Here is a 40,879-nt window from a genome sequence, read left to right on the forward strand (position 1 = left end):
GATTTTCTTTTCAAAGCTATTGGATTCGGCTCTCTCCATCTTAATACTCCATTTCTAAAGTAATCCTACTGCTATTTTACAGGATTTCTTCCAATTAGACAAGCTAAAAAGAAGCCGTAAGCTTAACGTGCTTACAGCTTCTCCTAGTATAATACAGTTCACTTTTCGAGTATAAAAACAAAACCGAACCCATCGCCAACCGGCACATGGTTCGGTTTTGTTTGTTGTGGTGGAGCATAGCGGGCTCGAACCGCTGACCTCCACACTGCCAGTGTGGCGCTCTCCCAGCTGAGCTAATGCCCCATTTTTTATTTACTTTCCTTGAAACAGCTTTTAAAGTATAGCATACCTTTTTTTATTTTGCAAGGGAAAAATCAAAATTCAGTATTATTATTTAAAATAGCATCCATATAATGACTATTTTATCAAATTTGTTATGTGATCTGTCTCATAATCCTTGATAGATTACACCATACTAAACTGTAAGATATTGACATTTCCATTCGCCTTTTCTATTTAGTTTTTAATACTAATATATTTGATTTTACTCTTTAGATCTACTGGACAATTTGCCCTATCTATACTATAATATAAATATTTTAACATGATACCCTGAAAGGAACGCACAGCATGAATTATCAAATTATTTCCGATGGTTCTTGTGACCTCGCCCCCGAAACCGCAGCAGCACACAATATTAAGATTGTCCCTTTTTATGTCGCCTTTGAAGAAGAGCCCTACCAGAAGGAAATTGAGGAAATTGCCGTAAGAGATTTTTATCAAAAAATGGTGGATCATCCCCACAGCTTTCCAAAGTCCTCCCTGCCGAATGTTACAGACTATTTAGCAGCTTTTAGACCTTATGTAGAGCAGAATATTCCCATTATATGCCTCTGCATTACCGCTAAGTTCAGCGGCTCCTACGCCGCTGCCTGCAATGCCAAAGAGCTTTTACTTGGCGATTATGAAAACGCAAAAATAACTGTTATAGATACCACTGTAAACACCGTACTTCAGGGAATCCTTGTCCTGGAAGCCGCAAAAATGCAGAAGGCCGGTATGAGTTATGAGGAAACCATTCACAGCATTGAGGAAATACGTTCCAGCGGGCGCATCTTTTTTACCATAGGAAGTATGGATTACCTTGTACACGGCGGCCGTGTAGGAAAGCTCGTTGGCGTTGTGGGGAAAAGTCTCGGCATTCGCCCCTTGATTACCCTGAAGGAAGGCGAGATTTTCCCTTCCGGCATTGCTCTAAGCCGGAACAAATCTAAGGACAAGGTCATTGAAATGGTTAAAAAGCATTTTGTAAAACATGCGTTAAACCCTGACGCTTATACAGTTGTCGTCGGGTACGGCTATGATTATGAGGAAGCGGCCGCCTTTAGAGACCGCCTGCTGGCCTCTCTCCAGGAGTATTCTCATATCAAGACCCTGGAGCTTTATCAAATCGGTGCGACCATTGGCGTTCATACAGGCCCTTACCCACTGGGGGTCGGTATTCTGAAAAAGGTATGCTGATTCGCTCAGCGTTTACGTTTTATTATTCCCATGCCTTGCAAATAAGCCGGACTTATGCTATAGTAAGCTTGTAAATGGACTTTTTCTGCGCTGTAAGATTTTCTTTCAGCAAAGAACTCCCTTTTAAACTGACGCTGCATGATTTGATAAGGCGGAAGGCATAAGTGTTTTTCATGGTCTTTGTAGACGTCTATGCCTTTTTAGTAAGGATAGGCGTTTTTTTGTTGCAGGTGAGGAGGCTTGATTTTGGAGACACGCGTAGCGGTTATCGGTATCATTGTTGAAAAGGAAGAAGCTGTAGCAAGGCTAAATTCCGTCTTACACGAATACAGCTCCTACATTATTGGGCGTATGGGCGTCCCCTACCGGGTTCGAGGCATCAACATTATCAGCGTTGCCGTTGATGCACCGCATGACATCATCAGCGCTCTGTCCGGAAAAATCGGCCGGATTGACGGCGTCAGCGCCAAGGCTGCTTATTCTAAAATAGTTGGAGAAGATCATGTGTAAGCTTCACAAAATTCTTGAAACGCTGTCACAGGGAAGCATTCCCAGCGAAAACGACATCGGCTTTCTGTTAAACTGTAAAGAGGATGAGCTTCAACCCTTGTTCCTTCTGGCTCGCGAGGTCCAGCACTCCGTATATGGGCGCGATGTCTACATTCGCGGCTTAATCGAGTTTACAAATTATTGTAAAAACGACTGCTATTACTGCGGCATCCGGCGCGGAAACCGCCATGCTGAACGGTACCGCCTGACAAAAGAGGATATTTTGGATTGCTGCGAGGAGGGCTACCGGCTTGGTTTTCGGACCTTTGTCCTTCAGGGCGGTGAAGACCCGTTCTGGACGGATGCCCTTTTGACCGGCTTGATTTCTGCAATAAAAAATCGATTTCCCGACTGTGCCGTTACACTTTCCGTGGGAGAAAAAAGCCGTGAAAGCTACCGGGCCTACTATGCTGCCGGCGCTGATCGCTTTCTTCTGCGGCATGAGACGGCAAACGGCGCCCATTACCGGCAGCTACATCCGCCGGAGCTCTCCGGCGAACAGCGAAAGCAATGCCTGTTTACCCTAAAGGAAATTGGCTTTCAGGTGGGCTGCGGGATGATGATCGGTTCGCCGGGACAAACCGCCGCCCATATTCGGGAGGATCTTCTTTTTATGAAGGAGCTGGAGCCGCACATGATTGGCATCGGCCCTTTTATTCCTCACCAGGAAACGCCCTTTGCCCACCAGCCGCCCGGCACACTGTCCCAAACGCTTGCTCTGCTTAGTGTCCTGCGCATTTTGTTCCCCCACATACTTTTACCGGCGACTACCGCCTTGGCCACAATTTGTGACGGCGGCCGCGAACGCGGTATTTTAGCAGGCGCTAACGTAGTAATGCCCAACCTCTCCCCCTTGTCCGTCCGCAAAAAATACCTTTTATATGACCATAAGGCGGGAACCGGCGCTGAAGCAGCCGAGGGGCTGCGTGAGCTAAAAAAGAGAATGTCAGCCATCGGTTATCAAATTGTGGTAAGCCGCGGCGACTATAAGGCCGCTTCAGCTCTGTAATCAATCATCTAAGGGGTAAGCCTATGCTCACCCACAAGAAAGAAAGGAAGCAATGCCATGTACGACCCTAAATCTCTAAAAGCGGAGGAATTTATCAACCATGAAGAAATCATGGACACCCTCTCCTATGCAGAAGCCAACAAAAACAATGCCGCACTCATTGACAGCCTTATTGAAAAAGCCCGGCTCAGAAAAGGCCTGACTCACCGTGAAGCCTCCGTTTTACTCGCCTGTGATATGGAAGATAAGATTCTGGAAATCTATGACCTTGCAGAGCAAATTAAAAAGGATTTTTACGGCAACCGTATAGTCATGTTCGCACCGCTGTATCTTTCCAATTACTGTGTAAACGGCTGTGTATACTGCCCTTATCACCATCAAAACGGCCATATACCACGAAAAAAGCTTACACAGGAGGATATTGTCCGCGAGGTGACCGCCTTGCAGGATATGGGCCATAAACGCCTGGCGATCGAGGCCGGTGAGGATCCTGTCAACAACCCCATCGAGTATATTTTGGAATGCATCAAAACCATCTACAGCATCAAACATAAAAACGGCGCCATCCGCCGTGTCAATGTCAATATAGCGGCTACCACCGTTGAGAACTACCATAAGCTCAAGGAGGCCGGAATCGGCACTTACATCCTTTTCCAGGAGACCTACCACAAGGAAAGCTATGAAAGGCTTCACCCCACCGGTCCCAAACACAATTATGCCTATCACACTGAAGCTATGGACCGTGCCATGGAAGGCGGAATTGATGATGTTGGCCTTGGCGTTTTGTTTGGCCTGGAGCTGTATAAATATGAGTTTGCGGGACTGCTGATGCATGCCGAGCATCTGGAGGCTGTTCACGGTGTTGGCCCGCACACCATTAGTGTCCCGCGCATTAAGCACGCGGACGATATTGACCCCAGTGCCTTTGATAACGGCATTAGCGATGACATTTTTGCCAAAATATGCGCACTAATTCGGATTTCCGTTCCCTATACCGGAATGATTATTTCTACCCGTGAGAGTAAGGCCGTCCGCGAAAAAGTCATCCGTCTGGGCGTTTCACAGATCAGCGGCGCCTCTCGCACCAGCGTGGGCGGCTACTGCGAACCCGAACCGGAGGACGAAAGCTCCGAGCAATTCGACGTCAGCGATAAACGCACGCTGGACGAGGTAGTGCGCTGGCTGATGGAGATGGGATATATTCCCAGCTTCTGTACCGCCTGCTATCGTGAGGGACGGACGGGCGACCGGTTTATGAGCCTGTGTAAAAGCGGTCAAATTCAAAATTGCTGCCATCCGAATGCCTTAATGACACTCAAGGAGTTCTTAATGGACTACGCCTCTCCTGCAACGCGCGCAATTGGCGAGAAAATGATTGCCCAGGAACTGAATAATATCCCCAAGGAAAAGGTCCGTGAAATTGCCCGCGCACACTTAGCTGAAATTGAAAACGGACAGCGCGATTTCCGTTTTTAAGGAGGCTCTGCTATGGGCATGAACGATACGCCTTCCGCCAACCGCACACACATTGGCTTTTTTGGCAGACGTAATGCGGGAAAATCCAGTCTTGTCAATTCCGTTACCGGGCAGTCTCTCTCCATTGTTTCCGCCCAAAAGGGAACCACCACCGACCCGGTCTATAAATCTATGGAGCTGTTGCCGTTGGGCCCTGTTACCATTATTGACACGCCGGGCTTTGACGACATTGGCGCCCTTGGGCAGCTCCGTATAGAAAAAACAAAGCAGGTCCTTCGCAAAACCGATGTCGCCGTTCTGGTCATTGACGCCGTTACAGGGCTTTGCGAAGCGGATCGGGAGCTCCTTCGGCTCTTTCAAGAGCGAGGCCTCCCCTGCTTGACCGTCTACAATAAAAGCGACCTCTTACCAGCCCTACCAGCCGCCGGCACGGATACGCTCTACGTCAGCGCTCAGACTAAAACCAACATCCACCAGCTCAAGGAGCGAATTGCTGCACTGGCAAAAAACGAAGAAGACCCCCACCGCCTTGTCGCGGACCTACTGCACCCTGGCGATTTTGTTGTCCTAGTTATTCCCATCGATAAAGCGGCGCCTAAAGGCCGGCTGATTCTTCCACAGCAGCAGGCTATCCGTGATATTCTGGACGCAGAGGCAACAGCCATCGTCACAAAGGAGAGTGAATTGGGCTCTACGCTGAAAGCGCTTGGCCGAAAACCAAATTTGGTGATTACAGACAGCCAGGTTTTTGCCAAGGCAGCCGCCGAAACACCGCCGGATATTCCGCTTACCTCTTTTTCGATTCTAATGGCTCGGTATAAGGGGTTTCTTGCTGCCGCCGTTAAAGGGGCGGCATGTTTAAAGCGCCTTCAGGAGGGCGACCGGATTCTAATCTCCGAGGGCTGCACCCACCACCGCCAATGCGGTGATATTGGTACGGTCAAACTGCCTGCGCTGTTGAAAAAATATACGGGTAAAACATTGGCATTTTCATTTACTTCCGGTCAAGAATATCCGGAGGATCTTCGCCCCTACCGCCTGGTCATCCACTGTGGGGGCTGTATGCTGAACGGCAAGGAAATGAGTTACCGCATGAAGCAGACGCTGAGCCAACAAGTACCCTTTACAAATTATGGTACCGCCATTGCGCAAATGACCGGGATATTAGAAAGAAGCCTTCAGCTTTTTCCCGATATGCTGCGGGAAATTAGAGCTTGATAAACCTTTAAAGAAAATAAGAAGCCTTTGAAGCTGCACTCTCTGCAAGAATTAGCGTTTCCTGTCACATACGAGTAAAGCATGATTGAAAGAGCCGCCGTCCGGTAAAATACCGGGCAGCGGCTCTTTTCACTAATTATAAAAGAGAATTGCAAAAGTCCAGTAGATCCTGGTACACCTCGTCGCGGTTGACCTCAGTCACCAAAGCATGGCGCACCTCAGGATATAGCACCAAGCGAACCTGGTGCCCTGTTTTCTTCAGCTTTTCTGCCACCCACCTGACGCCCTTGCCAAAATTGCCGACCGGATCCTTTTGACCGGCAAGCAAGAATATATTGAGCTCTTTGGGAACACGTTCAAACCATTCCGGCGCAGAAATTTCCGCTTGCAGGTCAAGAATGTCACGGTAGGCTGAGACGGTCAAATCAAAGCCGCACAGCGGGTCCTCCGTATAACGTTTTGCTTCCCCGAGGTCACTTGTAACCCAGTCATTCGGCGTTTGGACCGGGGCAAAATAATGGTTAAAGCGCTCTGTAGAAAGCTTTGCAAAAAGCGGATCATGCGCTTTTTTTCCAAGCCTTCGAATTTTCCCCTCGGCTACCGCACGCTCAACCGATAAAACCGCTTTCCCGGGATTGCCGCAGGTCCCCATAAACACCGCCCCTGCCAGCTCATTTCCATATTTTGCACAGTAAGAACGAGCCAAAAAGGAACCCATGCTATGCCCCATTAAAATCAAAGGCTTTTCCGAGTACTCCTCTTGCAATAGATGGGAAAGCTTATGCATATCTTCAACCAGATTGCGGCAGCCTCCCTCACCGAAATACCCATATGAACCGCCGCTTGAAACCGATTTTCCGTGGCCGAGATGGTCGTTGACCGCTACAGCAAAGCCCTGCTCAGCCATATACCTCGCAAAGTTAACGTAAACCAAGCTGTGCTCGGCCATTCCATGGGCAATTTGCAAAATCCCACGAATTTGAAAGCGATCCGCGGGCTCTACAATTCTTACAAAGATCCGTTCGTTTTCGACGCAGGATTCAAAGGAAATTTCCCGGTGCAAAACATCCATATGAAATCCTCCTTGTATTTGATAATTCTATTATATCTCCGCCAAAAGAAGAGCCTCTAAAAAAATTGTAAACATTTTGTGATCCCGCTGTGTGCCTCTATAAAATATGGCTGTGCCGTTACGCGCTGAACATACAGATGCGCAGCACAACAAAATAATGAAAGACGGTACCTGCCAGACAAAACAGATGCCAAACAGAATGCATATAAGGGACCTTCCGCCCCAAGCCATAGATGACTGCTCCAACCGTATAAAGAACACCGCCTACTACCAGCAGAACAATAGACGTCTGATCCATGCTGTCAATCAGGGGTTTGATAAAAATAATCACACACCAGCCCAGTGCAATATAGCACACCATAGAAAAAACCTTAAAGCGGTGCATATCCACAGCGGTCAATACTGTTCCCAATATCCCGACGCCCCACACGATTGAAACCAAAACCCAACCAACCGTGCCGCCAATGCACAGAAGAGAGATGGGGGTATAGGTCCCTGCGATTAGGAAAAATATTGTACAATGATCCAAAACCTGAAAAACCTTCTTAGCCCGGTTGACCCCCAGCGAGTGGTAGAGCGTAGACACCATATATAAAAGAAACATCGAAGCACCGAAAAGACAAACCGAAATAATCGCCAGCGGTGTTTTCGGGGAATAGATGAGTAAAACAACCAATCCTGCAATTGCCAGCGCAACCCCCAGGCCATGCGTGACAGCGTTTGTGATCTCCTCCGCCAAGCTGTATTTCGGCAAGGCCAGGTGGATTCTCTTTTGTGCGCGCGCTTCCCTTTTATCCATAATTTTATCCATGAGCTACTCCTTTGATCATCAAAAATATATGATGTAATTTTAATAACTACATTATATAATAATATTAATATTATGATTTGTCAAGGAGCAACCCCCTCCAAATTAAAATCTGGAATATACTCCTTTTTGGAGGATGAACGCTCCTGGACAAAACCGTCTAGGCCCAACTCAAATAGGCGCTGCTGCACCTTCTCATACTCCCGTTGTGTAATACGCCGGTTGAGTTCCGGGTAATCAGGCGCCTTGCCGCAGGGAACATATTGTGCCATCAGGCTGATTAAGGCCCGCTCCCCCATATTCTCTGCCAGCCATTCCAACACCATAAGCGAATTTCTGGTATGCCCCGGCAGAATCAGGTGCCGCACCATTGTGCCGCTGCGCAACATTCCATCCGATCCAAAAACAGGCTTCCCTGTTTGTTCCGCCATCTCCAGCAGTGCGGCCTTTGCCACCAAGGCATAATCTTCAGCCCCAGAATAAGCAAGAGACAGTTGACTCTCTGCATATTTAAAATCAGGCAAGTAAATATCAACGAGCCCTCTCAGTGCGCGAACAGTCTCCACCCGCTCATAGCCGCTGGTATTGTAAACAACGGGAATTTTAGCCGCTGGCTTCCAGATTCGCAATGCCTCTATGACTGCCGCCGCGAAATGGGTAGGGTTTACCAGGTTGATATTATGAGCGCCCTGATCTGCCAAGCGCTGGAAGGTACCGGCAAGCTCCTGCGGCGTAAGGGACTTTCCTACATTTCTTTCCGTGCTGATCTCATAATTCTGGCAATAAACACACTTCAAGGAGCAGCCGGTAAAAAACACCGCGCCGGATCCACGTGTTCCGCTGATGCAGGGCTCCTCCCAAAAATGCAAGGCAGCACGGGCCAATACAGCGTTAGCCCCCATGCCGCAATAGCCGCTCCCTTCCCCGGCACTTCTAAAAACGCCGCATTGGCGCGGGCAAAGAAGACAATTTTTAATCTCCATAGCGCAGTCCTTCCCGTTTATTCCGGTAACAGCTGCATCAGCGCAGCCATGCCTCCACGTACCCCTTTTGTGGCCCGGTGCGACCATAGCCAGCTATGATTACAGCAGCTGCAAAGCCCGCCAACCGTGATATGCTGTGCCAAAATCCCCGCTCCCTGCAAAATGCGCCGGTTAGCCTCCCAAAGATCTACTTGATACTTCCCGGGCCTTCCCGCCTTAACAAATGCGTTTGGTTCAAAGGTCTGTAAGGCCATAAACGCTTCTGCGACATCGCGGTCTACCTCGAAGCAGCAGGGACCGATGGAGGGGCCGATTCCCACCAGGATATCCGCGGGGTCGGAGGAAAATTCCTTCTGCATGCTTTGTACAGTAATCGCTCCGATTTGGGCGGCTGTCCCACGCCAGCCGGCATGCGCCAAACCAATGGCCCGTTTTTTCTATCCAGAAAAAACAACGGGGTGCAATCCGCATAATGCGTAAGCAGCGTTACTCCAGGTTCATCAGTGATAAGCCCGTCTACACTCTGCCGGTCTGCCGGAAAACGAACGCCGATGCCACATTCACGCCTGCCTACCCTACGGATCTGGGTATGGTGATCCTGCGCGGAGGAAACCAACGAGCAATAATCAACCCCTACCGCGTCACACAGCAGGTGAAGATTGCGATTCACATGCGCATCGCTGTCTCCCCGCCCACGGCTGAGATTCATTGTATTAAACGGGGCTGGGCTAACGCCGCCAACACGGGTGGAAAAAGCATGCCGCACGAAGTGTACTCTGTCAAACGCCGGAAAGGTCAAATACCCCACACCGTTCCTTTCCCGGTAACACATGCTGCCCCGATGCTCCTGCTCCATATAAGATTCCCTCTCAATCCTCTTCCGGGCTTTCTTTTGGCTGAATTGGCAGAATCGATTTTTTCACCAGAAGCCCTTCATATTTCAATTTAAACTGTACGCGCCCGTAAAAATTCATATGACAATGCCGGCAAACAAACAAGGAGCGGTAGCTCTTATTTTTCAACTGCCAATTGGTTAGCCGTCGGGCCCGGCGCCCGCACTGGGGACAGTTAAACAACATATCGCCGGGTTGAATCAATGGATTATTCAGGTCGCACAAAATAGTAGTCTTGAACATCATGCGGCGATAAAACTCATCATCCGCCTCTTTTACAAAGCGCTGAACCCTCTCCGGGTCATAGAGCTTTTGGAAACAGCGCAAGGACAGCAGACTGTCTCCCAGAGCGCGATGGTGGTTAAAACCCGCGCCGTCTATCCCCAGCAGGCTCGCGGCGGTAGTCAGCCCCATTTGCTTGGCGGCGTCGTACTCCATGCACTGCTGGCAATAATCCTGTAAGTCCATATACTGCCGTAAAAAGGGAATATGATTGCTGCCGTAAAAATAGCGGCAGTTCTCAATTAAGGTCAGAACATCTGAGGTGCCCCATGTCAGCAGCAACGCGTCGCCCATCCACTTTTTAAATTGGCTCGTCACCTGCATAAATTGAAGGCCCTTTTCCAATTCCTCATTGGTGATGCTGGTAAGGGTTTTAATTTTACCGCTTATCTTCTTGCCAACCTGAGGCCGCACCAGCGCCTCAAAGGTGTCAATAATATTTAGGGTTCCGTCCACCTTGACGGCTCCAAATTCAATAATTTCATTGATAAAACCCTTTAAGCGTTTGCTGTAGGTTCCATTCCATTCCAAATCTAAAATTACATACTGCATCGCGGCTGTACCTCACCTGCCTTTCTGAAAATAAAACCGGTTCCAATAAAAACAGGCAGCACGCTGCAGCTATTTTGCCACAGCCGCCGCCGTTGGTGCTGAGTCTTATTTGTTTTTGCTTGCCTTCTTCATCCGCAGTTCCTTGCTCAATACGGTCTTGCGCATACGAATATTTTTAGGTGTAACCTCAACCAGCTCATCGTTTTTAATAAATTCCAGTGACTGCTCCAGGCTCAAAATAGTGGGTGGTGTCAGCCGCAGCGCCTCATCCGCACTGGATGAGCGCGTATTGGTTACATGCTTTTTTTTGCACACGTTCACCGTAATGTCGTCGGACTTCGGACTAACGCCGACAATCATGCCTTCATAGACCTCTACGCCGGGCCCGATAAAAAGACGGCCGCGGTCCTGTGCGTACCAAAGGCCATAGCCGGTGGATTCCCCGGTTTCATGTGCAATCAATGAGCCCTGCGCGCGCTCCTGAATATCTCCCTTGTACGGCTCGTAACCGTCAAAGACATTATTCATAATCCCGTTGCCATTAGTATCTGTTAAAAATTCCTGCCGGTAGCCCATCAGGCCACGCGCTGGAATTTTGAACTCCAGATGCGTCATGCCTGTGTCCCTTGTGCCCATATTGACGATTTCTGCCTTACGACTGCCCAACTTTTCCATAACGGCGCCGACATAACTGTCCGGTACCTCTATCATCAGCAGCTCAATGGGTTCATATTTCTTACCGTTGACCTCTTTATAAATCACCTGTGGAGCAGAAACCTGAAATTCAAAATCCTGCCGGCGCATCTGTTCAATCAATATCGACAGGTGCAGCTCCCCGCGGCCTGAAACCTTGAAGGTGTCCGGGGAATCCGTCTCTTCCACACGCATGGCTACATTGGTCTCAACTTCCTTGAACAGTCTTTCCCGAAGATTACGGCTGGTCACAAATTTACCCTCCCGGCCGGCAAAAGGGCTGTTGTTCACCATGAACATCATGGACACGGTGGGCTCATCGATCTGAACAAAGGGAAGCGGTTCAACACACTCCGGCGCACAGGCGGTTTCGCCGATATTTAAGTCTGCAATACCGGAGACCGCAACGATGTCGCCCAGCCTGGCCTCCTCAACCTCTACCCGGTGCAGGCCCTCAAACTGGTAGAGCTTGGTGATTTTGACATTTTTGGTTGTCCCATCCCGGTGGCACAGCACAACATTCTGTCCATTATGGACCTCACCGCGTTCGACGCGGCCAATTCCAATGCGGCCTACATAATCGTCATAGTCAATATTGGAAAACAACACCTGTGCCGGCCCTGTAAGATCCCCTTTGGGCGCGGGAATTTCCCGAAGGATCGCATCCAGCAGCGGCTTCATGTCTGTTCCTTCCTCGCCGGGGTCAACCGTGGCATAGCCGCCCTTCCCCGAGGCGTAAACTACCGGGAACTCAAGCTGGTCCTCATCCGCTCCCAGTTCAATAAACAGGTCCAGCACTTCATCTACAACCTCCGCAGGGCGTGCCCCTGGACGATCCACCTTATTAATGACGACCAACGGCTTTTTACCAAGCCCCAGCGCCTTCTTCAATACAAAACGGGTCTGCGGCATGCACCCCTCAAAGGCATCCACCAGCAGCAAAACGCCGTCCACCATCATTAAAATACGTTCGACCTCTCCGCCAAAATCGGCATGGCCGGGGGTATCAACGATATTAACCTTAACATCATTATACATGACTGCGGTATTTTTTGACAAAATGGTGATGCCTCGTTCACGTTCCAGGTCATTGGAGTCCATCACACGTTCAGCGACCGCCTCGTTAGCGCGAAAAATTCCGCTCTGGCGCAGCAATTGGTCAACCAGTGTTGTTTTACCATGGTCGACATGCGCAATAATCGCTATATTTCTTACATCCGTTCTCTGATCCATCTAATTACTACCTCTTCTCTGAAATTCACAAACAAAAATAGTATATCACATTTCAACAAAGAAGTGAACTGTTTTTTGTCTAAATTTCAAGCAGAATCTCTATCAAACACTGTGAAATATTGCTCCTTCAGTCTGCATTTTCTTCCTTAAGTTCCTGTTTGCTCCCTTTGTTTTGCATACGCTCCGAAGTAAAGAACAAGGAAACTAATACGCCGGCTGCGAGCATAAGCAGGGCCACCCAGCCCTCTGCTACAGAAAGTGTAAAGCCGGCCTTCATGAAAATCGGGATTGCAGACCCGCCAACCAGACCCAAAATGGCAAAATAAGTAAATTGTGGAAAACGGCGGAGGCAAAAGTCCACTAATTTGGCGCCGAACAAAAGCCCGGCCAATACCCCAATTCCAACCGGCAATAACACTAGGATGTTTAAATTTTTCACAGCGTTGACCACCGTCTCATAGGTGCCAAAAATAACCATGATCATAGAACCGCTGATTCCGGGCAGAATCATGCAAACCGCCGCGAGCACCCCGACCAAGCAGAGGCGGACCGCCAGCAAAAGGTCAAGCTGTTCAATTGCTCCGGTAGACGCTCCCGATTGTGACGACACTACAGCCAGCAGCACCATAACGCCAAACATTGCCACAAACCCCACCAGGCTTACACCTTTAAACGGCGTTTCCAGTGCCCTGCGGAGCAGCATGGGGATAATCCCGATTACAAGGCCCAAAAAGAAAAAGTTGACCGCCATGGGAAAATGCTCCAGCAAAAACGAAATAACAAAACTAAAAGCAAAAATACCAATTCCCATGCCGAGCACAAGAGGCGCCAAGAAAAGCAGGTTCTTTTTTAGGTTCTTTGTTAAGCGGCTGATGGAACCAATCAGCTTATCGTAAATATTAAGCAGCACCGCCAAGGTGCCACCGCTGACGCCGGGGATAATTTCAGCGATGCCAATCACTACGCCGCAGAGGATTGTTACTGCAAATTCCATCATTCAATCTCCTTTACTTTGCTACCGCATGCAGGGTTTGAAACATTATTTTGATATCTTTCCAGAAAGACAGCCGCGCCACATATTCCAAATTAAGCCGCGTCTTTTCCGGCAGGATCTGCTCCACATAGATCTGCTCCGGGTCACCGCCTGAATTCAAGATTTTGTCCTCATCCTTAAAGACAATGCTCGAGGGCGCCGTGACCCCTGGACGAACCAGCAGGGTTGCCATCCCCTCCGGCGAATACGCTTCCACATACCTGCGGACTTCAGGCCTCGGGCCGACGAAGCTCATGCTGCCCCCCAGTACGTTCAGCAGCTGAGAAACCTCGTCCAGACGGCACTTGCGAATCAGCCGCCCCACCCGTGTGATTCTTGGATCCTCATTCAGCGTAATAGCCAGGCCTTTTTTGTCGGCATCCTGCACCATTGTACGGAATTTAAAAATTTTGAAATCCTTATTATAACGTCCTACGCGGATCTGACGGTAAAATACGGGCCCCTTTGAGTCGAGCTTGATCGCAATTGCCAGCACCAGCATAACCGGCGACAAAATCAATAAAATTAAAAATGAAACCACGATATCGAATAAGCGTTTAAAAAACAAACTACATTTTTTATGCGATAAAAGGCCGGCATATTCTTTCACTTTTTCATTTTGCATCGAACCTGGCATATTTTGAAGCTTCATACTTCCTCCAAAGACGGCGTTATTAGAGTAGGCCTGCTTTTTTCACCGATATACGCTCTTCATACCCTTGAATTAAAATCAGGCATACATTCCCATTTTGGTTTATTATATCACATAAGCCCTTTCTTAACAATTTTTTTCTAATAAGGCCACAGGAATATTTACTTATTCGTTAAAAAGATGCTATACTAAATAACATAAATTGTAATAAACAGCGGGAGGGCTTGATTATGTATTATTTAGGAATTGATCTCGGCGGTACCAATATTGCGGCAGGGGTAGTAGATGAATCCTGCAAAATCATTGCACGGGCAGAACGGAAAACAGTCGTTCCATGTAAACCGGAAGGCCTGGTTGACGACTTGGCCGCCACTGCATTGGAGGCCCTATCCTCTGCCGGACTCACACTCAAAAATATTCCCTGGGTGGGCATCGGCTGCCCCGGCACGGTTAACCGTGACACCGGCGTTGTCGAATTTTCCAACAATTTGTATCTACACCATTTTCATCTTAAGGAATTATTAGAGAAAAAGCTTGGCGCTGAGGTTGTGATTGAAAACGATGCCAATGCGGCGGCCTACGGCGAATACCACGCTGGCGCCCTCAAGGGAGCCAAAAACGGTATTGCTATCACATTGGGAACGGGAGTTGGCGGCGGCATTATCATTGACGGAAAAATTTACTCTGGTTCTAACTTTGCCGGCGGTGAGCTTGGGCATACGGTTATTGTTCACAATGGGCGCCCCTGCAACTGCGGTCGAAAAGGCTGTTGGGAGGCTTACGCCTCTGCTACCGGGTTAATCGTTTCCACCAAAGAGCACATGCTGGAGCAGCCCGGCGACAAGACAAGCCCGCTCTGGGCACTCTCTAACGGCGATATCAACCAGGTAACCGGCCGAACAGCCTTTGATGCCATGCGTGCCGGGGACCCATTGGCAAAGGAAATCGTTGACAGCTACATTGCCCAGCTGGTTTGCGGCCTTGCAAACTGCATCAATATTTTTCAGCCGGATATTCTATGCATCGGCGGCGGTATCAGCAATGAACGCGATAATCTTTTAAACCCTGTCCGCGCTCTGCTAAAAACACAGGTCTACAGCATTCATTCAACCAAACAAACGCAGATTTGCCGGGCGGCTCTGGGCAATGATGCGGGTATTATCGGCGCCGCGCTGCTTGGGAAATAGCTCTATCCCCAATTCATAAGATCGTGAGGATATTTTAATGAGTATTGATGTAAGAAGGTTTGGTACGCTGCCTGACGGACGAACCGTCGAGCAATACAAACTAAAAAACAGCAGCGGCACCTTTTTCAGCGTCCTCTCCTATGGCTGCCGCATTACCGAGCTATGGGTACCCGACCGCAAGGGCACCTTGGGCGATGTCGTGCTGGGACACGACACCTTAGAGGAATATTGCCGCCAGGGAGACTTTCTCGGCGCCGTCGTTGGGAGGTATGCCAACCGTATTTCCGGCGCTTCCTTTAAAATCGGCGATGCCGCCTATACTCTGGCTGCAAATGACCACGGAAACAGCCTGCACGGTGGACCAAACGGATTTCACAATCAAGTCTGGCGGGTAAAATCCAGCAATAATTCCGATGATGCGCCCTCCATCACCTTTTCCTACACCAGCCCGGACGGCGAGGAAGGTTTTCCCGGAAACCTGGAGGTCCTGGTGCAGTATACATTGACCACTGATAACGCCCTGATTATCGACTACCGGGCAGAAACAGATGCCGAAACGCCTGTCAATTTTACCAACCACAGCTACTTCAACCTGACGGGTGATGCCCGCAAAAAGATCCTTTCCCATGAGCTGAGGCTGAAGGCCGACTATATTACCGAGGTAGACGACGAGCTCATTCCTACCGGTAGATTTATTCCCGTAGACGGTACACCTTTTGATTTTAATAAAGCCAAAACAATTGGACAGGATATCCGAGCAAACGATACCATTCTCAGAAGTGCAAAAGGATACGATCATAATTTTGCCCTTATTCTGGGGCAGGCGCTCAAAAAGATCGGCGAGGTCTACGACCAGGCCAGCGGACGGATTATGCTGATGTTTACGGATTTGCCGGGCCTTCAGCTATATACTGGCAACAATTTTACGGACAATACACGGGGTAAAAACGGCGTTACCCACACCAGCCATTGCGCATTCTGCGTTGAAACACAATTTTATCCGGATTCACCCAACCAGCCGTCTTTCCCCTTCCACTTTCTTAAACCGGGGGAACCCTATTCGAGCACTACAATTTATAAATTTGAAACGCGCCGGTAATTATTTAGGGTATAAAAATTAGCGCATTCCTTCAGCCCTTCCCTTAAAAAACAGTGAATTAAAACGCCCGGCTGTGGAACTACGCACAGGTTCCCAGAGATACAAGAAAACCGCCCCCGATGTAGAATGAGAGCTACGCCGGGGGCGGTTTGTATATGGCGGAAGATAGCGCTCTACCATTCCGCCGCCTTATTATTGGCCGCTGCAAATACGGAACCACTGGTTCGCTAGGCTTTCGTAAAAGAAAAATCCCCGAAGCCGATCAGCCGCGTTACGGCAAAACCGGCTTCGGGGACAGCAGTGTAAAGGCGCAGGCTAATCCAGCTCCAGTGCACCAGTATACAGCTGATAGTAAGTCCCCTTCAGCTTGATGAGATCCTCATGAGTACCACGCTCAATAATTTTACCGTGATCCAGTACCATAATAGCGTTGGCGTTTTGAACGGTAGACAGGCGGTGCGCAATGACAAACACGGTACGTCCAGTCATCAGCGCATCCATGCCGCGCTGTACAATCGCCTCGGTACGCGTATCAATCGAGCTGGTTGCCTCGTCCAGAATCATTACAGGCGGGTCGGCTACAGCTGCACGTGCAATGGCGAGCAGCTGGCGCTGCCCTTGACTGAGGTTCGCGCCATTGCCCTGCAGCATAGTGTTATAGCCCTCTGGCAACCGGCGAATAAAGTCATCTGCGCCGGCGAGCTTCGCCGCCGCGATACATTCCTCATCGCTCGCCTCCAGATAGCCGTAACGGATGTTTTCCATCACCGTACCGGTAAAGAGGTTTGTATCCTGCAATACAATTCCCAGACTACGGCGCAAATCAGCCTTTTTAATCTTGTTAATATTGATGCCGTCGTAACGGATTTTGCCGTCCTCAATATCATAGAAGCGGTTGATCAAGTTTGTAATGGTGGTTTTACCCGCGCCCGTGGAGCCAACAAAGGCCACCTTCTGTCCCGGCTTTGCATACAGAGAAATGTTGTGCAGCACCATCTTTTCCGGCGAGTAGCCAAAATCCACATCATAGAAGCGCACATCGCCCTGTAGACGGGTATAGGTGGTGGTACCGTCATGGTGCGGATGCTTCCACGCCCAAATATTAGTGCGCTCCTTGCACTCGCTAATACTGCCATCGGGATTTTCTTTTGCGTTCACCAGAGTAACATAACCATCATCTGCCTCCGGTTCCTGATCCAGCAACGCAAAAATGCGGTGCGCGCCCGCAAGGCCCATAATGACCATATTGATCTGGTTAGACACCTGGCCGATAGAGCCCGCAAACTGTTTGGTCATATTCAGAAAAGGCACCACGATGCTGATGCTGAAAACCATGCCGGAAATGCTGATATTAGGCACATCCGTCAGCAGCAGCGCGCCGCCTACCAGCGCCACAACAACATACATAACATTGCCGATATTACCCATCAGAGGCATCAAAATGTTGGCGAATCGGTTGCCGTTGCGAGCGTTAAAGAAGATTTCGCCGTTCACCTTGTCAAAGTCCGCCTTGGCGCCCTTCTCATGGCAAAACACCTTAATGACCTTTTGACCGGTCATCATCTCCTCCATAAATGCTTCAGCCTTGGCAATCGTAACCTGCTGGCGCAGGAAATATTTAGAGGAACGATTGGTGATAGCCCGCGCGGCAAACGCCATGCAGACTACTCCGGCCACTACAACCAAGCCAAGGATAATGCTGTAATACATCATGATGCCAAACACAGTCAGCAGCGTAATACCAGAAATTAAAATCTGCGGCAGGCTTTGGCTGATAAGCTGGCGCAGGGTATCCACGTCGTTGGTATAATAGCTCATAATATCGCCATGGCCATTGGTGTCGAAGTATTTAATGGGCAGGTCCTGCATGCGGCTAAACATTTTTTCACGCATCTTTTTCAAGGATCCCTGCGTAATGATAGCCATCATTTGAGTATAAAAAGCACCGGCGATCAAACTGATAATATACATCACAACCAAGATAGCTACATATGTAAAAATCTGTCCGGCCACGGCTGTCCAATCGCCACTCTTGTAGGCCCCGTCAACAACGGCAATTACATTCTGCATAAATATCGAAGGGATGGAGCTGACGATGGCATTGATCAGGATGCATACCAACGTGACGGGCAGCAGCACCGGGTAGAACTCAAACAATGTGCGCAGCAGCCGGAACAGTACCCCCTTCGGAGCACGCTGCCCCCGGGCTGTGGTTGCAGGAGCGGCCGTGTTTTTATTTTTCGCCATCTTGATCACCTGCCTTGTTCTGGGAAGTATATACCTCACGGTAGATTTCACTGGTCTTCATCAGTTCGTCATGGCTGCCAACAGCACTGATACGCCCGCCGTCCATTACAATAATGCGGTCGGCATCCTGCACCGAAGCAACGCGCTGCGCAATAATAATTTTTGTGGTTTTAGGGATAAAATCCCGGAAGCCCTGACGAATCAGCGCATCCGTACGGGTGTCCACGGCACTGGTGGAATCATCCAAAATCAGCACTTTGGGTTTTTTCAACAGCGCACGCGCAATACACAGACGCTGCTTCTGCCCGCCGGAAACATTGGAGCCGCCCTGTTCAATCCAGGTATCATATTTATTCGGAAATTGCTGAATAAACTCATCGGCTTGTGCAAGCTTGCAGGCCTCCAGCATTTCCTCGTCGGTAGCCTCAGGGTTGCCCCAGCGCAGGTTATCCTTAATGGTGCCGGAAAACAGCACGTTTTTCTGCAGCACCACTGCTACATTGTTGCGCAGGGAGTCCAGGTCATACCGGCGTACATCCTTGCCGCCTACTTTAACGCAGCCCTCGGTAACATCATACAGTCGGGGAATCAACTGCACCAATGTGGACTTGGAAGAGCCTGTCCCACCTAAAACACCAATGAGCTCTCCAGAGCGAATATGTAGATCTACGCCTGACAAGGCCATGCGCTCTGCCTTTTGGGAATACTTAAAGCTGACGTGGTCAAAATCAATAGATCCGTCCGCCACCTCGGTAAGGGCGCCCTCCGGGCTGACCAAGGTACTTTTCTCTTGCAGCACCTCCACAATCCGCTCCGCGGATTCCAGCGACATGGTAATCATAACAAATACCATGGAAAGCATCATCAAGCTCATCAAAATCTGAAAGCTGTAGGTCAAAATTGCGGACATCTGCCCCACAGCAATTTCCGTGCCCCGGCTGGTAATAACCGCATAGGAACCAAACGAAAGCACAAAAACCATACCGGCGTATACACAGAACTGCATCATGGGGTTATTAAGCGCCATAATGCGCTCAGCCCGGGTAAAGTCTTTGCAAACATCCTCTGCGGCAGCAGTAAATTTCTTTTTTTCATAATCTTCCCGCACATAACTTTTAACAACCCGCATAGCCTGCACATTCTCCTGCACCGAGTCATTCAACGCATCATATTTGCGGAATACACGGCGGAAAATAGGCGTAGCCTTGCGTATAACCAGAACCAGCCCCACCCCCAGCAGCGGGATGGTGACCAAGAAGATCATTGCCAGCCGTCCGCCCATGGCAAAGCCCATGATAAACGAGAAAATCATCATCAACGGGCCCCGGATAGCCACACGGATGATCATCATAAAGGACATCTGTACATTTACCACGTCGGTTGTCATACGGGTAACCAAGCTGGAAACTGAGAATTTATCAATATTCTCAAAGGAATAATCCTGAATACGATAGAACATATCCTGGCGCAGGTTGCGCGCAAAGCCGGTGGAAGCCGTGGCGCAGGTGTTACCTGCCGCAACGCCGAAAGCCAGCGACAGAATAGCCATAACAACCAGCTGGATGCCATAGTTGACAATAACCTCCATGCTGCATCCCGCCTGCATTTCATTTACCAAATTGGCGATGACAAAAGGGATAATACATTCTAAAACCACTTCAACGATAACTAAAAGAGGCGTTAAAATAGCCGATTTTTTATACTCGCGTATGCTGCGAGCAAGGACTTTTATCATGTGCTACATTCCTCCAAACCATGGCGCCGCTTATTGATGGCACAGGCGGCCCGGCATAAAATGATTAATAGGACTTTCAGGCCGGCGGCCTATTCATTGAGATTGGCATACATACGCGCAGCACTCTCCTGAAACAACGCGATCTGTGCACTGGACAGGCCGCTGGTAAGCCTCTGTTCGGTCTGGCGAAGATACTCCCCGATTTGAGCATCCAGATTCGCTGCTTTGTCTGTGGGAATCAAACTTTTCATCCGCGCATCATTGGCCGCGCTCTCCCGTAGAATAAGGCCGTTCTTTTCCATCAGCTGCAAAATGCCGGTTGCCGTAGAGCGGCTTAAACCGAAAGCGCCTTCTACATCGCGTTGAAAAACCGGCTCAGCGGCGTATTTTACAAGGATATAGTGCATGACACGGCTCTGCATTCCAGTGAGCCCTAAATCCTGCATATTCGCATTCATACGCTTTTTAATCTTGCGGGATAGGATATTGATCCACATACCACAATCCTTTTCCACCTGAGCCTCCCCTCCTTTCCTCTAGCACTGACATATTAACGCTTAAAAATCGTTCGTAACCGTACAAAATTATAACGCAAGATGTAAATTTTGTCAATACGTCGTTCAGTTGCTTTTATTGGCGAAATATTTATATTTTTTGTGTAAATGTCATATTTTAATTTCTATAACAGCGATCAGGCAAACTTTTTGAAGAAGATTTCTGGTCTTTAAAGGCACTCTCTCCCATTCAAAAACTTCCTTTTCCAACAGTTAAACGCTCGGACCCGTTGCTTATAATACTAAAATCCCTATTGCGCCCAAGCTGTGTACAAAATTCCTCTTCGCCAGTCCTAAAAAGCGCCAGGGCCGGCAGCTGAGACAAATATATTTTCTATTCATATTCCCCAGCACAGAAACAACGCTTCCAACTGTTCCTATTTTACGCTGCATCGGCTATTTACAAAAAGTTTACAGCCTTATAAAACAAATATTTTGCAGCGGCTGACAAGCCTTTACCATTCCTTAACAAAATACTGATTTGCATTTTTCTTAGCTGCGATTTATAATAAAAAGGTATTAAAGATAGAAGATGAGATGGTTTAAGACGCCCTTAAACCCGCGCACTTGAAAGGTGATTATATGAGAAGAACTAAAATTATTTGTACGCTTGGCCCCTCTACCGATAAAGACGACGTTCTGCGCCAGCTGATGCTGACCGGCATGGATGTGGCACGCCTGAACTTTTCCCATCAAACGCATCAAGAGCAAAAGGTCCGCGTTGAGGCTGTGAAAAAAATCCGTGAAGAGCTGAAGCTCCCCATCGCTCTCCTGCTCGACACCAAGGGTCCGGAAATTCGTTTAAAAGATTTCAGCACCCCAAAGGTGTTTTTGCAGGAAGGAAAAACCTTTACACTGACCACCCGGGATGTTATGGGCGATGAAACCATTGCCGCAATAACCTTTCAGCATCTGCCCTCAGAAGTCTACAGCGGAGCTAAAATTCTGATTGACGACGGCTTAATTGAGCTGAGGGTCGATTCCTGCACAGAGACGGATATTCTCTGTACCGTCGTTAACGGGGGGAATATCTCCGCTCATAAGGGTATTAATGTGCCCGGCATCCAGCTTTCTCTTCCATTCATCAGCGATCAGGATAAGAAGGACATCGCCTTTGCCGTAGAGCAGGATTTCGACTTCATTGCCGCCTCCTTTACCCGTTCCGCGCAGGATATTCTTGATATGCGTGCCTTGCTTGAAAAGCACAATTGCAATAATATTCGGATTATTGCTAAAATTGAAAACTCCGAGGGTGTTGATAATATTGATGAAATCATCCGTGTTTCGGATGGCATCATGGTCGCGCGCGGAGACTTGGGGGTTGAAATCCCGCTGGAGGATATTCCCGTCATTCAAAAAAAACTGATTAAAAAAGCATATAACGCTGGTCTTCAGGTCATTACCGCCACCCAGATGCTGGATTCTATGATGAAAAACCCGCGTCCCACTAGGGCTGAGACCACCGACGTCGCCAATGCCATTTACGACGGTACCAGCGCCATTATGCTTAGTGGAGAGACCGCTGCCGGCGACTACCCCATCCAGGCTCTGAAAACTATGTCTATTATTGCTGAGCGGACCGAGCTGGACATTGACTATAAGGAGCGTTTTCGAAAGCGCGGCGTGATAGAACAACCCAATGTGACCTCCGCTATTTCACATGCCACCTGCACAACAGCCCATGACTTGGGCGCCGCAGCCATTATAACGGTAACAAAATCGGGCAAAACAGCACGCATGATTTCTAAATACCGGCCGCTCTGCCCCATTATCAGTGGAACCACCGAACCAAAGGTACAGCGCCAGATGAACCTCTCATGGGGAGTTATTCCCATTATGGTAGAAGAAAAGGATAATACCGACGAGCTATTTGAGCACGTTGTAGAAGTCGCCAGAAAGCAAACCCTTGTACAAAATGGAGATTTGTGCGTCATTACCGCTGGGGTGCCGCTCGGGGTATCCGGTACTACGAACCTGCTAAAGGTCCAACTTGTAGGGGATGTTCTTGTTTCCGGCATCGGCGTGGGCGGCAGTGCGATTTGCGGCACCCTCTGCGTCTGTACCTCTGAAGAGGATGCCTGGCAAACCTACAAAAGCGGGGACATTCTGGTGCTCCCGCAGACCAATAACGACCTGCTTCCACTGCTGAGAACCTGCTCAGCCATCATCACAGAATCAGGCAGCGTAAACTCCCACTCCGCAATTGTGGGCCTGACCCTGGAAAAACCCGTTATTGTCGGCGCCGAACACGCGACCAAAATTTTGAAAAGCGGAACGGCTGTTACTGTAGACGCCGCACGCGGCATCGTTTTTAGTGGAATCGAAAAGAAAAAAAAGAATCTATAAAATAATCCTTGTTTGTCAATGCCTCACAGGATAATCATACAGCGCCCTATGCGGAGGATTATTCCGTATAGGGCGCTGTATTTTATTTGATGTCAAAAGTCACGCTTTACCCGTTAAACAGTGATATAAGCCTTCATTTTCTCAAAGGTTTTCTCGCCGATTCGATTGACGCTCATAATTTCCTCAGGAGATCGGAAAGGCCCGTTCTCCTCTCTATACGCAATAATTTCCGCAGCTATCGCGGGACCGATTCCCGGGAGCGTATCCAGCTCTTCTTCAGAGGCCGTATTAATATTAACCACCCCTATAGCCGGGGATTCCGTCTTATCCGCCCCGGAGTCCACGGCTATCTCAGCCTGCGAGGCCGCAAAATATTGATAGCCGGAGGCATCGGGAACAAAAAATGCGTTGTAACCGATGATCATCGCACATAAGATTGCTGCTACCACGATCAGTGCTTTTAGCTGCTTTGTTTCACCTTCCAAAACTTCACATCCTTTTATCGGAATAGGAGAATTGAATGATTAAATCCGGCGTAACCGCTCCAAAAACGCAGTAAAATAAGACGGAAGCGCACTTTCAAAAGAAAGATATTGACGAGTGCGCGGATGAATAAAGCCAATAAAGCGCGCATGCAAACATTGCCCGCCCAAATCAGGTGTTTTTTTCGGCCCATATACCGGGTCACCGGCAACAGGGTGGCCAAGATATGTCATATGTACCCTGATTTGATGCGTGCGGCCAGTCTCCAACCTTAAACGAAGATGGGTGAAGGCGCCAAAGCGCTCTAAAACCTCGTAATGAGTGACTGCAGGCCTGGAGGCCTTATTCGTGACCGCCATTTTCTTTCGTTCTGTTGGATGGCGGCCAATCGGCGCATCCACAGTACCGGAATCCTGCCGTAAATTGCCATGCACTACAGCCTCATACATCCTGGTAAAACTATGCTCTTTAATTTGCTGTGCAAGGTGCTGATGCGCAAAATCATTCTTGGCGACAATTAAAAGGCCGCTGGTGTCTTTATCAATCCGATGTACAATTCCTGGACGAATTACCCCGTTTATACCGGAAAGAGAGTCCCCGCAATGTGCCAGCAAGGCGTTTACCAGGGTACCCGAGTGGTTCCCTGCTGCCGGATGTACCACCATCCCCTTTGGCTTATTAACCACCAGCAAGTCATCGTCTTCATAAAGAATATCCAGTGGAATCGCCTCCGGAGCTACCGTCAGCGCTTCCGGTTCGGGCAGCGTAAGCTGCATTCGGTCTCCAGCCTGTAGGCGTTCACTTTTACCGGCGGGTTTCCCGTTTTTCAGTATCAAGCCTTTTGCCGCTAGGTTCTCTGCCGCGGAGCGCGTTAAGCCCAAGCTACAGCCGCTAATATATTTATCTACACGCATTCCCACAGACTCAGAATCAACATCCCACTCAAACCGGCGTTCCATAAGCTCATCCCTTATCGTCGACAGGCGCCGAACCCCCGTCTTGCTTTTTTTCCTTTCCATAGAAAAAGAAAATAAATATAAATAAGAATAGAGTGCCTACCACCACACAACAGTCCGCAAAATTAAAGATCGGTGGAAAAAAGCTGACATGAAGGTAATCCACGACAAATCCGTTTAAAACCCGGTCGATTAAATTGCCGACGCCTCCGCCTATAATCAGAGAAATCGCTGTGTAGGAGATAAAATTGTGGCGCTTAAAGCGAAAGAGGAGGAACAATAGCACAACCATTGCAACTGCCGTCATAACAATAAAAAACCAACGCTGATTCGCCAAAACACCGAAAGCTGCTCCCCGATTTTCAAGATAGGTCAGATTGAACAGGCCGGGGATTACCTCCACATCGGCCACCGGCTTCAGATATAAAACCACATGATACTTAATCACCTGGTCAATAATAACAGACAGAACAGCACCAATTAAAACAATTGCCGGCGCCACAGGACAACCTCCTTCAAATCATACATAGCACAAATTTATTCCAAAAGCTCAGGCCTATATTATACACCCAAGAAATACAAGAAAATAAGGCGAACATCCAAGCTGCCCGCCTTATAAAATTAGGGTTTATCAAAAAGATCCGTATACAAAGTCGTCCCCTGCTGATCCCCCGGCTTCGCCGCTACTGTACCCGGAAGATCAATTTCCTGGGTTTCGTCAAAATTAGAGACCTCAGCATGAAAACTCAGCTTCTCCGAATCGTCCTCAGACGGTGCTGCCGGCTGAACAGGCTCTTCCTGTTTAGGCTCTTCTGCCGGCTTAGGCGGTTCCGTCTCCTGAGCCGGCTTTGGCGCGGGGGATGGCTCTGCCGCAGCCGTCTCCTCTTTATAAGAGGGAATCGCCTTAATCAGCGTTAGATGTTCCTTATACAAATCCAGCAGGCTGGAGCGAAATTTAGTAGTCTCTTTTTTCAGATCCTCCAACTGTTTCTTCTGGCTGCCGATTTCGCTTTCAGCAGAAGAAACCACCCTTTCCGCCTTTAAATTGGCATCCTTCAAAATAATTTCGGCCTTATGGCGTGCTTCCCGCACAGAAGCTTCCCCCAGCTTTTGCGCGCTTACCAAGGCATTTTTGATCTCATCTTCCTCGCTGCGGTATTCTTCTACCTTTTGCTGCAGCAATTCTACCTTTTTTTGGAGCTGCTCATTTTCCTTCTGTGCGCGTTCGAGCTCATCCTTCTGCTCCACGCCCTTTTTAATCAACGCTTCATAGGACTCCTTCACACGGTCAATAAAATTATCGACATCCTCCGGACGGTACCCGGAAAAGTTTGCCTTTCTGAAGCTGACATTAATAATATCATTTAAAGTAAGCAAACGCCTGCCCCCCTATTCATACTTTCTGCCTGCAACGTTAAGCCTGCCTTTTTTTGTCACGGGCCCCAGCCGGTCTATAATAAAGCGCCCTGTCCCTCTGACTGAAAGATTTACGCCTTCCCTCACAGTCAGCGACGGCTCCTGAAAAACCTCATGATCCACCATGACAAGGCCTGAACGGATCAACCCTGCCGCTTTTTCCCTGCTTAATCCCGTCAACAGCGCTGCCAAGCAGTCCAGACGGGGTGAAGCAACCACGCCGGAAATTTCTTTGAACCGATGCGCAACCGGTAACGGCTTCTGAAAGCCGGGCTGAATGGAAACACCGACACGCCCTACCTTCTGAATGCCATCCAACAGTACACCGGAAACCTCTTTCCGTACAAAAAAAACAGCTCGTCCATCTTCCACCAGAATATCTCCCAGCGTTTCCCGGTTCAAGCCCAACGCAAGAAAAGCGCCTAAAAAATCCCGATGCTGAAGAGCGTCCTGCTTTCGAAAGGCCACTGTGGCGCCCATAATAGGAAACCCCTCTTCCAGGGGCTGCAAATAGTCGGGAAAGGCGCCAAAAACTACACGTTCCGCCTCGGAAAATCCGCCCCAGAACATATAGTTTTTAAACGTCCTATTTTTTAAGATAGAGCGAATATGAGCTGCCTGCCGTTCGTCCAAAAAACCGATAAAGCGCGCCGCTTTTCCAGATTGTGCGCAACGCAATGCGTCCTCGGCCTTTGCCTCCAACAAATTGTCATCAAGGGTTTTCACGTTTAGAAATATACCCCACTATTTTCTAATTCATCCAGCAGGTCGTCGCCCGTCAAGTCAACATTATAGGGGGTAATGATAAACGTGCTGGTTGCAACCCGCTTAATTTTCCCATTATTGGCATATGTAACACCGGAGAGAAAATCCAAAATTCTTCTGGAAATGTCTTTATTCGTATTTTCCAGGTTAAGCACCACCGTGTGCATTTTCAATAGTTCATCGGCTACAGCGGTAGTCTCCTCCCCGAAATGCTCCGGCTTAAATAATACTACCTGAAGCTGTGCGGTTGCATGGATGTTTACCACCTTATTGCTGCCGGAGGTCTCGGGGGATACCGGCGCTCTGCGGATTACATCCCGCTGCTGGGGCGCGGTCTCCCTGGGCTCTTCGCTGGAGAAAATTTCCTGCTGCTGATCCTCTTCATAGTACTCGTCATATTCGTCCTCGGGGGGATTCCACATATCCTTAATTTTCTGTACTAATCCTGCCATTGAAAAGTCCTCCTGTATTTTTAAATATTCCGATTATTTACTGATAATGCCGCGGCCCAAACAATGATGAACCAACACGCACCATGTTCGCACCTGCAGAAATTGCCATGGCATAATCTGCCGACATTCCCATCGATAAAATGTGCATATCTATATTATCCATTCTTTTCGCACCGATGTCAACAAAATATTGATTCATTTTAGAAAAAAACTGCATAGTCTCGGCTTCACTTGCCCGTGCCGGCGGTATCGCCATCAGGCCGCGTACATGGACGCCGGGTAAAACAGCGATACGCTCCAGCAGGTCCTCCAACTTTTCTGGCAAAACGCCGGATTTATTTTCCTCCCGGCCGATATTCACCTCAACCAAAACATCCATGCTCTTTTCTGCCCGCACAGCCAGGCGGGAGATCTCGGCCGCCAGCCGCTCATTCTCCACCGACTGGATCATGGAGACCTTATCAATCAAATATTTAACCTTATTCGTCTGCAAATGACCGATGAACTGCAGGTCAACCGGCGCATAGGCGTCATATTTATCACACAGTTCCTGAACCCGGTTTTCACCGATATGGGCTACTCCTAGTGAGATTGCATGATTGACAACCTCTGCCGGAACAGTTTTTGTAGCGGCCAGCAAGGTGATATCCTCGGGTCTGCGTCCGGATTTCCGCGCAGCCTCAGCTATGGCTTCACGGATTCTCTTCAGGTTCTCTTCCACATCTGCAAAACGTGTAGAAAAATCATTTAACAACCTTTCCGTCATATAGATCTGTTCCTCCTATCACGACCTCGTCATAAAGGCTGACGGTGTCCTCTGTTACAATTTCGCCTTCGTCCGGGTACTGCTTACAGATCACATAGCTTTCATTGCTGTAAAGGGGAATAATTTGACAGAAGCGAATTTCGCTTCCATTCATCACATAAACGCCCTTGACCTCTTTGGTCACCTCTACCTCTTTTTCTTCGCCGTCTATCATCTGCTTTTCTTTATAGGTTCGGGTTTCAAAGTTAATTGCCTTTTGGCTGACCCGAATGCCGCTATAGCTTTTTAGCTGGATTTGGCAGGTTTCCTTGCGCATACGGGCAATTTCTTCATTCATTTCATCACAGCGGACCACTAACATGGCCTTTTGGCTCTGGGCATCCTGGTTGACTGCCTCTATTACGCCGGGAACCGATTTGGAGGTTGCAAAGGGAAACTCCAGCGTTACCTTGCCGCCCTCCTTCAGCTCCGAAGCCTTATTGATATCCACTTCTGTAACAAAATACCAATTAAAGGTTTCACAAATCTTTCCCACCGCATCCGCAGGGGCGGCCACTGATTCCTGAAGCTTGTTTTCCCATTCAGAAACGGTAATATCCGCAATGCTCTGATAGTCAAAAAGGGATTCATAACCGTCAACCGTGCTGACAAATTGGCCGGAAACCGGGGAAATAATTTCGCCTGTTTTATTGGCATTCGCCGCCAATCTGTCTTTCTGTTGTGTCAGTAATTGAATCCGGCTATCGAAATTCTCCACCTTACCTGTAACGATTTGGCGTTCATTGAGCATATAGAGCAGGTCGTCCTGTTGGGCCTTCATGGCGAGGTAATCCCCTGTCGTGGCATTCTCAAGCAGGGAAAAAAGCTGTTGACTGATCTTTTTATCTATCGTCTCCTGGTCGGCCGCATAGGTATCCCCCGGGGTTCCCAAACTCTCCAGCAGGCTGATCTGCTCTGTAAGGCTCTCCAGCTGCTTTTGTGCCGACGCTGCTTCCGTCGTGGCGTAAAGCTCTGCGACTACGCCATTCTTCGAAACCTTTTCTCCATCCTGCGCAACATATGCCAGCACGCCGTCAGCGGTTTTCTGGACCAGGGTCTCCTTTCTCACAACGATGCCCTCCGACTGAATCGTCTCCGCTGTACCCGGATCATCCTCATCTACATAAGAAGCAATCTCCGTAGTGAGCGAACCATCCTTTGCTGCAAAAATATGATAGCCAATAAAAATCAGTACTAAAATAGCCAGTACGGCTGTCGCTATTTTCCTGAGCAAGGGATTATTCATTGACCTGCGCCTCCTTCTTCGTGTCCAAGGTTCCGAAAAAGCTCTTTACTTCCCGGGCCGCTTGCTCAAACAGGGCTTCAGGAGCAGTAAAATCGTCCACATACAGCCAGTGCAGCTCCTTCTCCCGGCGAAACCAGGTCAGCTGCCTCTTGGCATAACGCCGGCTCTCTCGTTTCAGGCACTCGGCTGCCTGCCGCAGCGTTTGTTCCCCGGAAAAATAAGCGTCGAACTCCTTATATCCAATCGCCTGCCGCGCGGTGATTTCCGGCGGCAGCCGCAATACCTGTTCCGCCTCTTCTAAAAGGCCATGCTCCAGCATCCAGTCAACTCTTCGGTCAATGCGCTCATACAGGCTTGCACGGTTTCTAAAATTCAGGCCAATTTTGAACGGAAGATAGGGCGATGGAACCGAGCGTGACAAGGCCAGGCGTTCTTCCAGCTGCATTCCCGTGGTGTAATACAGCTCCAATGCACGCACGACACGTTTTATATTACCAGAATCCACTTGCTTTGCGCAAGCCGGATCAAGATTTTCCAGTTCTTTCCATAGGCTCTCCGCTCCCTCCTGATTTGCCCGCTCCGTCAACTGCCGGCGCAATTCGGGATTTGATTCCTGTTCAGAAAACTGGATATTTTCCAAAAGCGAACGCACATAAAGACCTGTACCACCGGCAAGAATGGGAAGCTTCCCCCTGCTGTCAATGCCTGCTATGCATTGGGCGGCGCGCTCGACATAATCCGCTACGCTGAACGGCTCATCCAGATTCTGAAAGGCAACCATATGATGGGGAATCCCCTTTTTCTCCGGCTCCGAGGGCTGGGCCGTTCCAACCGGTACATTCCGGTAAATCTGCATAGAATCCGCCGAAACAACCTCGCCGTTAAAGCGAAGCGCCAACTCAACAGCCAAAGCGCTTTTCCCTGAGGCCGTAGGCCCTACGACGGCTACCACCGGAATTTTTCCGTTCACGTGGCTATTGGCATTAAATCCGTCCAAATTGCTGTTCCAGGTCCTTTCTCTTCATAATGATGCAAACCGGCCGGCCATGTGGACAGTAGCGAATTTCCGGATGCTGCTGCAGCCGTTTTGCCAAATCCATGAGTTCCATTGTAGAGCTCACATCCCCTGCCTTAACCGCTGCGCGGCAAGCAACATTGTGGTAAAGCCAGTCCAGCTTTTCGGTGGTTAGGTCATTTTTTGCGTTGAGCAGGTAGCCGGCAATCTCCATAACCGCATCTGCAACCCCTTCCCCACCTAAAACCAATGGCGCGCTGCGCACCAGAACCGTCCCGGCGCCAAAATCCTCGATTTCGAAGCCGGCTTTCGCATAGAGTTCTAGGGACTCCAAGACGGCTGCATACTCGTTTTTGTCCAGTGTGACCGGCACCGGCGCTAATAGCATCTGCTGATAGGCCTCTGTCTCCTGCTGCTTCAGCTGTTCATACAGCATCCGCTCATGCGCCGCATGCTTGTCGATAATAACCAGTTCCTCTTTGCCGGACTGCAAAATAATATATGTTCCAAACGCTTCTCCCACCAACGTCAGCTCCTGGTTTGTGGGCTCCGGCAAAAAGCTTTTTATCTCTTCTTTGTGTGTTTTTTCCTCTTTATATGCATTTATATCCTTTTTTTCAGAAATTACTTTAGAATGTTCCGAATTTGAGCCCGGCTCGTCCTCATCATAATAAATATCCGGCCTTACTGCCAGAGGGCGGGCAGGCTCATAATGAACAGGTATGGGAGAAGAAATTGCCGCCGTACCTGCCGAAGGGCCCGCCTGTTCCGTAGTCGATTTCGCCGCCGGATCCTCCAGCGTCCTTTTATTTGGCAGGTGCGACTCAAAGCGGCGCTCTGCTGCGCTTTCCGGCAAAGGGCCCGGCTTTGATAACTCGGTATCGCCCGCCTTTTCCTCATGAGCCGGCTCAGCGGGTGAAGGCTCTTTAAACGTCTTTACCTCCTGCCGAACGGGAGTAATGGAAGGAACTCCAGACTGAGGAAAATGCATGACATTTGGCGTATCTCCCTTTTGCAGCGCAGTTTTCACACCATAATACACACAGTCAAAAATCGGCTTTTCATTGACAAAGCGAACCTCCAGCTTCGCCGGATGAACATTGACATCCACCGCGCCGGCGGCAATGTCTAAATGAAGCACACAGGCCGGCAATTTTCCCACCATCAGCGTTCCCTTGAACGCCTCCTCCAATGCAACCATTGCGGTGCGGCTTTTTATGTAGCGCCCATTGATAAAAAAATGCTGCATGCTGCGGTTTGGGCGGGCGGCGGCCGGTTTGCTGACAAAGCCATGAGCCCGGATTCCCTGGTAACTGTAATCCACCGGAATTAACCCCGCCGTAAATTCTTTGCCAAAAACAGTGTAAATGGCAGATTTGAGGCTACCATCTCCCGGCGTATGCAAGGCTTCCTTTCCCTCGCGGATAAAGCGAATGGAGACCTCCGGGTGTGAAAGCGCCAGCTTATCCATTACAGCAGCAACCGCATTGGCCTCTGTCACGTCCTTTTTCAGAAACTTCATCCGCGCTGGCGTATTATAAAAAAGGTCTCGGATCATCATGGTCGTACCGGCTGCACAGCCAGCCGGGCCGCAGTACTCTTCCTCGCCGCCGGAAATGATGTAATGGGTTCCTTCCACCGCGCCCGGCTCACAGGTCAAAACCTCCACATGGGAAACAGAAGCCACCGAGGCCAGCGCTTCACCGCGGAAACCCAGCGTACCGATTTGCTCCAGGTCATCCTGCTTGTGGACCTTACTGGTCGCGTGACGCAAAAAGGCGACGGGAACATCCTCCCGCGCCATTCCACAGCCATTATCCGTTATCCGCATATAAGAAACACCGCCGGCCTTAATTTCCACGGTGACAATCGCCGCCCCTGCATCGATCGAATTTTCTACCAATTCCTTAATGACGGATGCCGGGCGCTCCACCACCTCACCGGCGGCAATCAATTCTGCAACGTGTTTGTCCAATACATTGATTTTTCCCAAACTACATCACCTCATCTTTCAACTGGCGTTAACGCCTCATTCCTTTGCTTCGAAATCCATGAACATCTGACTGGGACGGATTTCCCGGCTGTTTTGGTACTTTTTACTTTGATACAGGTCGTATTCGCCGTCAATATCATAATAGGAGATCTGACAGATCTCAACATCCGGATAAATTACCACCGGCTGGACGCAGAAAATTTCCAGCGTCCAGCAGCCTGCGAACCCGACATCTCCAAAACCGGCAGTCACATGAACAAAAAGGCCCAGCCTGCCGGTGGAGGAACGCCCCTCCAGCATGGGGACATAGCAGTCCGTACGGGTAAATTCATTGGTCCGGCCCAGGTAAAGCCGGTTAGGCTCCAGCAGCAGCCCGTTTTCCGGAATAAGCAACTTTTGTACCGGATTAGGCCGCTTCATATCCAACAGATCATTTTCATAGACCAGCAATTCCCGGTTCAGCGTGAGATTATAGCTGTTGGGATTTATCCGTTTGGGGTCAAACGGATAAATGATAATTTCTTTCCCCATACAGGCTTGTATTTTCTTCCCTGACAAAATCATCGGATTCCGCCTCCTTTTACGGCTGGCCGGCTAATTTACAAAGCTCAAACAGTGTGTTCATACACTCGATTGGCGTCAGGGTATTCACATCCATGGTGCGCAAACGCTCCAACGCCTCCTTTTCGCCGGGCGGCGTAAGAGAGATTTGCATCGGTTCCTGTTCGCCCGTCTTTTTTCTGCCCCTTGATTTGGGCATGGTCACAGCCTGTCCGTTTTCCAATTCCGATAAAATCTGCTTCGCACGGCTGACGACACGGTCCGGAATCCCCGCGAGCTTTGCAACCTCTATGCCGAAGCTGTCATCGGCAGAGCCGCGGACAATTTTACGCAGGAAAGTAATATCGTCGCCGCGCTTCTTAACCACAATATTATAATTTTTAACCCCGTCCACCAGGTCCTCAAGAACCGTCAGTTCATGGTAATGGGTGGCGAAAAGCGCCTTTGCCCCCAGCTGCTTGCCGGCAACATATTCCAGTACTGCACGAGCTATGCTCATACCATCAAAGGTCGATGTTCCACGCCCAATCTCGTCCAAAATCAACAAGCTGTCACTGGTAGCATTTTTAATAATATCTGCAACCTCGCTCATTTCCACCATAAAGGTAGACTGCCCGCCGGCAAGGTCATCCGAAGCGCCGACACGTGTAAAGACGCTGTCGGTAATACCGATTTCCGCATAGGAAGCAGGGACAAAACAGCCGATTTGCGCCATGATGACAATTAGCGCCGTCTGACGCATATAGGTGGACTTACCTGCCATATTCGGCCCGGTAATAATCGCCACCCGATTTTCGCCCCGGTCCAGCGTGACGTCGTTGGGCACGAACGGAGACTCCAGCAGCTTTTCCACCACCGGATGCCGTCCATCCTTAATCAGAATTTTTCCCTCTAAATTGACAATTGGACGGGTATAATTCTGGTTCACCGAAACCTGTGCAAAGGCATTCAAGACGTCCAGCTGTGCGACCGCCGCCGCCGTTTTTTGAACCCGCGCCAGCTGCGCCGCAACCGTTTTTCGCACCTCGTCAAATAGCGTATATTCCAGCTGCACAGACTTATCGTGCGCGCCTAAAATACGGCCCTCCAGCTCCTTAAGCTCCTGGGTGATAAAACGCTCGCAATTGGTCAGCGTTTGTTTGCGAATATAGTCCTGCGGCACCATCTCTTTGTAGGAATTGGTAACCTCTATGTAATAGCCAAAAACACGGTTGTAGCCGACCTTCAGCTTAGGAATCCCCGTTTTCTCGCGCTCCCGTGCTTCTATCTGCGCAACAATCCCACGCCCGTCGCTCATGTCCCCCTTCAGCAGGTCCAATTCCGCGCTGTAGCCATGCTGGATCATCCCGCCTTCTCTGACACTGAACGGCGGTTCCTCAACAATGGCCCTTTCAATTAGCTCGCAAATCTCCTCCAGGGAATCCAGATTTTCGTGGATCATCGACAGGTAAGCCGATTTACTCCCCTGTACCGCCAGCTTTAAAGCCGGCAGCCTAGAAAGCGCCGAAGCCAGGGAGCGGAGCTCGCGCCCGTTGGCCGAGCCGTAGACGATGCGGCTCATCAAGCGCTCCAGGTCATGAACCCCCATCAACTGCTCAGAAATGGCGTCCCGCAGCACGAGGTCTCGGGTAAGCTCTTCCACCGCATTCAGGCGCTTGCTGATCTGTGCTGGGCTGAGCAGCGGCTGCTCGATCCAGGACCGAATCAGCCGTTTTCCCATGGCCGTCTTTGTCTGATCCAGCACCCACAGCAGCGACCCCCGCTTCTCCTTACTGCGCATCGTCTCCAGCAATTCTAGGTTTCTTCTGGCGTTCAGATCCAAGCGCATAAACTGCGCGCCACTGTAAAGCTCAATGCCATTTAAGCGCTCCAGGCCCGTGCGCTGCGTCTGCTTTAGGTATTGCAGCAGCGCTCCCACCGCACACACAATACTGCCCTTGTCCTCTAAACGGAGCTCTCCTAAACTATTTTTGTGAAACTGCTCTAAAACTAGCGCTGTACAGCGTGCTTCCTCAAAATTTTCCTCTTCAAGCAGTTCCAGGCTGGCGGAAAGCCGCTCTTTAATAAAAGCGGGCAGTTCCTTCATGTCGAGCGCGTCGGGGTTTACAAGAATCTCCTTCGGGGAGAAACGGCCGAGTTCGTTGGCCGCCTGCCCGGCAAGGCCCTCGCCCTCCAACTGAACGCCGTACAGCTCGCCAGTTGAAATATCGGCAAAGCAACAGCCGACTACTAGCTCTCTTACATCAAGCGCACAGATAAAATTATTCTTTGTTTCGTCGAGCATACTGCTCTCCAGAACTGTGCCCGGCGTAATCACACGCACAATATCGCGCTTGACAATCCCTTTTGCCAATGCGGGGTCTTCCATTTGCTCGCAGATGGCAACCTTATAGCCCTTCTGAACTAGTCTTGCAATATAGGTCTCCGCACTATGAAAGGGGACGCCGCACATCGGCGCCCGTTCTTCTTGCCCGCAATCCCTGCCGGTCAGCGTCAATTCCAGCTCCCGGGAAGCCGTTTTCGCATCATCAAAAAACATCTCATAAAAATCACCCAAGCGAAAGAAAAGCAGCGTCCCGGGATATTGCTTTTTTATTTCAAAATACTGCTGCATCATCGGTGAAAGGTTTGCCATGTCTTTGCCCCTCTCTAAAAAGGTTCTCAATGAACCCGAAACAAACGTACTGTTCAGCCGCAGCCGCCGCAGGAACCGCAGTTGCCGCTGCAGCCGCTTTCAATATAGTCCACCGTGTCGGGATCCCCGCCTTCGGCACACTGGCTCAAAATTGAACTGATCCGGCTCAACAGCTGGTCCATATCCTGCTTTGCCTCGTTATACAGTACCATATTGGGGTTAGCCATAATTTTCGCGTAAACCTCACGCAGCTCGAAGTTCAAGCGCTGCATGACCGCCTCGTCCTTAACGTCCTTCTGGCTCTCATTGTTAATTGCCATACGTTTTAAGTTAAATTCGCCGATCGCTTCCTGAAGCGCTTGATCCTTGTCACACGCGTCGCTGGCGGCATGTGCCCGCAGATAACGCGGGTCCTTCTGCATTTCCTTGCCGACCTCCCGCACCAAATCAATAATATCCATTTTAAAATCCTCCAATTTTTTATTTCATAGGCTGCAGCCCCGCCTTTCCGGCCATCAAACACTGGCTTCGGCGAACTGCTGTGCCAATTCTCCTTTCAAAATCCAATTGCGCGCCTGCGTAATTTTTACCTGGGCAAAGGTCCCCACGGCACTGTCGGGGCCTGGAAAATCCACAATAATATTGCCGCCTGTACGCCCTGAAAGCAGGCCTGTTTTCGCATTGCGTTCTTCCACCAGAACCCGTTCTGTCCGTCCGACCATAGAAGCGCAGCGTTCTGCCGCCACCTGCTCCTGCGCGGCGCAAAGCTCCTGGAACCATTGCGATTTCTCCTGCGCTGGAACCGGGTCTTCCATCTTCTCTGCCCTTGTCCCTTTGCGCGGCGAAAAAATAAAAGTGAATAAAGAGGTAAAGCCAACCTCCCGAATTAAGGAAATGGTATCCTGAAACTCCTCATAGGTTTCCCCAGGGAAGCCTACAATAATATCCGAGGTTATAGATAAATCCGGCATTTGTTTCTTCGCGTACCGAATCAACGACAGATACCGCTCCCTGTCATAGTGGCGGTTCATTTCTTTTAGGACACGGTCGTTGCCCGACTGGCACGGCAGATGTAGATGATGGCTGATATGTTTGCCCTGAGCCATTACATCGAACAGCTCCTTGGTGGCATCCTTCGGGTGCGAGGTCATAAACCGAATACGGTAATCGCCCGGCACCTGGTCCAGCCGGTGCAGCAGCTCCGCAAAGCTCACGGGGTTTGCCAGGGACTTTCCGTAGGAATTTACATTTTGCCCCAACAGGGTAATATCCTTATACCCGGCCCGTACCAGGCCCTCAAATTCCTTGAGGATCGCCTCCGGCTCGCGGCTGCGCTCACGGCCGCGCACATAGGGGACCACACAGTAAGAGCAAAAATTATTGCACCCATACATAATTGTAACCCATGCCTTGACGGTTCCGTCCCGGCGTACAGGAACCCCCTCAACGATCTTGCTCTCGTCCTCCGGCTGATGGTCAAAAACCCGCTTGCCGTTGACCAGGGTGTCGTAGAGGAGCCCCGGCAGGCGATGAATCGCGTGGGTCCCGAACACGAGGTTGACAAACGGAAAGCTTTTCTGTATCCGCTCAGCCACATGCGGCTGCTCCATCATACACCCGCACAGCGCAACCAGCAACGAGGGATGGCGCCTTTTGATGTTTTTCAGCGCCCCAATATTGCCGAAAACACGATCCTCCGCATGTTCCCGGATTGCACAGGTATTAAAAAGGATTAAATCGGCCTCTTCCGCAGCATCGGTAAAAGAAAACCCCATTTGCTCCAACTGCCCTTTTATTTTTTCACTGTCCGCCACATTTTGCTGGCAGCCATAGGTGTGAATCATTGCCACCGGGGACGCCCCCCTGGCACGTACGGACATAATCTGCGCAACTTCTTCAATATAGTTCACGCCACTCTCTGAAACGGGTGAATAATCCGCCAAAAAGAAACCTCCTTTACCCTGAACCCCTGATTTGCCACAGCCAACGGTAATTTTTGCCCATGTACCCGCCAGCAGCCCATAATCTATACTAATATTGTATATATCTTACCATAATTTGTGTTTTCGCGCAAGGTACAACCCTAATCCTTTTGGGGGCGGCTCTCCGCTTTTTTCAGCGGCTTGTAAAGCCATGGAGCCGTATTCCAGCGCAAAATACGACGGCGCAGCGCCTTTGGGGTATGCCCTCCGGACTTCAAAAGCTTATCATAACCGGAAAGCCGCAACAGCCCCCGCACCGCATTATACTGCATCTTTTCACGCAGCAGAATATCTACACATTCCATCACTGCCTCAGGGATTCGCTGTTCTCTATAGTACAAGCGTAAATCCTCGTCGACGTTCATGCGTGCCAGAAGCTCTGAAATGCGAATTACCGCGTCCACCTTTTGAAATATTCTTGCCCCTATGACCTCTTGCTTCCCTTGGCTCCATTCATTGACCGTATTCCGTTGCAGCAAAACCGGAGCCTGCTGCAGACGTTCAGCCTGTAAAATACAACGAATGAGGAACTCCTCCGCATAGCCGAAGCTGCAATCCCTTGTAAAGCTAATTGCCTTTCCCCTCAAAAAAGCGGTACGAACCATTACCGCAGCAATATCCAGACGGGTTTCTCCTGCCTGTATTGCCCGCAGCAGTTCGGTCCCCGTCCTGTATCTCAACAGTTGATTTCTCTTCCGCTGCAGAACCATTTTCTGTTCTTCTTCAGAGGTGGCGCCAAAGACAAAATCCGCATTTTCTTCCCGAACCGTTGTGAGATAATCCCGCAGAAAGGGACGGTACAGCCGCCGCGCAAAAACGAAGGAGAGATATTTGCCGGCAGCCTTTTGGATTCCGGTATTCAACGCCTCTGACACACTGCCTTCACCGTTTTGCAGTACCATGCCGGAAAGGCCGTGGGATTCTATATAATGTAAAGCGCGCCACAAGGTAGCATCCTCCGAGGCCATGTCCACAACAATAAATTCTGCGGAAAAATTATCAACCTGATCTCTTGCGGTGTCCAAAACACGGACAATATCATTTTCAATATTCCGAACAGGAAGAATCAGCGTAATCTCATACCCCAAAGCACTTCACATCCCATCTTTACTTACCACTGCTATATTATACAGAAGCCAAGCGGCCGCCAGCCGCTTCTTGAGTACCCGGCGCCGGCTGCCTGGTTACCGTCAATTCAACCGCGTGCTTGGCGGTTGCCTTTGAAACCGCCATATGATAGCCGCCATAATCCACCGCATCGCCAACGGACGGGATCCTATCCAGTTCGTCCATCAACCAGCCGTTTACAGTAAGCGGCTCATATTCTTCACCCGAGGGCAGCTCCAACTGAAAGAATTGAAATACCTCCTCTAAATCTGCGCCGCAGTCCACTATCCAGGTGGACTCATTCACCGTCTTAATACTATCGACCACCACGTCGTGTTCATCCCAAATATCGCCTACCAATTCCTCAATAATATCTTCAACAGTGACGATTCCCTCCGTGCCACCAAACTCATCCACGACAACCGCCATGTGAAGCTTATGATGCTGCAAGGCGCGCAGCAGATCCGATATTTTTACAGAAGAGCTGATATAAATTACCTTTTTGATAATGGCGTTGACGTCCTTTTCCCCACGGCAGAGCGCCTCATAATAATCCTTTTCATGGATCATGCCCACAATGTCGTCCAGCGAGCCCTCATAAACCGGCAGCCTGGAATAAGTATGTTCCAAAAAAACCTTCGAGATCTCTTCAAAGGGCATCTCCTTATCAACTGCGACCAAATCCACCCGCGGCGTAAGAACATCCCCGGCATCCAGGTCATCAAACTCAATCGCAGAACGGATCAGCTCCCCATTTTCCTCATCGATGCCGCCCTCACCCTGCGCCTCGTTTACAATGGTCTTTAATTCCTCATGGGTCATTTTATTATTGCTGTCTTTCCCCTTAAACAAACGGCTCAACAGCTTTTTCCATTTTGAAAACAAAAAATTGATAGGAGTTAGAAGGAACACAAGCCCCTGCAGAAAGGGAAGTGCAAACCGCGCGAAGCCTTCTGCGTGTTCCTTTGCCATGCTTTTGGGAGATATCTCCCCGAAAATAAGCACTAAAATTGTCATAACCACCGTCGAAAGCGGCGCGCCTACCTGGGGAAAATATTTTGTAAATAAAATCGTCGCCATAGAAGCAGCTGCAATGTTGACAATGTTATTCCCCACCAGAATGGTCGACAGCAGTTTGTCATAGCTGTTCGCCAGGCGCAGCATATGGGCTGCTTTCGTGTCCCCGTTCTCCGCAGCTGTTTTCAAGCGTATGACGTTTAGGGTAGTATAAGCTGTCTCCGATGCGCTGAAAAAACCGGACAATACAATGCAGATGAGAATCCCAATAATATAACCTATATCAGACCCGTCCATAACCTACAAAACTCCTTCTCTAAAAAATAAGGCTAATAGCTTTATTATAGCAAACCTTTCTTCTTTTGACAATGAAGCAAAATGATGATAATTCCGTCATCAAAAAAAGCCCCGGATCACTCCGGAGCTCTCTTTCTATCTATTCTGTTTTACCCTTGCCTTCCGCCGCACGCTTGACCGCCGCAAACGCGCCGTTGCTCGCCATGCTCACCAACGCCGCATTCATCGGCAGGATTGCCCAGGATGTCCAGTCTGTAAAGTCTCCGATTGCCGCCGTTGCCGCGCACAGAAGCACCAGTGCCAATAGGTAGCTGAGCCATTGTGTTGGCATCCTCGGGATTAGATTCTTGAGAAACTGGGTCAAAATCCCCGTTGCCGCGGTTGCCCCCGCGAATGTCGCCAGCATTTGCCAGCTGAAAAACTCATCCATGCTGATAGCCTCCGTTTCTCGTACTATATTCCTCCCGCAGCAATTGATATTTCGCTTTAATTGCCCCGTTTCCGCCCTCCTGTACATATTTTTCACCGGCGACCAGCCGCTCCTCCAAAGGAAATTCCTCACTCATAATAGTAAGTTTTAAGGTATTCATGTAATCGCTTTGTGAATATGACTCCAGCTTCTCAATCCGGGCTTCAATTGACTTCAGAGGGCTCAGAACCTTGAGCAGTATGGTCAGAACGCTTCCAACCGCTGCCAGGGCCGTGCAAATCTGAGTGATATTCCCGATTAATTCCATTTGCGCCTCCCTTATACGGCCTGCACGCCGCTCAGGGGGACCCAGGAATAAATCTCCTTCAGCAGTACCCGGCCGCTCTTGACCTGCTGGACCGTGTAGGTGTTCCCTTTAACATAGGAGGGAATCGCCGCGCCGTTGATGTATTGGCTGCCGGTTACCTTCACCTTGCCGCCTACCTCGATCTTTTTCGGCTCGGAAGGAGCGGGCGCGGCGCCTGGAAGATGGACAACCTGTCCGGCATAAATTAGGTTCGGGTCTGTAATCTGAGGA

The 40,879-nt window shown here is 49.6% G+C and carries 36 protein-coding genes, 1 tRNA gene and 2 pseudogenes; 8 read left to right on the plus strand and 31 right to left on the minus strand.

Going from position 1 to position 40,879, the window contains the following annotated elements; translation table 11 throughout:
• Positions 1 to 227: 227 nt before the first annotated feature.
• A tRNA-Ala gene (locus DPQ25_RS13245) sits at positions 228 to 303 on the minus strand.
• 327 nt (positions 304 to 630) lie between these two features.
• Between DPQ25_RS13245 and DPQ25_RS13250 the strand changes: the two genes are divergently transcribed.
• From DPQ25_RS13250 to hydF, 5 genes are all read left to right on the plus strand, one after another.
• The gene (locus tag DPQ25_RS13250; RefSeq protein WP_112333653.1) at positions 631 to 1,521 is read left to right on the plus strand and encodes a DegV family protein; all 891 of its coding nucleotides are present in this window, start codon (positions 631 to 633) and stop codon (positions 1,519 to 1,521) included.
• Between the two features lie 246 nt (positions 1,522 to 1,767).
• Positions 1,768 to 2,031: a TM1266 family iron-only hydrogenase system putative regulator gene (locus DPQ25_RS13255; RefSeq protein WP_112333654.1), complete on the plus strand. Its 264-nt coding sequence runs from the start codon at positions 1,768 to 1,770 to the stop codon at positions 2,029 to 2,031.
• On the plus strand, positions 2,024 to 3,079 hold the full coding sequence (gene hydE / locus DPQ25_RS13260) for a [FeFe] hydrogenase H-cluster radical SAM maturase HydE (RefSeq protein ID WP_112333655.1): 1,056 nt from the start codon (positions 2,024 to 2,026) through the stop codon (positions 3,077 to 3,079). The genes DPQ25_RS13255 and hydE overlap by 8 nt, the downstream gene beginning before the upstream one ends.
• Positions 3,080 to 3,136: 57 nt before the next feature.
• Positions 3,137 to 4,555: a [FeFe] hydrogenase H-cluster radical SAM maturase HydG gene (hydG, locus tag DPQ25_RS13265; RefSeq protein WP_112333656.1), complete on the plus strand. Its 1,419-nt coding sequence runs from the start codon at positions 3,137 to 3,139 to the stop codon at positions 4,553 to 4,555.
• A gap of 12 nt (positions 4,556 to 4,567) precedes the next feature.
• Entirely contained in the window at positions 4,568 to 5,773 is a 1,206-nt protein-coding gene (gene hydF, locus DPQ25_RS13270) for a [FeFe] hydrogenase H-cluster maturation GTPase HydF (RefSeq protein ID WP_112333657.1), read from the plus strand.
• A 136-nt stretch (positions 5,774 to 5,909) separates the two neighbouring features.
• Here the strand turns inward: hydF and DPQ25_RS13275 are convergent, their stop codons facing one another.
• The 8 genes and pseudogenes from DPQ25_RS13275 to DPQ25_RS13310 form a co-directional block, all read right to left on the minus strand.
• Positions 5,910 to 6,845, minus strand: a complete 936-nt coding sequence (locus DPQ25_RS13275) for an alpha/beta fold hydrolase (RefSeq protein ID WP_112333658.1) — start codon at positions 6,843 to 6,845, stop codon at positions 5,910 to 5,912.
• A 118-nt stretch (positions 6,846 to 6,963) separates the two neighbouring features.
• Complete coding sequence (gene trhA, locus DPQ25_RS13280) at positions 6,964 to 7,656, minus strand: PAQR family membrane homeostasis protein TrhA (protein ID WP_112333659.1); 693 nt, start codon at positions 7,654 to 7,656, stop codon at positions 6,964 to 6,966.
• An 80-nt stretch (positions 7,657 to 7,736) separates the two neighbouring features.
• Complete coding sequence (locus DPQ25_RS13285; RefSeq protein ID WP_112333660.1) at positions 7,737 to 8,636, minus strand: radical SAM protein; 900 nt, start codon at positions 8,634 to 8,636, stop codon at positions 7,737 to 7,739.
• A 17-nt stretch (positions 8,637 to 8,653) separates the two neighbouring features.
• Positions 8,654 to 9,492 (minus strand): annotated as a pseudogene (gene pgeF / locus DPQ25_RS15370) (peptidoglycan editing factor PgeF).
• A 13-nt stretch (positions 9,493 to 9,505) separates the two neighbouring features.
• Positions 9,506 to 10,363: a 3'-5' exonuclease gene (locus DPQ25_RS13295; protein ID WP_112333661.1), complete on the minus strand. Its 858-nt coding sequence runs from the start codon at positions 10,361 to 10,363 to the stop codon at positions 9,506 to 9,508.
• A gap of 105 nt (positions 10,364 to 10,468) precedes the next feature.
• Positions 10,469 to 12,289, minus strand: a complete 1,821-nt coding sequence (gene typA / locus DPQ25_RS13300; protein WP_112333662.1) for a translational GTPase TypA — start codon at positions 12,287 to 12,289, stop codon at positions 10,469 to 10,471.
• A gap of 127 nt (positions 12,290 to 12,416) precedes the next feature.
• Positions 12,417 to 13,283 (minus strand): DUF368 domain-containing protein, encoded by an 867-nt coding sequence (locus tag DPQ25_RS13305; RefSeq protein ID WP_177577109.1) that lies wholly within the window; start codon positions 13,281 to 13,283, stop codon positions 12,417 to 12,419.
• A gap of 13 nt (positions 13,284 to 13,296) precedes the next feature.
• Entirely contained in the window at positions 13,297 to 13,974 is a 678-nt protein-coding gene (locus tag DPQ25_RS13310; RefSeq protein WP_242978374.1) for a sugar transferase, read from the minus strand.
• A 230-nt stretch (positions 13,975 to 14,204) separates the two neighbouring features.
• Between DPQ25_RS13310 and DPQ25_RS13315 the strand changes: the two genes are divergently transcribed.
• The gene (locus tag DPQ25_RS13315; protein ID WP_177577111.1) at positions 14,205 to 15,161 is read left to right on the plus strand and encodes an ROK family protein; all 957 of its coding nucleotides are present in this window, start codon (positions 14,205 to 14,207) and stop codon (positions 15,159 to 15,161) included.
• A gap of 37 nt (positions 15,162 to 15,198) precedes the next feature.
• Complete coding sequence (locus DPQ25_RS13320; RefSeq protein ID WP_112333664.1) at positions 15,199 to 16,260, plus strand: aldose epimerase family protein; 1,062 nt, start codon at positions 15,199 to 15,201, stop codon at positions 16,258 to 16,260.
• 315 nt (positions 16,261 to 16,575) lie between these two features.
• On the opposite strand, the gene DPQ25_RS13325 is transcribed toward DPQ25_RS13320, so the two are convergent.
• From DPQ25_RS13325 to DPQ25_RS13335, 3 genes are all read right to left on the minus strand, one after another.
• Complete coding sequence (locus tag DPQ25_RS13325; RefSeq protein WP_112333665.1) at positions 16,576 to 18,507, minus strand: ABC transporter ATP-binding protein; 1,932 nt, start codon at positions 18,505 to 18,507, stop codon at positions 16,576 to 16,578.
• A complete protein-coding gene (locus DPQ25_RS13330) occupies positions 18,494 to 20,242 on the minus strand; it encodes an ABC transporter ATP-binding protein (RefSeq protein WP_112333666.1) in 1,749 nt (582 codons plus the stop codon). Before DPQ25_RS13330 ends, DPQ25_RS13325 begins: the two co-directional genes overlap by 14 nt.
• An 89-nt stretch (positions 20,243 to 20,331) precedes the next feature.
• Positions 20,332 to 20,757, minus strand: coding sequence for a MarR family winged helix-turn-helix transcriptional regulator (locus tag DPQ25_RS13335; protein ID WP_112333667.1), 426 nt, complete (start codon positions 20,755 to 20,757; stop codon positions 20,332 to 20,334).
• Between the two features lie 621 nt (positions 20,758 to 21,378).
• On the opposite strand from DPQ25_RS13335, the gene pyk reads away from it, so the two are divergent.
• A complete protein-coding gene (gene pyk, locus DPQ25_RS13340; protein WP_112333668.1) occupies positions 21,379 to 23,142 on the plus strand; it encodes a pyruvate kinase in 1,764 nt (587 codons plus the stop codon).
• A gap of 113 nt (positions 23,143 to 23,255) precedes the next feature.
• Here the strand turns inward: pyk and DPQ25_RS13345 are convergent, their stop codons facing one another.
• From DPQ25_RS13345 to DPQ25_RS14775, 19 genes and pseudogenes are all read right to left on the minus strand, one after another.
• Complete coding sequence (locus DPQ25_RS13345) at positions 23,256 to 23,627, minus strand: ComEA family DNA-binding protein (RefSeq protein ID WP_242978376.1); 372 nt, start codon at positions 23,625 to 23,627, stop codon at positions 23,256 to 23,258.
• A 39-nt stretch (positions 23,628 to 23,666) separates the two neighbouring features.
• Positions 23,667 to 24,584 carry an RluA family pseudouridine synthase gene (locus DPQ25_RS13350; RefSeq protein ID WP_112333669.1) on the minus strand — a complete coding sequence of 306 codons (918 nt, stop codon included), beginning with the start codon at positions 24,582 to 24,584 and terminating at the stop codon, positions 23,667 to 23,669.
• A 4-nt stretch (positions 24,585 to 24,588) separates the two neighbouring features.
• On the minus strand, positions 24,589 to 25,083 hold the full coding sequence (lspA, locus tag DPQ25_RS13355) for a signal peptidase II (protein ID WP_242978377.1): 495 nt from the start codon (positions 25,081 to 25,083) through the stop codon (positions 24,589 to 24,591).
• A 119-nt stretch (positions 25,084 to 25,202) separates the two neighbouring features.
• Positions 25,203 to 25,958, minus strand: a complete 756-nt coding sequence (locus tag DPQ25_RS13360) for a DivIVA domain-containing protein (protein WP_112333670.1) — start codon at positions 25,956 to 25,958, stop codon at positions 25,203 to 25,205.
• Positions 25,959 to 25,970: 12 nt separating this feature from the next.
• Positions 25,971 to 26,723 carry a YlmH/Sll1252 family protein gene (locus tag DPQ25_RS13365; protein WP_112333671.1) on the minus strand — a complete coding sequence of 251 codons (753 nt, stop codon included), beginning with the start codon at positions 26,721 to 26,723 and terminating at the stop codon, positions 25,971 to 25,973.
• Positions 26,724 to 26,725: 2 nt separating this feature from the next.
• Positions 26,726 to 27,214, minus strand: coding sequence for a cell division protein SepF (locus tag DPQ25_RS13370; protein ID WP_112333672.1), 489 nt, complete (start codon positions 27,212 to 27,214; stop codon positions 26,726 to 26,728).
• 37 nt (positions 27,215 to 27,251) lie between these two features.
• Positions 27,252 to 27,980 (minus strand): YggS family pyridoxal phosphate-dependent enzyme, encoded by a 729-nt coding sequence (locus DPQ25_RS13375; RefSeq protein WP_112333673.1) that lies wholly within the window; start codon positions 27,978 to 27,980, stop codon positions 27,252 to 27,254.
• The gene (locus tag DPQ25_RS13380; protein ID WP_112333674.1) at positions 27,958 to 29,265 is read right to left on the minus strand and encodes an HlyD family efflux transporter periplasmic adaptor subunit; all 1,308 of its coding nucleotides are present in this window, start codon (positions 29,263 to 29,265) and stop codon (positions 27,958 to 27,960) included. The genes DPQ25_RS13375 and DPQ25_RS13380 overlap by 23 nt, the downstream gene beginning before the upstream one ends.
• Positions 29,258 to 30,262, minus strand: coding sequence for a tRNA (adenosine(37)-N6)-dimethylallyltransferase MiaA (miaA, locus tag DPQ25_RS13385; protein ID WP_216084011.1), 1,005 nt, complete (start codon positions 30,260 to 30,262; stop codon positions 29,258 to 29,260). Before miaA ends, DPQ25_RS13380 begins: the two co-directional genes overlap by 8 nt.
• Positions 30,249 to 32,273 carry a DNA mismatch repair endonuclease MutL gene (gene mutL, locus DPQ25_RS13390; RefSeq protein ID WP_112333675.1) on the minus strand — a complete coding sequence of 675 codons (2,025 nt, stop codon included), beginning with the start codon at positions 32,271 to 32,273 and terminating at the stop codon, positions 30,249 to 30,251. Before mutL ends, miaA begins: the two co-directional genes overlap by 14 nt.
• A gap of 36 nt (positions 32,274 to 32,309) precedes the next feature.
• Positions 32,310 to 32,837, minus strand: a complete 528-nt coding sequence (gene dcd / locus DPQ25_RS13395) for a dCTP deaminase (protein WP_112333676.1) — start codon at positions 32,835 to 32,837, stop codon at positions 32,310 to 32,312.
• Between the two features lie 16 nt (positions 32,838 to 32,853).
• Entirely contained in the window at positions 32,854 to 35,469 is a 2,616-nt protein-coding gene (gene mutS / locus DPQ25_RS13400) for a DNA mismatch repair protein MutS (protein ID WP_112333677.1), read from the minus strand.
• A 53-nt stretch (positions 35,470 to 35,522) separates the two neighbouring features.
• Positions 35,523 to 35,930 (minus strand): YlbF family regulator, encoded by a 408-nt coding sequence (locus tag DPQ25_RS13405; protein ID WP_112333678.1) that lies wholly within the window; start codon positions 35,928 to 35,930, stop codon positions 35,523 to 35,525.
• 54 nt (positions 35,931 to 35,984) lie between these two features.
• Positions 35,985 to 37,412, minus strand: coding sequence for a tRNA (N6-isopentenyl adenosine(37)-C2)-methylthiotransferase MiaB (gene miaB / locus DPQ25_RS13410; protein WP_242978378.1), 1,428 nt, complete (start codon positions 37,410 to 37,412; stop codon positions 35,985 to 35,987).
• Positions 37,413 to 37,552: 140 nt separating this feature from the next.
• The gene (locus tag DPQ25_RS13415) at positions 37,553 to 38,539 is read right to left on the minus strand and encodes a glycosyltransferase family 2 protein (RefSeq protein WP_112333679.1); all 987 of its coding nucleotides are present in this window, start codon (positions 38,537 to 38,539) and stop codon (positions 37,553 to 37,555) included.
• Between the two features lie 37 nt (positions 38,540 to 38,576).
• Positions 38,577 to 39,872: an HlyC/CorC family transporter gene (locus DPQ25_RS13420; RefSeq protein ID WP_112333680.1), complete on the minus strand. Its 1,296-nt coding sequence runs from the start codon at positions 39,870 to 39,872 to the stop codon at positions 38,577 to 38,579.
• Positions 39,873 to 40,011: 139 nt separating this feature from the next.
• Entirely contained in the window at positions 40,012 to 40,302 is a 291-nt protein-coding gene (locus DPQ25_RS13425) for a hypothetical protein (RefSeq protein WP_112333681.1), read from the minus strand.
• Positions 40,295 to 40,609 (minus strand): hypothetical protein, encoded by a 315-nt coding sequence (locus DPQ25_RS13430; RefSeq protein ID WP_112333682.1) that lies wholly within the window; start codon positions 40,607 to 40,609, stop codon positions 40,295 to 40,297. The genes DPQ25_RS13425 and DPQ25_RS13430 overlap by 8 nt, the downstream gene beginning before the upstream one ends.
• An 11-nt stretch (positions 40,610 to 40,620) precedes the next feature.
• Positions 40,621 to 40,879, minus strand: a pseudogene (locus DPQ25_RS14775) (hypothetical protein); the annotation flags it as partial.

Origin of the sequence: Hydrogeniiclostridium mannosilyticum, from assembly GCF_003268275.1 — a bacterium.
GTDB lineage: Bacteria > Bacillota > Clostridia > Oscillospirales > Acutalibacteraceae > Hydrogeniiclostridium > Hydrogeniiclostridium mannosilyticum.

What these genes read in the sequence shown, in the direction of transcription:
- DPQ25_RS13250 (WP_112333653.1), top strand. Translation starts at nt 631, where the DNA reads ATGAATTATCAAATTATTTCCGATGGTTCTTGTGACCTCGCCCCCGAA.
- hydE (WP_112333655.1), top strand. Translation starts at nt 2,024, where the DNA reads ATGTGTAAGCTTCACAAAATTCTTGAAACGCTGTCACAGGGAAGCATT.
- hydG (WP_112333656.1), top strand. Translation starts at nt 3,137, where the DNA reads ATGTACGACCCTAAATCTCTAAAAGCGGAGGAATTTATCAACCATGAA.
- hydF (WP_112333657.1), top strand. Translation starts at nt 4,568, where the DNA reads ATGGGCATGAACGATACGCCTTCCGCCAACCGCACACACATTGGCTTT.
- DPQ25_RS13275 (WP_112333658.1), bottom strand. Translation starts at nt 6,845, where the DNA reads ATGGATGTTTTGCACCGGGAAATTTCCTTTGAATCCTGCGTCGAAAAC.
- trhA (WP_112333659.1), bottom strand. Translation starts at nt 7,656, where the DNA reads ATGGATAAAATTATGGATAAAAGGGAAGCGCGCGCACAAAAGAGAATC.
- DPQ25_RS13285 (WP_112333660.1), bottom strand. Translation starts at nt 8,636, where the DNA reads ATGGAGATTAAAAATTGTCTTCTTTGCCCGCGCCAATGCGGCGTTTTT.
- DPQ25_RS13295 (WP_112333661.1), bottom strand. Translation starts at nt 10,363, where the DNA reads ATGCAGTATGTAATTTTAGATTTGGAATGGAATGGAACCTACAGCAAA.
- typA (WP_112333662.1), bottom strand. Translation starts at nt 12,289, where the DNA reads ATGGATCAGAGAACGGATGTAAGAAATATAGCGATTATTGCGCATGTC.
- DPQ25_RS13305 (WP_177577109.1), bottom strand. Translation starts at nt 13,283, where the DNA reads ATGGAATTTGCAGTAACAATCCTCTGCGGCGTAGTGATTGGCATCGCT.
- DPQ25_RS13310 (WP_242978374.1), bottom strand. Translation starts at nt 13,974, where the DNA reads ATGAAGCTTCAAAATATGCCAGGTTCGATGCAAAATGAAAAAGTGAAA.
- DPQ25_RS13315 (WP_177577111.1), top strand. Translation starts at nt 14,205, where the DNA reads ATGTATTATTTAGGAATTGATCTCGGCGGTACCAATATTGCGGCAGGG.
- DPQ25_RS13320 (WP_112333664.1), top strand. Translation starts at nt 15,199, where the DNA reads ATGAGTATTGATGTAAGAAGGTTTGGTACGCTGCCTGACGGACGAACC.
- DPQ25_RS13325 (WP_112333665.1), bottom strand. Translation starts at nt 18,507, where the DNA reads ATGGCGAAAAATAAAAACACGGCCGCTCCTGCAACCACAGCCCGGGGG.
- DPQ25_RS13330 (WP_112333666.1), bottom strand. Translation starts at nt 20,242, where the DNA reads ATGATAAAAGTCCTTGCTCGCAGCATACGCGAGTATAAAAAATCGGCT.
- pyk (WP_112333668.1), top strand. Translation starts at nt 21,379, where the DNA reads ATGAGAAGAACTAAAATTATTTGTACGCTTGGCCCCTCTACCGATAAA.
- DPQ25_RS13350 (WP_112333669.1), bottom strand. Translation starts at nt 24,584, where the DNA reads ATGGAACGCCGGTTTGAGTGGGATGTTGATTCTGAGTCTGTGGGAATG.
- DPQ25_RS13370 (WP_112333672.1), bottom strand. Translation starts at nt 27,214, where the DNA reads ATGGCAGGATTAGTACAGAAAATTAAGGATATGTGGAATCCCCCCGAG.
- DPQ25_RS13375 (WP_112333673.1), bottom strand. Translation starts at nt 27,980, where the DNA reads ATGACGGAAAGGTTGTTAAATGATTTTTCTACACGTTTTGCAGATGTG.
- DPQ25_RS13380 (WP_112333674.1), bottom strand. Translation starts at nt 29,265, where the DNA reads ATGAATAATCCCTTGCTCAGGAAAATAGCGACAGCCGTACTGGCTATT.
- dcd (WP_112333676.1), bottom strand. Translation starts at nt 32,837, where the DNA reads ATGATTTTGTCAGGGAAGAAAATACAAGCCTGTATGGGGAAAGAAATT.
- mutS (WP_112333677.1), bottom strand. Translation starts at nt 35,469, where the DNA reads ATGGCAAACCTTTCACCGATGATGCAGCAGTATTTTGAAATAAAAAAG.
- DPQ25_RS13405 (WP_112333678.1), bottom strand. Translation starts at nt 35,930, where the DNA reads ATGGATATTATTGATTTGGTGCGGGAGGTCGGCAAGGAAATGCAGAAG.
- DPQ25_RS13420 (WP_112333680.1), bottom strand. Translation starts at nt 39,872, where the DNA reads ATGGACGGGTCTGATATAGGTTATATTATTGGGATTCTCATCTGCATT.
- DPQ25_RS13425 (WP_112333681.1), bottom strand. Translation starts at nt 40,302, where the DNA reads ATGGATGAGTTTTTCAGCTGGCAAATGCTGGCGACATTCGCGGGGGCA.
- DPQ25_RS13430 (WP_112333682.1), bottom strand. Translation starts at nt 40,609, where the DNA reads ATGGAATTAATCGGGAATATCACTCAGATTTGCACGGCCCTGGCAGCG.